We start from the raw sequence: 56,043 nt of genomic DNA, 5'->3' as shown, positions 1-56,043 counted from the left end.
TCGGCCGGTACCGCAAACGACGTTTCTTCCTGCGGCAAACCTCTGTAAACGCTCACCAAAATGGGCGTTTGTGGACGGAAACTAGCTACTGCACTTCGTAGCCGACTTCCTCGCTGGCGTGGCAGAGCGCCTTCCAGAACGAGCGGGCAAACGAGCGGAACACATAGATGTCGAACTGATCGGCGCCGGTGCGCTGGATCTGCGCGAAGACGTCGTGATGCATGGTCGAGCGGCCGGCGCCGATAGGGAAGGCCGGCAGCGCGAAGTCGATGGCGAAGAATTTTGCCAGCACCCACTCGGCCTTCGGCCCGGCGATACGGATCGCGGTGCGGCCGTGCGAAAGGTCGGTCACCGTACCGAGGGCCGAAGTGACGACATCGGCAAAGGCCGACGCCAATCCCTCGGCTTCATCGACAATCGTAAATTTTCCCGGCGCAAAGCCGAACACCGACCTGACGCCGTTCGTTACACCGCCGCCGGCGCCGTCGGGCAAAGCCAGGCCGGTGACCGCATGGATGCCGGCCATCAACGTCTTCTCCTCGCCGGGCCAGGCGGCGAGCTGCAGGATCGAACCTGGCCTTGTTTCGGACAGGATGATTTCGACACCTTGCTCGAAATTGCCATGCGAGCCCGGATGCAGCACAGGCTCAAGCGGCGATTGGCGTTCAACCATGCATGCGGCTCCCGTCCGGATCGAAGAAATGGTTGGAGACGATCTCGACCGGCCCGAACCGGTTGCGCAGCGGGTCGGAGACATAGGCACGCGAGCCGCGCCGCGCCTTGCCGCCCTTGACCAGGGCAAGCGCGATATATTTGCCGAGCGCCGGCGAATAGCAGCAGGCGGTGATGTGGCCGAGCGAGCCGTGCGGATTGGCTTCGTCAAGCTCCTCGACGATGTGCGCGCCGCCATTGAGCGGCTGGTTGTCGAGTGAAACAATGCCGACAAGCTCCAGTCGGTCGGGTGCGATCAGCCCCTCGCGGTCCATCATCGCCGAACCGATGAACGGCTTCTTCTTCGACAGCATCCAGTCGAGATGCAGGTCGCGTGCCGTGGTGCGGCCGTCGATCTCGGCGCCGGTGACGTGGCCTTTCTCGATGCGCATGGTGCCCAGCGCCTCCAGCCCGTAGGTCACCAGCCCGAACGGCTTGCCGGCTTCGATCAGCGCCTCCCAGACATGGGTGCCGTAGCCGGCGCCGGAATAGACCTCGAAGGCCATTTCGCCGGAGAAGGACAGCCGGCAGATCATCACCGGCACGCCGGCGATTTCGCCGTGGACGATGCCCATGAAGGGCAGGGCGGCATTGTCGACGGCGGTGCCGCTGACGCAAGCAGCCAATATCTGCCTTGCCTTCGGCCCGCCGATAGCGGCACCGGCCCATTCGTCGGTGACCGAGGTAACGTGGACCTTCAGCTCCGGCCAGATCACGTCGAGGAAATACTCCAGATGCTGCATCACCTTGCCGGCATTGGCGGTGGTGGTGGTCATCAGGAAATCCTGCTCGCCGATGCGCCACGTGGTGCCGTCGTCGAAGGCGAGACCGTCCTCGCGCAGCATCAGCCCGTAGCGCGCCTTGCTGACGGCCAGCGTCGAAAACATGTTGGTGTAGACGCGGTCGAGGAATTCCGCCGCGTCGGTGCCTTGCACCGCGATCTTGCCCAGTGTCGAGACGTCGACGATGCCGGCGCTCTCGCGCGTGGCTCTCGCTTCGCGCACATAGGCCTGCTCGATCGTCTCGCCGGGATGGCCGTAGATCATCGGCCGATACCAGAGTCCGGCCGAATACATGGTGGCGCCGTTGGCGACGTGCCAGTCATGCATCGGCGTCAGCCGCTCGGGCTTCAGATCGCCGAAGCGTTCGGCGGCAAGCGAGCCGATCGACACCGCCGAAAAGGGCGGGCGAAAGCGCGTCGTGCCGACCTCCGGGATCGGCTTGCCGAGCGCCTCGGCCATGATGGCGAGGCCGGGTATGTTGGAGCTCTTGCCCTGGTCGGTCGCCATGCCGAGCGTGGTGTAGCGCTTCAGATGCTCGACGGAGACGAAGCCTTCGCGATGCGCTAGCCGCACGTCGTCGGCCGTCACGTCATGCTGGAAGTCGACGAAGCTCTTTCCTTGGGCCTTGATCTCGAACACCGGCGCCGGATCGGGATCACCAGGTGCTGCCTCGACGGCAGGCAATGCCGCCGGCGTGGCGGTTGCGCCCGCAGCGGAAAGGCCGGCGGCGCGGCCTTCGGCGATCGCCTCGGCGGTGGAGAAACTGCCGGTGAAGGCACCGGCGCCGATCCATTGCCGTGTTTTCGGTTTGGGCGGCAGGAACGCCCGCAATGCTTCGTTCCATTCCGCCTTGGCGCCGGCCTGGCTGGCCAGATGGATGGTCGGCGACCAGCCGCCCGACATCAGCAGGCAATCGGCGTGGATGCTGCGCGCATCGCCGGAAAGCGCGCCGTTGACCATGTCGAAGCGCTGCACCTTGATGCCGGAAAGCGCCTTGCCGCCCTCGGTGGCGATCACCGCGTGGCCAGAAAAGATCTCGGCCTCTGTCTCGCCGGCCAGCTTGCGCATTTCGCTCGAAAGCTCAAGGCGCACGTCGACGATGGCGACGACCACGGCGCCGGCCTTCTTCAGCGCAAGCGCGGAGCGATAGGCGCTGTCATTGTTGGTGAACAGGCCGATCCTGTCGCCGGGCAGCACGCCATATTCATTGGCATAACGCTCGGCAGCATGCGCCAGCATTACGCCTGGCCGATCGTTACCCGGAAAGACCAGCGGACGCTCCAGGGAGCCGGTGGCCAGCACCACGGATTTGGCGCGGATCGTCCAGTAGCGATGGCGCGGTTCGCCCTTGCCGGGCGTTTCCTTGTGGTCGGTGACACGTTCGAGCGCGGCAAGCGTGTTGCCGTCATAATAGCCCCAGACGGTGGTGCGCGGCAGCAGGCGGACATTGTCACGGCCTTCGAGCTGGCCAGCGGCGCGCGCCGCCCAGTCGGCGGCCGGCATACCATCGATCGTCTCGCCCGACCAATTGGCCGAGCCGCCGAAATGCGGCTCGAGCTCGGCCAGGACGACGCGTGCACCCTGATCGGCGGCCGCCCTGGCGGCCATCAGCCCGGCCGGGCCGGAGCCGACCACCAGCACATCGCAAAACGCATTCATACGTTCGTAGCGCGCTGTATCGGGAGCCGTGCCTGCCTTGCCCAGGCCGGCGGCACGGCGGATGAAATGCTCGCAGAACATCCAGAAGCGCGTGCCCTTCAGCGGACCGATCACCGGTCCCATGAAGGTCTTGTAGTAGAAGCCAGCCGACAAAAGCTTGCCGCCGAGCTGGTTCACGGCACTGACGTCCCAGGCAAGCGAGGGGAAGCGGTTCTGGCTGATTGCTGCCAGCCCGTCATAGATCTCGACCATGGTGGCGGGAATGTTCGGCTCGCGAACCTCGCCCCTCAACACGGTCACCAGCGCGTTCGGCTCCTCGACGCCGGCGGTCAGCACGCCGCGCGGGCGGTGATATTTGAACGAACGCCCGAACAGCGAGACGCCGTTGGCCAGCAGCGCCGAAGCCAGCGTGTCGCCGGCGTGGCCGGTATAGGGCGCGCCGTCGAAGGTGAAACGGATGGTCCGCAGCCGGTCGATGCGGCCGCCGGCCTCGGTACGGCGCGGGCTCATGGCTTGTCCTCGGCCCGGTGCCGCGCAACCGACTTGTGGTCGCCGCGCGCGAACGCGGTGCTCGAGATCTCGTGCGTCAGCGTGTTGCGCACGACCCTGAGATGGGCGCGGCAGCCGCCGGAATGCTGCCAGATCTCATTGTGGTCGCCGGCTGGATTAAGCCGGTCGTAGACATAGGCGTTCCAGGCGTCGAGGTTCTGCGAAGCGGGCTGTGGGCGCTGGCGGTTGCTGTCGCCCTGATAGGTGAATTCGATCACGTCGCGCGGGCCGCAATAGGGGCAGGTGATGAGCATGGATCTCTTAAACTTCTCGTTTGACCATGATCTGGTCCGAAAACCGGTTTCCACTTTTCGCTGACGCGGACCTGCGGTTCGGGATCATGGCCTAATGCAGCCTGGGTGTGGCGCCCTGGCCCTTGTCGTCGATCACCAGGCCACGGTAGAAGCGGTCGAGCGTGAAGGCCGCGTTGAGATCGTGCGGCTCATCCTTGGCGATGGTCCAGGCGAAGCACCAGCCGGAAGCCGGCGTCGCCTTGAAGCCGCCATAGCACCAGCCGCAGTTAAGATACATGCCCGGCAGCGGACCGGTGGTGATGATTGGCGAGCCGTCCATCGACATGTCGCAGACGCCGCCCCATGAGCGCAGCATGCGGACACGGGCCAGCCCAGGGAACAGCGCCAGCATCTCGCTCATCACCTCATCGACGATCGGCAGGCTGCCGCGTTGGGCGTAGCTGTTGTAGCCGTCGAGATCGCCGCCATAGACAAGGCCGCCCTTGTCCGATTGCGACATATAGAAATGACCCATGCCGAAGGTCAGGACCGTATCGATGAATGGCTTTAGCGATTCCGTGACGAAGGCCTGCAGCACGTGGCTCTCGATCGGCATTGTCTCGATGCCGGCGAGCCGCATGACCCGCCCGGTGCTGCCGGCCACTGCGACCGCTACCTTCTTGGCGCGGATTTCGCCGCGCGTCGTCGTGACGCCGGTGATGCGGTCGTCGTCGCGCAGGAAGCCGGTGACCTCGCAGTTTTCGATGATGTCGACGCCGCGGCGATCTGCGCCGCGCGCATAGCCCCAGGCGACGGCGTCGTGGCGCGCGGTGCCGGCGCGCCGCTGCATCAGGCCACCGACGATCGGGAAACGCGCGGTGGCCGAGACGTCGAGCGCCGGCACCAGGCGCGCGATTTCGGCGGGGGTCATCAGTTCGGCGTCGACGCCGAGATGGCGCATGGCGTTGCCGCGCCGGGCATAGTCGTCGAGCTGGGCAGGTGTGTGGGCGAGGTTCAGGCAGCCGCGCTGCGAGAACATGACGTTGTAGTTGAGGTCATGGGCAAGGTTCTCCCACAGCTTCATCGAATGCTCGTAAAAGCGCGTGTTGGCCGGCAGGAGATAGTTGGAACGGACCGCCGTGGTGTTGCGGCCGACATTGCCGGAGCCGAGCCAGCCCTTCTCCAGCACCGCGACATTGGTGATGCCGTGCTCCTTGGCGAGATAGTAAGCGGTCGACAGGCCATGGCCGCCGCCGCCGATGACGACCACGTCGTAGGACGCCTTCGGGTCGGGCTTGCGCCAGGCCGGCCTCCAGTCCTTGTTTCCGGTCAGCGCGTTCTTGAGAAGCGAAAAGGCCGAATATTCCGCCATTCTTATTGTCATCCATTTCAGGCTTGGCGGCAGACTATAGAGCAGGCCACCGATGCAAAGCCAAGATTGCGCCATCGCTTTTCGACTCCCCGACTTCGATTGGCCGACTTCGAATTGGATTGGCCGACTTCGATTGGCGGGACTTCGAAAAAACGAGCCGCCTGGGGTGACTTGCCCCGTGATATGAGCCTCTTTATCAAGGACGTGCTTCAAAACTGCCGATGCCGCCCGCGAGTCGCCAGAAAAATCATGTTCTTTCGTTTACTCCGCCTGGTCTTGATTCTTGCGCTTGTTGTCTCGGCGCCGCCGTCGTTCGTTGCTATGGCGCAGGCACTCGGGCAGGGCGCCGCCGGGCTGGTAGCAGACCAGCAGAAGGTCATCCAGAGTCTGACGGCCAAAACCGACGATCTCGAGAAGAAGATAGAGCAGGACGGCCAAGACGATGCCACCCTCGTGGAAATCCGTCTGCAATTGGAGGATCTGTCGCGGGCGGCGCTCACCAGCGCGCTAGCGTTCCGCTCGCGTCTCGGCGATATCAACGATCGGATTGAGATGCTGGGACCTCCGCCGGCCGCGGGCCAGCCGGCCGAGCCAGACATCGTAACCGGTGAACGCCAGGCCTTGGCTTCCGAAAAAGCCGAGATCAACGCCGTTATTGCCAGCGCGCAGAACCTTTCGATCCGCATCAGTGGGCTGATCGAGAAGATCGGCAACATGCGCAGCGAGCTGTTCCGCAATGTACTTACTAAGCGCTACGTGCTGTCCGATGCGCTTAGCCCTGAAGTCTTTTCCGACGCCAACGCTGAGTTTTCCGGCTTCTATAAGGCGGTGTCGTCCTGGCTGAGCTTCGCCTTCAAGTTCAAGTTCCAGGCCATTCTTGCCGCGACTTTGATGGCGCTCGCATTCGCTGCAGTGCTTTTTATCGGCGGCCGACGCCTGTTCGGCCGCGTCTTCGAAGCCGATCCCTCCGTCGAGGATCCCTCCTATCTCAGCCGCCTGTCGGTGGCGTTCTGGTCGACATTGCTGCCGACGCTGGCGGTCGGCGCCTTCCTTGTCTCGACGATCTTCTTCTTCAATTATTACAACGTCTTACGCGGTGACATCGGCGTCTTCCTGAATTCGCTGGTTGCCGTTATCGCGGTGGTGTTCTGCGTCAACCGCCTGACCAACGCAGCGCTCGAGCCCCGACTGCCGAACTGGCGTCTGATCCCGGTTGAAACCGGCCCGGCGCGCTGGCTGGTGCGGCTGACGACCGCGATGGCTGTCGTCATCGGCAGCAACAACTTCCTGTCTGTCGTCAACGACAAGATGGGCTCGCCACTGTCGCTGACCATCGCCAGAAGCTTCATCGCCACCATCATCGTCGGCATCATCCTGATCCTTATGGGCCTGCTGAAGCCATTCAAGGCCCCCGACGGAAGCTGGCGCCCGTGGCCGGCGTGGCTGCGCTACACCGCCGTCGCGCTAGGCCTATTCACCATCGCATCGGCACTGCTTGGCTATATCGGCCTTGCAATTTTCGTCTCGCTGCAGGTCGTGGTCACCGGCACCATCCTGGTCACCGCCTATATCGGCTTCCTGTCGGCGCGGGCGATCGGCGAGGAAGGTGGTTTCGCCAAAACGTCGATCGGGCGCTGGCTAGCGGCCAATTCAAGCTACGAAGAGACCGCCCTCGACCAGCTCGGGCTTGTCGTCAGCGCCGCCATCAACATCATGATCGTGCTGGTGTTCCTGCCGCTCATCCTGTTGATGTGGGGCTTCCAGCCCGGCGACATCCAGGCCTGGGCTTACAAGCTGGCGACCGGCCTCACCATCGGTTCGGTGACGATCTCGGTCACCGGCATTCTCACCGGCGTCGTCGTCTTCATCATCGGCTATTTCCTGACGCGCTGGTTCCAGGGCTGGCTCGACGGCTCGGTGATGGCGCGCGGCCGGGTCGACACCGGCGTGCGCAATTCGATCCGGCTGGCGGTCGGTTATGCCGGCGTCGCGGTCGCGGCACTGGTCGGCATCTCGGCGGCCGGTATCGACCTCTCCAATCTCGCGCTGGTCGCCGGCGCCCTGTCCCTCGGCATCGGTTTCGGCTTGCAGAATGTCGTCTCGAATTTCGTGTCGGGCCTGATCCTTTTGGCCGAGCGGCCGTTCAAGGTCGGCGACTGGATCGTCGCCGGCGACATCAGCGGTACGGTCAAGAAGATTAGCGTGCGGGCCACCGAGATCGAGACGTTCCAACGGCAATCGGTGATCCTGCCCAATTCAAACCTGATCAACAATGCGGTCGGCAACTGGACGCACCGCAACAAGCTCGGCCGCATCGACATCAAGGTCGGCGTTGCCTATGGCAGCGAGGTCAAGCACGTGCATGGCGTCCTGTTGGAGATCGCACGCAGCCATCCGCTGGTGCTGAAGAACCCGGAACCCTTTGTGCTGTTTTCCAATTTCGGCCCGGCCGCACTCGAATTCGAGATCCGCGTATTCCTGGCGGATGTTCTTAATGGCAATATCGTCCAGAACGACATCCGCTTTGCCATCTTCGATGTGTTCGCCGACCAGCATATCGAAATTCCGTCGACGCCGCGCGCCGTCGTCGAGACCAAAAAGCACGTGGCGTGGCCGATCGACGACGACAAGATCGAAGTCGAATTCGCCGAGCGGGAACAAGCAAAAGCCCTAGCCGCGGTCGAGGCGAAACGTCTCGCCAAGTCGGGACGCAAGGTGCGGAAGCCGGACCCCGACTAGCTGTCTGGAGCTTGCCTTCAAGCCTTCGGAAACCAATTGCGGCATGAATGCGGCATTCAGTTGCTGTTCAGCTTGCATCTCATATAAGCTCACCTGCAAACGGCGAGAATGCCTTGCGAAATGCAACAGAGGCGGTGGCAACACCGATACTGCAAAATGTGGAAGTCTCTCGTCGCCGCCATCGCTTTTCTGGCCGTGGGCGGTTCGGCCCATGCCGCCAGTGCGGTCAACAAGGACGCCGAGACCCGCACGCTGATCGTGACGGAAGGCGGCGGCAAGACCGAGCTGGCGCTGGCCGCCGGCGAAACCGTGGAATTTTGCCCGAGCGGCTGTTTCGTTACCTTGCCGAATGGCGACCTCGAGGCACTGACCGGTTCGGAAACGATCGAGATCTCGGGCGGCGTCGCGCGCATCAAGTAACATCGACGCCATGATTTTTGAAGGCCGGGCAAACGCCCGGCCTTTTATTTGCTTCCGGTAATCGGCGATGAAGGTATGCACTTTTCTTCGAAGCTGCGCAGGACTGGCTCTAGCAGCGCCTTCGTACCGAGCAGGGCGAAGGCGTAGGTCCAACTGCATTCGACGAGCTGGTGGCGCGGGCTTTTTTGGCGATGTCGCAAACAGGCTGCAAGCGCGCCGCCGCGCCGCCCTATAGTCTGCCGCAATAGCATCTTGGAGTCGCGGGCAATGGCAGGATTTCCGGAAAAGGCGAAGGTCGTCATCGTCGGGCTTGGCGGCATCGTCGGCGCATCGGTCGCCCATCACCTGATCGAGCGAGGATGGGACGATATTGTCGGCATCGACAAATCGGGCATCCCGACCGATATCGGCTCGACGGCGCACGCTTCCGACTTCTGCTACACGACCAGCCATGACTTCCTGTCGTGCTGGACGACGCTCTATTCAATCGATTTCTACGAAAAGATGGGTCACTACGCGCGCATCGGCGGCCTCGAGGTCGCCCGCGTCGGCGACGACGCCCGCATGGCGGAGATCAAGCGCAAGATCGCCTCGGCAAAGGCCTTCGGCACACGCGCCCGCCTGATCGATCCCGCCGAGATCAAGGAAAAATTCCCGCTGATCGAAGAGCAGATGGTGCAGGGCGGCCTGTGGGATCCCGATGCCGGCCTGGTCATCCCGCGCTCGCAGACAGTCGCCGGCAAGCTGGTCGACCAGGCGGAAGCTTCCGGCAAACTCAGGGCGTTTGCGAATACGTCGGCGAGGTCGCTCGTCATCGAGAACGGCCGCATCAAGGGCGTGGTGACCGACCGCGGCACGATCGAGGCTGACTATGTCGTGGTCTGCACGGGCATCTGGGGACGGCTGATTGCGGAAATGGCGGGCGAGGACCTGCCGGTCATGCCGATCGACCACCCGCTTACCTTCTTCGGGCCGTACACCGAGTTCGCCGGCACCGGCAAGGAGATCGGCTGGCCGCTGCTGCGCGACCAGGGCAATTCGGCCTACATGCGCGATACCGGCGACCCCAAGACCGCTGAAGGCGGGCAGATCGAATGGGGTTATTACGAAGAGACCAATCCGCGCCTTTGCCATCCGCGCGACATTCTCGAGAAAAATGAGGCGCGGCTTTCGCCGTCGCAACGCGATCTCGACATGGAGCAGATCCTGGCGCCGCTCGAGCGCGCCATGGAACTGACGCCGATCCTGGGCGAGCTGGGCTACAATGAGAGCCATTCCTTCAACGGCCTGCTGCAGGTGACGGCGGACGGCGGCCCCTCGATGGGCGAAAGTCAGAAGGTGAGGGGCCTCTGGTATGCCGTTGCCATCTGGGTCAAGGACGGCCCCGGCATGGGCAAGCTCATCGCCGACTGGATGACGGACGGCCGCACGGCGATCGACCACCACGCCATCGACTATTCGCGCTTCTATCCACACCAGACCAAAGAGCAGTTCATCTGGGACCGCTGCACCGAAACCGCGATGAAGGTCTACAACCCGGCGGTGCATCCGCGTGAGCCCTTCTCCAAGGCCCGCAATGTCCGCCGCTCGCCCTTCTGGGAGCGCGAGAAGGAACTCGGCGGCTATTTCATGGAGCTCGGCGGCTGGGAGCGCGCACACGGCTACGCCGCCAACGAGCATTTGCTCGAGAAATACGGCAACCGGGTGCCGGTGCGCCAAAACGAATGGGACAACCGCCATTTCTGGCGCATCTCGAACGCCGAGCATCTCGCGATGAGCGAGGATTGCGGCATCGTCAACCTGTCGCATTTCGCCATGTACGACGTGGAAGGCCCGGACCATGTCGCGCTGATGGAATGGCTGTGCGCGGCAAAGATCGGCGGTGACGGCAATATCGGCAAGGGCATCTATACCCATTTCCTCGACGAGGAAGGCATGGTGCGCGCCGACCTGACCGTCATCCGAATGGCCGACCGCTGCCGCGTCATCGACGGCGCTGATGCCGGGCCGCGCGACTTCCAGTACATGCGCCGGACGGCAGAGGACAAAGGCTTCGACGTTACCGTCACCGATGTGACCGAGAGATATGTGACCGTCGGCATCTGGGGTCCGAACGCGCGGGCAACATTGGGCAAGGTCGTGGAAAACCCCGACGGACTGACGCCTGAGAATTTTCCCTTTGCCGCGATCAAGCCCGTCAGGATCGCCGGCAAGGACGTGACCGCCTTCCGCATCTCCTATGTCGGCGAGCAAGGCTGGGAACTGCATATGCGCTACGAGGACGGCCTGGCCGTCTGGGACGCCCTGCGGTCGACCGGCGTGGTGGCCTTTGGCGTCGAGACCTATGCCAACAGCCGCCGCATGGAGAAGAGCCTGCGCCTGCAGAACGCGGATCTGTTGACCGAATACAATCTGCTGGAAGCCGATCTTGCCCGCCCGAAGGTCAAGGAGGCCGATTTCTGCGGCAAGGCAAAGCATCTGGAATATCGCGCCCGGGCGCATCAGCCGGCCATGCTTTGCACGCTTATCATGACCGACAATACCGATTCCAACGGCGTTCCCCGCTATCCGGTCGGCACGATGCCGGTGATGGATCCGCAGACCGGTGAGACGCTCGTCGACGAACTCGGCCGCCGGTCCTTCACGACCTCGGTGGCCTACGGTCCGACCATCGGCAAGAATATCGCGCTCGCCTATCTGCCCTGGGCGTATTGCCAGGAGGGCCGCAAGCTGAATGTCGAATATTTCGGCGAGAAATACCCGGTCGAAGTGGCTGCCGTCGGCTACAGGCCGCTCTACGACCCGGAAAACCTCAATCCGCGCAGCTGAGCCTTGCTTGCTTGCCGATTCTCCACACAGGCAGCCCGAGTAGTGCCAGCAGGACCTGACTGCAGAAGCCCGATTCTTCGTCGGGCTTTTCGCTTTGTGGAGCGATGATTCTCGCTTACCGTCGCGCTGCGATTGGGGGTGCCTTTGCGGCGGATCGGCTGGGACAGAAAAAACGATGCGCTTGTGTTTCAGCTGAACAGGAATATCCCGGTTCGCGTCAGCTGGACCTTCGCAATTCCCATTGTGCTGCCCTTCCTGAACGAGTGGGCGAGCCGACCCAAGGATGCACTGATCCATACCTCTATCTTTGCAGCGCTTCTGTTTGCGTCGATATTTCGGCACGAACTGGCACACGCCTGGATCGGACGCCGACAAGGCGTCGCCACCGACAGGATAGAATTATATCTCTTCGGCGGGCTCACGCGTTTCAAACGCGCCGCAGCGCCATCGCCTGCCTGGGCGCGGATTGCGATAGCAGGTCCCCTGGCGAACGTCGCGCTCGCCGCGTTTTTCGCTGCGGCCTATTATCTGGTTCTTGGAGAACTCATCCCAGTTGCGCCCGAAAGGCCATTCGGGTGGCTGCCGTCAAGGTCGGCCGGTCCTCTGGAATGGACGCTTTGGATCGGCGCATTGTTGAACGTGTCGCTTATCGTTCTCAACATCCTGCCCGCCTACGATCTGGATGGCGGCGTGATTGCAAGACATTTGTTCCTGAGACGCTTCGGCGTCCGCCGGGCCGCGCAGATCGTCGGCATCTGCGGCATCATACTTTCAATTCTACGTTTTGCGATCATCTTGCCTGCCGCGGGTGCAGGTATTCTGTTGTGGCTTCCGCCGTCATTCAAGCCGAACTGGAGGGCAGCGCGCGGGGTCGGTACTAGAAAACCGAAGCCGGACCCATCCTCCGAGACGGATGTCGAGAAGGCCGTGGAGTGGCGGGGACGGGGCGGGCACCGCATCCACAAATGAAATTCATTTTCCGGCGGTTCGCAAAAATGTGACCGGGTGAGCCCGGCTCTCCACCGGGCTTCCTCTTTGTCGATCGGCGATTTTCGCTTACTGTGCGGCATGTCTGGTTTTGCCTGTGCAAGACATCTCGTCTCGGGTGCCGCCGCGCTGGCCTCGGTGCTATGGCCGACGGCGATATCCCGAGCTGCCGAACCCGTTGACATCGAATTGGTACTGGCAGTCGACGTTTCGCTGTCCATGTCGCCCGACGAACTCGAAATCCAGCGTCACGGCTATGCGGCGGCGCTGACGCACGACGATGTCCTGCAGGCAATCGGCGAAGGCGCTCATGGCAAGATTGCCGTCACCTATGTCGAATGGGCTGGCGCGACCTGGCAGCAGGTCGTCGTGCCGTGGACGGTGATCGCCAATCGTGCCGACGCCGAGCGGCTCGCAGCGCAGCTTTCCGCTCATCCGCCGGCCAGTGCCAGGCGCACCTCGATCTCCGGCGCCTTAGAATTCGCCAGCGATCTCTTTGCCGAAAGCGGCTTCCAGGGCGTCAAGCGGGTGATCGACATTTCAGGTGACGGCCCCAACAACCAGGGCGCACCCGTCGATATCACCCGCGACGCCGTGATCAAGCAGGGCATCACCGTCAACGGCCTGCCGCTGATGACCAGGGGCGGGTTCAGCAGCGCTTACGATGTCAACAATCTCGACCGTTACTACAGCGACTGCGTCATCGGCGGGCCGGGCTCCTTCATGATCCCGGTCAATGACTGGACGCAGTTTCCGGAAGCCATCCGCCGCAAGCTGGTGCTGGAGCTTGCCGGTCCGGCCTCGCCGCAGCGAGCGGCGCAAGAGGCCGCCCATCCGCCATTGGTGCTGGCACAGAACATCCCCGACACCGACTGCCTGGTCGGCGAGAAAATGTGGCGCGATCGCAGCTGGATGTACAACACCCGCTAATGGCGAAGTTTACTGCCGGTGGTGAGATACCGCAGTGCAGCAGCTGCTTCATTGACAAGCATGTAGGCGTCTGTGACACAATTCCCCATCCGAACACATAAAAAGGGGAACCGAGATGAAGAGGATCGGAATTCTTGCCGCAGGCTTGACGCTTGCCGTCGGATTGTCCGCGCCGGCCACGGCCGCCACATCGATCAGCATCGGCATCAGTGGATGGACCGGCTTTGCGCCGCTGACCCTCGCCAAGCAGGCCGGCATCTTCGAAAAGCACGGGCTCGACGTCACCTTGAAGAAGGTGCCGCAAGCCAGCCGGCCGCTCGCCATCGCCAGCGGCGACCTGCAATGCGCCGCCACCACGGTCGAGACCTGGCTGGTCTGGAACGCCAATGGTGTGACGACCAAGCAGATATTCCAGCTCGACAAGTCCTACGGCGCCGACGGCATTGTCGCCCGCAACGACATCAAGACCGTCGCCGATCTCAAAGGTAAGTCGGTCGCGTCCTCGGCGCCGGGCACGTCGCCCTATTTCATGCTGGCCTGGGTGCTCAACAAGAACGGCATGTCGACCAAGGACGTGACGGTCGTCAACCTGGAGCCGGACGCGGCGGCGCAGGCCTTTCTCGCCGGCCAGAACGATGCGGCGGTCACCTATGAGCCGTTCATCTCGGCGGTGCGCGAAAAGTCCGACCAGGGCCATATCCTTGTGACCACTCTCGACTATCCGATGGTGCTCGACACGGTCGGCTGCACGCCGGAGTTCCTCAAGGCCAATCCGGATGCGGCCAAGGCGCTTGCCGACAGCTATTTCGAGGCACTCGACCTGATCAAGAGCGATCCGGCGAAATCCTATGAGACGATGGGCGCCGACGTGAAGCAGTCGGCCAAGGAGTTCGAAGAGTCGGCCAAATACTTGAAATGGGCCGACAGGGCCGAGAACAAGCAGTTCTTCACCAAGGAATTTCAGGACTTTTCCAAGACCGCCGGCGAGCTTCTGCTGCAGATGGGCTTGATCAAGGAAGCGCCCGACGTCTCGACATTGGCCGACACCAGCGCCGTCGCCGACTAACCGGCAGGATTGTCGCCCGGCGGTGGCGCGTGCGCCGCCGCTTTTTCATTCAGATCAGAGGACGGTCGAAGATGCCGCGCCCCTTGCATCCGGTCTCGCCGGGCATTCGAACCGTGCTCGGCATCTCGTTCTTCCTGCTGTTCGTGGCGTTCTGGGCGTGGATCACGCTTGGCGGCCACGTCAATCGCATTTTCCTTGCCGATCCGCTGTCGATGGTGAGAGACGGCTGGCGGCTGCTGGTCGAGGATCGCTTCTGGCTCGACATCCTCATCACCATCTGGCGGGTCTTCGGCGGGTTTCTGATGGCGGCCAGCGTTGCCGTTCCGCTCGGCATCGTGATGGGCGCCTGGAAGCCGGTGGAGGCGTTCCTGGAGCCGTTCGTCTCCTTCGCCCGCTATTTGCCGGCATCGGCCTTCATCCCGCTGCTCATCCTGTGGGCGGGCGTTGGCGAGCTCGAAAAACTGCTGGTGATCTTCGTCGGCTCGGTGTTCCAGATCATCCTGATCATCGCGGTCAAGGTCGGCGGCACACGGCGCGACCTGGTCGAGGCGGCCTACACGCTTGGCTCGTCCGACAACGGCATCGTACGGCGCGTGATCATGCCGGCGAATGCGCCGGAGATTGCAGAGACGCTGCGGCTGGTGCTCGGCTGGGCCTGGACTTACGTCATCGTCGCCGAGCTGATCGGCTCGTCGTCGGGCATCGGCTACATGATCATCAACAGCCAGTCGCGGCTGGCGACGGGGCAGATCATCTTCGGCATCATCGTCATCGGTCTGATCGGGCTGCTGTCCGATTTCGCCTTCAAGGCGCTCAACCGCTGGCTGTTTCCGTGGAGCCTGGCGTGAGTAAGCTTCTCATCGAAGCCGTCTCGCGCACCTTCGCCGGTGTCGGCGGCGGGCAGCCGGTCCGGGCACTTATGCCGGTCGATCTGGCGGTTGCCGCCAACGACTTCATCACCATCCTGGGACCATCCGGCTGTGGAAAGTCGACGCTGCTCAGGATCGTCGCCGGCCTCGAAGCGCCGAGTGGGGGACGTGTTCTGCTCGATGGCAGGGTGGTGGACCGGCCGGGCCCGGACCGTGGCATGGTTTTCCAGTCGTACACGCTGTTCCCGTGGCTGACGGTCGCCGACAACATCGCCTTCGGCCTGCGCGAGCGCGGAATGGCAGAGCGCGAGCGCAGCGACATCGTCGCGTCCTACGTCGATCTCGTCGGTCTGAGAGGTTTTGAAAACCATTGGCCGAAGCAGCTTTCCGGCGGCATGCAGCAGCGCACCGCGATTGCCCGGGCACTGGCCAACGATCCGGAGATCCTGCTGCTCGACGAGCCGTTCGGCGCACTCGACAACCAGACCCGCGGACTGATGCAGGAACTGCTCCTCGGCATCTGGGAGCGCCGGCAAAAAACGGTGCTGTTCGTCACCCACGACATAGAGGAGGCGATCTTCATGGCGTCGCGCGTGGTCGTGATGACGGCACGGCCGGGCCGCATCAAATCGGACGTTGCCGTCGACCTGCCGCATCCGCGCCACTATACGCTGAAGACCAGCCCGGAGTTTTCGGCCCTGAAGGCGCGGCTGACGGAAGACATCCGCGTCGAGGCGATGCGCACGGCCGAAGTGCATTGACTCGGCGGGCTTCGTTCAGCCGATGGTCCGATCAAGCCGCCAGAAGCTGTTTGCGGTCGACGCGTTCTTGTTGCGGCGAGCGGGCGTACAACTCGCGATAGCATTTGGAGAAATGCGAGGCGGAAACAAAGCCGCAGGCGACCGCCACTTCGACCACCGGCAACGACGACTGGATCAGCAGGTGCCGGGCGCGGTCGAGGCGGATCTCCAGATAGTAACGGGCAGGGGAGCGCCCCATCTCGGTGCGGAACAGGCGCTCGATCTGCCGGCGCGACAGGTCGACATGGTCAGCGATCTCGATCAGCGAGAGCGGCTCGGAGAGATTGGCCTCCATCAGTTCGATAATGGTCAGAACCTTGGAATTCTGCACGCCAAGGCGGGCGCGCAGCGGCAGGCGCTGGCGGTCGGTTGGGCTGCGCACGCGATCGGTCAGCACCTGCTCGCAGACGCGGTTGACGAGGCTCTCGTCGAAATCGTCGCCGATCAGCTTCAGCATCATGTCGAGCGCCGCGGTGCCGCCGGCGCAGGTGTAGATGTTCTGGTCGATCTCGAAGAGGTCGGCGAAGACATTGGCCTTGGGGAACGCCTCGGAAAAGCCCGGCAGGTTCTCCCAATGGATGGCGCAGCGCTTGTTGGACAGCAGGCCGGCGGCGGCCAGGATATGCGCGCCGGTGCACAGGCCGCCGACGGCAACGCCGCGATTGTACTCCTCGCGCAACCAGGCAAAGGCCGATTTGTTCTGGTAGCGCTCGACATTGATGCCGCTGCAGACGATAGCCATGTTCGGCCGGTCCGGTCCGGACATTTTCTTGCGCTCTTCCTCCAGCGAGGTGTTGACGGCGCATTCGACGCCGTTTGAGGCGCGCACCGGCTTGCCGTCGATGCTGGCGAGCCGCCAGCGATAGGCTTCATAGCCGAGCATGCGGTTGGCCGAACGCAACGGATCGAGCGCCGTCGCGAAGGCGATCATGGTGAAATCGGGGACTAGGAAGAATACGAACGATCGCCGGATCGGGTGCTTTACGACGTTCACGGGTAGATCCTCACGCTGCAATGGCGCGAACAGGATGTCGCGATTAGCATAGCGACATCAGGAAAGACGTTTCATGTCAATTGGCTAGATGGCAATGGAGAGACTTTATTTGCGACACGGGTCGCAAATGCGCAATCGCTATGCGGCGAAGGACACGACATGCTACCGGCTTGACCAAACGAGCCGACGCAGGCTGCACACGAAAACGCCGCCTCGGCAAAACCGAAGCGGCGCTGGATCGACCTCGAAGCAGCCCTGGGCTGCTTCTACCAGGATCGCTGTCTCAGGCGACAAAGCCGAGGCGCGCGGCAGCCATGGCGCCGGTCTGACCAGGCATGGTGTTGGCCAGACGCTGGCGCTCGAGCGCGGTCGTCAGGTTCATTTCGCGGCGGGCAAAAAGGCGGGCAAAAAGCTTCATGATCATCTCCATTCGGTTGCTCAGACGGGTCGCCTTCGCTTGATGGAGTGGGGCAGCTCGTTGTAGATGATGATATAGGCTTACGTGAGGGGAATCTAAATCGCAAAAGCGAAGCACTTGATATGAAAAGCGACACGGAATGCGACAAATTTGGGCATTCTGCCCAGGATTTTCGATTATTTACAATGTGTTGATTGCCTGTGCGGGCTGCTATGCGACTTGCTCATATGCGGCATGCGACGGCGACATGGCTCGGGAAAATCATTTGAATGCAAATAAAAAGACCTGCCGGGCTGATCTGCGCGGCAGGCCTTCAGCTGTTGATACACACGGTTTACTTTGCTCCAGCCCAAGATCCCACACCATGGCGAGTGCCGGTCTTGGCATCGGCAGCATCGGGCCAGCCGATGTCCTTCTGCAGTTCAATCGGCAGCGCGCGGATAGCGCGTTCCGTCTGGTAGCGGGCGCGGGCCTCGCTGAACTCGGTCGCGATCCGACCGATAGATGACAGGATAGACATCTCATTCTCCTTCGCGTTGGGCCGGGTTGTCCCGGCGCTTGCAGCGTCAGGCGGTACACCGGGTTTGTTTCAGCTTCATTTCGTGTCGATTGCAGGTCCGTGTCATGGTTGTTTCAGGACCACTTCCACGCGTCTTGCCTTCGATGGAGTTGACTATCCTCCCAAACTGATGTTCAATCAAACGAAATGGAATGATGGTTTGCATCAGAAAAATTGAAGGTCGCTTCCCATGAACGCCCCACTCAATCATCCGCTGCCACTGCTCGATCTCGACGTTCTGCGCACTTTCGTTGCAATCGCCGAGACCGGCAGTTTCACCACTGCGGCCAATGCGGTCTTCCGCACGCCGTCGGCCGTCTCCATGCAGATCAAGAAGCTGGAGGATATTCTCGGCCGCTCGGTGTTCGCGCGCGATGCCCGTTCGGTGACGCTGACCACCGATGGCGAGATGCTGCTCGGCTATGCGCGCCGGCTGCTGTCGATCAATCGCGAGGTGGTGTCGAAGTTCATCATCCCAGACATTGTCGGGGTGGTGCGGCTCGGCTCGCCGGATGATTATGGCGAACGTGTGCTGCCGCATGTGCTGAAGCGGTTCGCACAATCGCATCCATCGATCGCGGTCGACGTCACCATCGACCAGAGCGTCAATCTGCGCCGGCGCATGGACGACCGGGCACTCGACATAACGCTGCTCACCAACTCCTACAAGACCAGCGCGGTCGGCGCCGAAGTGCTGCTCACAGAGCCGATCGTCTGGGCCGGTGCCAAGGGCGGTTGCGCGCATCTACGCGAGCCGCTGCCGGTCTCCTTGTGGGAAGAGGGCTGTGCCTGGCGGGCAGGGGCATTGGAGGCGCTTGGCCGCGAGGGCCGCAACTACCGTATCGCCTATATGAGCGCACACACGGCCGGCCAGCGCGCCGCGATCATGGCGGATCTTGCAGTCGCGCCGCTGCCGAAATCATTCCTTGGCAGCGACATGGTCGAGTTGTGCCCGAAGGACGGCATGCCTGACATCGGCACCTACAATCTCGCCATGGTGGTGACGCCGGACGCCAGCGCGCCGGTGAAGGCAGTCGCCGATCATATCCGCGCGACGTTTGAGATGTTCAGGGAAACTGGGAAGTTCTGAACTGAGAGCTATGACCTGAGCGGCGCAACCAGATCGCGAGGGGTTCCGTCGCGATCTGTCCTCTGCAGCGACAACTCTCCTGCCTTGGCGTGGTAACGCTCAGTCTCGTTGGTCAAGAAGGCCACTATACTGTCCCGCGCGCGTCGCGCCTCCGGCATGTCGATCAACGGCCAGACATGGAACATGCCTTGCTCGTGGACGACCTCAATTTCCACGCCGGCCGCGCGCGCCTTTTCCGCGAAGATCAGATTGTCGGGGGTGAGCAGATCGCGTGAACCGGTCAGCAGCAGCGTTTTGGGCAGCACCGACAGGTCGCCGTAAACCGGGCTGATGCGCCAGTCGGTGGGATCTATGCCGGCGCTGTAAAGCCGGATCGCCTCGCGGCCGCCGGCAATGCCCAGCCATGGATCGTTGCGTTCAGCCTCATACGTTTCTGGGTTGGCGAGCGACACGTCGAGGCCGGGCGAAATCAGTACGTGGCGCGATGGCAAGGGCAGGCCGTCTTGCGCAGCCATCATGGTCAGCACGACGGCCATATTTCCGCCGGCGGAATCGCCCATGAAAATGATGTCATTCGCCCTGGTTTCGCCGAACATCTGGCGGTAGACGGCGCTGACCATGCCGAACATGACGTGAAAATCGTGTTCGGGAGCAATGGGATAGATCGGCACGGTGATACCGAACCCGAGACGGTCGGCCATGTCGGCGATCAGCCGCCAATGATAGGGTGTGATTTCAAAGACATAAGCGCCGCCGTGCAGGTAGAGAATCCGCCTCCGCTCACCAGCCTGGGGAGCGATCTCGTAGACGGGAAAGCCGTTGATCGTGCGGGTCGTGATCTCCAGGCGTGACTGCAGCGACGCAGGCGGCTGATGGTTTTCCGTCTTGCGCGCATAGGCGATCCAGCGCTGTAGGTTCTCGGGGCTGGAAAACGCCTTCTTGCGGCTGTACCTGAGGACGAACGACACGACGTGGCTTTTGAGACTGGGCATGCAGATACACGGACTTCGGCTGAGCCGACTAAGAGAACCCCCGACTATTTCGAAGATTGTGTCGCCACCAAAAAAGTCAAGATTTATGCAATCTCAACACGGTGGTTTGATCCCGGCCGGCGACAAAGCGTCCGGCCCATGAAGTCGCTGGCCCACCGGCGCAGCTCAACGCCGGGACAGTAATGCGGCGCGCAGCCAATTACTGATGGCAGCCGGAGCCGCATTGCGGCTCCGGCGAATACCAAGCAGCTTGCATTTGTCGATGAATTTCATCCGCGCTGCACGCCCCATCCGACCGAAAGCGGCGACACCGGCCAGCCAATGTCCTTCTGGATCTCAGGCGGCAAGCTGTTGAGGATGCGCAACGACTTGCGCGCTTCGCGTGTTTTCTTGAAGGCCGCACCATAGCGGCCGAGGCTTTCGAACATCGACATCTTGATCTCCTTGGAGCGTTGCGGTGGCCGAAAATTGTTTCCGCCTGCCGTTCGATACCGGTTAAATGCTCCGCCTATGTATCTGGCGGATTTCACGAAAACGCGATTTCGTTTCCAGATCAGTGCGATCTGGAAACATTTGCATACAAATGAAAATGGAAGGTCTGACAGCCTAGCGGAGGCGAGTCATCCCCGCCCGCGCCGCGCGGCGTGGCCTTCGCGCGAACGCCGCCGCGGGGCAGCGTCGCCGGCAATGCCGTCCTCGCTGACGGTCTTGCGGGGTGGCAGTTTCACCGCCGCTGACAGCTTGGGGAACGGGTCGATCTTGTTCGGGAGCGCCATGGCATAAACGAAATGTTCCTGGAATTTCGGCTCCAGCGCCGTCTCGATCTTCTCGATCCTGCTAACGGTTTCCTCGATCTCGCGGCGATAGCCACGGTTCAAGAGCGCCATGCGGGCGCCGGCGCCGGCCGCATTGCCAACGGCCGAGACCTTGTCGAGGTCGCAATCCGGAATCAGGCCCAGCACCATTGCGTATTTCGGGTCGATGAACGAGCCGAAGGCGCCGGCGAAGTGGATGCGGTCGACGTGATCGGTGTGCTGCTTTTCCATCAAAAGCTTGGTGCCGGCATAAAGGGCGGCCTTGGCAAGCTGGATAGCGCGCACATCAGTCTGGGTGATGGTGATCTTGGGCTCGCCTTCCTTCAGCACATAGGAGAAGGTGCGGCCGTTGGCGACGACGCGAGACGAGTTGGCGCTCAGCGATCCATCGACGACGCCGTCCTCGGAGATGATGCCGGCGAGATACATCTCGGCGACCACCTCGATGATGCCCGAGCCGCAAATGCCGGTGACGCCGGTCGCCTGAACGCTGTCGAGGAAGCCCGGCTCGTCGGACCAGAGTTCCGAGCCGATGACGCGGTATTTCGGCTCAAGCGTTTCAGGATCGATGCGGACGCGCTCGATGGCACCCGGTGCGGCGCGCTGGCCACCGGAGATTTCCGCACCCTCGAAGGCTGGGCCGGTTGGCGAGGAGGCCGCCACGACCCGCTGGCGATTGCCGAGCACGATCTCGGCATTGGTGCCGACATCGACGATCAGCATCATCTCGTCCTGGCGGTGCGGGCCTTCCGACAGCGTCACCGCGGCAGCGTCCGCGCCGACATGGCCGGCAATGCAAGGCAGCATATAAAGCCTGGCGCCCTGGTTGAGCTTCAAGCCGATATCCGATGCTTTGATGTGCACCGCGCCGGAGATGGCTAGCGCGAAGGGGGCGCCGCCGAGCTCGGTCGGATCGATGCCGAGGAACAGATGATGCATGATCGGATTACCGACGAAGACGGAATCCAGGATGTCATTGCGCTGGACGTTGCCTTCGGTGCAGACCTTGTCCACAAGCCCCGAAATGGCCTCGCGCACGGCGACCGTCATGCCTTCGCGGCCGTCCGGGTTCATCATTACGTACGAGACACGGCTCATCAGGTCCTCGCCGAAGCGGATCTGCGGATTGGATGTGCCCGACGAGGCGGCGACGCGGCCCGACAGCAACGACACCAGATGCATGGCGATGGTGGTCGAGCCGATATCGCAGGCAAGCCCGTACGCCTCGTTCTTGAGGCCGGGCCACAAAGCGATGACCCGCGCGGTCTCGCTGTCGGTGTCCTTGTGGATGGCGGCGGTCGCGGTCCAGTTGCCCTTGCGCAAAATGCCTTGCACCTGCGGCAACAGATGGAAATCGAAATCGAGGCTCTTGAGGCCCCAGTCCTTCATCAGCGCGATCTTCAGGCGGTCGAGGTCGCCGAGCGGCTTGTGCATGTCGGGTTCTTCGATCTCGACATAGCACATGCGGATTGCCGCATCGCGGGCGATGACCCTGGTGTCGGCGTCCTTGCGGATGGTCTGCGCGTTGATGACGGTGTCCTGCGGCACGTCGACGACGAGATCGCCGAGGATCTGCGCCGAGCAGGACAGGCGGCGCCGCTCGGGCAGCCCACGCACGCGCTCGTAGCGCTCTTCCTTCGCGCCCTTGGGCGAGATGTGGTCGTTGGAGGAAACGATCTTGTGCTTGGCGAAATTGCCTTCCTGCACCTCGATCTGGCAACGCCCGCAAGTGGCACGCCCGCCGCACACGCTCTCGACATAGACACCGAGCTGGCGCGCGGCATCCAGCACCGGTGTGCCGACCGGAAACCGGCCGCGCTTGCCGGACGGCATGAACAGCACGAGCGGATCGGTGATGTTGACGGGAGAGTTCATACGTTCCAGACTTTACTTTCTACGCTGCTCGGGTCTTGGCCACGGCAGCTATGCCGCTGTGTTTCGGTTCCTCCCCAGTCCTAAGCCCATATCGTGTCGGCCAAGCCATGGCTCAACCCCGGGCCATCCGCGCTTCGCGGCCGCCGCGCCTGCGTCCGCCATTGCCATTGCCGTCACCCGGCGCGTTGACCTGTGTCCGCGCGGCAACGGCCTGGCCGCCTTCAGCAGGCTTGTAGTCCTTGTAGGTCCTGATCCAGTTGGTGCAGTTCTCGTCGGTGCCGTTCAGCACGTTGGCGCCGCGCACCGCTTCCATTTCCTGCGGCCGCACCGGGTTCATGATCGCCGAGGTCATGCCGGCGCCGATCACCATCGGGATGAAGGCGGCGTTGATGCCGTGACGGTGCGGCAGGCCGAACGAGATGTTGGACAGGCCGCAGGTGGTGTTGACCTTGAGTTCCTCGCGCAGCCGGCGTAGCAGGGCAAATACCTGGCGCCCGGCATCGCCCAGCGCGCCGATCGGCATGACCAGCGGGTCGACGACCACATCATGCGCCGGAATGCCGAAGTCGGCACAGCGCTGAACGATCTTCTTGGCGACGGCGAAGCGCACATCGGGGTCCATCGAAATACCGGTCTCGTCGTTGGAAATGGCGACGACCGGGACGTTGTATTTCTTGATCAGCGGCAGGATGGCTTCGAGCTTTTCCTCCTCGCCGGTGACAGAATTGACCAGCGGCCGGCCCTTGGCAACCTTCAGCGCCGCTTCGATCGCGGCAGTCACCGAGGAGTCGATCGACAACGGCAGGTCGACCAGGCCTTGCACGATCTCCAGCGTCTGCACCAGCAGCGCTGGCTCGGTGGCGTTGGGATCGACTGCGGTGACGCCGGCATTGACGTCGAGCATGGTCGCCCCACAGGCGGCCTGCTCCAGCGCATCCTTGATGACAGTCTCAAAATTGCCGGCGATCATTTCGGCGGCCAGTTTCTTACGGCCGGTCGGGTTGATGCGCTCGCCGATCACGCAGAAGGGCTGATCGAAGCCGATGATGATTTCTCGTGTCGCCGAGGCGACGATGGTCCGGGTCATGAAATCTCTCCATCGTGATATAAAGAGTTCTTTATATCGTTATCTGTTTCTGATCAAGCGAATGCTGACGATTCGCGCTGTCAATGCGCGGTCTTGACCATATCGACCTGGGTTTCGGTGAGGTCGTCATGCAGTATGTGGTCGAGCCGGTCGGCAACGAGCTGGTCGTCGCGGCGGATTTCGCGCTTCCACGGCCGGCGGCCCTTCAGCACGCCGGATTCATCGACGATCTCGGCGACATACTCTTCCTGGCGGTAGGCCATCACATGGACACCGGACACACCGGGAATTTCCTTCACCTCATTGATGATGTCGATGCAGAGCTGCTTGCCTTCCTTCTTCTGATCCAGAGCGCCTTCCAGGCGCTTGACGATCTGATCGGGAATGTGAATGCCCGGCACATTGGAGCGGATCCATTTGGCCGTCTTGGCCGAGGCCAGCGGCCCGACGCCGCACAGGATGAAGCATTTCTCGGTATAGCCGAGATCGCGGACCTTCTGCATGTAGGCGCGGAACATCGGCACGTCGAAGCAGTACTGGCTCTGCACGAACTGCGCGCCGGCGGTGATCTTCTTGCCCAGCCGATAGGGACGGAAATCGATCGGCGGCGCGAACGGGTTGATGGCGGCGCCAAGGAAAAGCTGCGGCGGCGTCGTGAGTTTGCGGCCGGACAGGAATTTTCCGTTGTCGCGCATAATGCGGCAGGTTTCGAGCAGCGACATGCAGTCGAGATCGAACACCGGTTTGGCGCCGGGCTGGTCGCCGGCCTGCACGCCGTCGCCGGTCAGGCACAGCATGTTGGCGACACCCATCGCTGCACCCCCAAGCACGTCGCCCTGGATGGCGATGCGGTTCCGGTCGCGGCAGGCGATCTGCATGATCGGGGCATAGCCCATGCGGGTCAGCAACGCGCAGATGCCGACCGACGACATGTGGCAGTTGGCGCCGGAAGCGTCGACGGCATTGATCGCGTCGACCCAGCCGTCGAAAATCCTGGCGCGGTTGTAGACGTCTTCCGGATCGGCGCTGTCGGGCGGATTGAGCTCGGTCGTCACTGCGAACTCGCCGCGTCGCAGAACCCGCTCAAGCCGGCCGCGGGAGGTGTGGCCGGGCAGGGGATCGAGCGGCAAATGGATGCCGGCCGGATTCTCGTCTGGCTGGCGGCCGATCATGCCGACGCTCCGGTGTTGGTAGTGTTGTGGGCCGCATTGCGGGCGGCCGCGGCCTGCGCGGTCACCCGCAGCCAGGCGGAAGTTTCGCGCAAGGACTGATCCACCGGCTTCTGCACGTCCAAAATCTTGTCGCCATGCACCATGTTCCGCGAGCCTTCCCAGGCCTTGACCCAGACGCAAGGCATGTCTGGCTCGACCTCGCAATTGCCGTTGGCGCGGACACCGCCGCAAGGGCCGTTGCGCAATTGCTTGGGGCAGTTCATCGGGCACGACATGCCGGTCGAGGATAGGATGCACTGGCCGCACATGCGGCAGTCGAACATGAATCCCTTGACGCGCTTCTCGACGAATTTCACCGGCCCTTCGACACGGCTGTAGCCGATGCCCTTCCATAGCGGGTGGAGAGTCAGGAACATGTCGGCAAACCTGGCGTAGAACCATTCGAGCAGCCGCGAATGCCGCACCGACCAAAGCCGCACAGCAAACGAGCGCTGCACGCGCCGCTGCGGCGACACGTCGGCCGGCTTGTAGTCGGATTTCGGCGCCGCGTTCTTGACGATGGTCGCCTGGGTCACGCCGGCTTGAGCCGTCGTCGCCGGCATTGATTGGGGATCAGACATTTTCTTTGCCGCCCGCCTTGACCAGAGCGACCAGCCGCTCACGGTCGTATTTCGCGTCAAGTTCCTGAAGGGCTTTCTCGGCCTCGGCTTCAAGATCGTCACCGACCGGGATGGGCTCTGCCTTGCGCCATTCGGCAAGATAGTCGTCGGTGCCGCCGGCGCCGGTGCGCATGGCGCACATGTCGATCGCCTCGGTGAAGCGCAATGGCAGTTCGCGCTTGGCGTTCTGCCGGCCCTTCTTGACGATGACCTGGGCGGGGATGTCGCGCCAGTAGACGACGATCAGATCGGCCATGAATTCCTGCTCCTGGAGAGCGCCGCGCGTCCAATCGGACGCACAAACGATGCTCTACCACCTAACTCTGCTGCGTCGTACTTTCGAGGATCGATTCCGATCTTTTGGGCCGATGCAGTGGTTTCGAGCATTGCCGGAAGCGCTGTTGGGCTGCTTGTTATGGGACGACGCGGGGGCCTTCAAAAACGACGCAATCGACGGCGGCGGCTGAAAGCGGAGTCTTTCAGCACAGGTCAGCCGGCGCGGCCATCGAAGCTGCGGACCAGCTTCCCGTGGAAGCGCACGTAACCTCGTTCGGTCGTGCGTAGATGCCCCGCGACGATCTCATGGAAGCGCGGCAGGCTGTGGAAGGGAACGGCCGGATAGGAATGGTGCTCCGAATGGTACGGCATGTTCCAAGCCACGAAGCGCACCAGCCTTGTGGTGAAGGTAGTGCGGGTGTTCTCGAGCATGTTGGCGACGTGCGGGCACAACGCGTGCTCGGCCAGCAGGTAGGCCCGCAAAAACGGCTGTCCGATCAGCACCGGCACGATCCAGACCCACAACAGCAGCGCCGCCTGCGCGGCGAGCGATGCGGCCAGCACCACCGCATAGCCGATCAGGAACAGCCGTGCTTCGGCAACCACCTTGCCGCTGCCCTTTTCCGGTACAAAGCCGTCGCGGTTGCGGCCAGCCGCGTTGGTAGCGACCACGCGGCCCATGGCGATCCAATAGGGGCCGCCGGACAGATAGCGCAGATACTGGCTGACGGTCTCCGGCTTCGGCGCCATCAGTTCGGGGTCGTTTTCCGGGTCGTGCGTATGGCGGTGATGGGCGAAATGGAAATAGCGGAACCATGCCGGCGGCAGCAGGATCAGGAAGCCAGCCACGGCGGCAACAGCGCGATTGAGCCACGCCGTCCTGAACGCCGTTTCATGGATGGTCTCGTGCAACGGCGTGAAGAAGAAGACGATCAGGATTCCCTGCGGCAAGACGAGAAGCGGCCAGAACGGGATGCGGGCGGCGATCAGCGCGCCCAGCAGGATAACCAGCCCGCCATGGACGGCCAGCCGGACGATGCCTGGCCGGTCAAGCCTGGCGGTGAGGTCGCGACGATCCTCGACTGAAAGGCCGGCAATGATGGTGCGGTGGTCGATGTCGCTCATGATGCAATGTTAGTGGCGGGTGGCTGTCCGGTAAATCGGCGCGTCACCAGACGCCGTTCCTTATCCCGGTCCAGAAATAAAACCAGACCGTCGGATGATACCATTGTTTCGAAGGCAGGCCGGGATCCACCGTGCCGAGCTTGCCGGCCAGCGCATCCCTGACCGCCTCGACGCAGATATCGCGCGAGAACGCCGCCTGCCGCAACGCGTAGCTTGAAATCGTGTCGCCCGGCTGCGGTTTGCCACGCGCCTGCCGCAGCACGCCGCCAGTGTCGACGCCGGCGTCGACGAGATGCACGGTGGTGCCGAAGTTTTCCGCATCGCCTGAAGCCAGCGCCCAGTAGCCGCCGTTCATGCCGCGGTATTTCGGGGCGATGCCGGCATGGTAGTTGAGGACCGGGCAAGGGATTTTTGCCAGCGTCTGCCGCGACAGCAAGCGGCAGCCGGCGAGCAGCACCGCACCCGGCTGGATTTCCGCGATCGCCTGCAGGCATTCCGGCGCGTTGGCCGACGGGACGTGGATGATCTTTTGCCCATGCTTCGGTTCGGTTTGTAGCTTCTGCTCGGCGGCAAGCCGTGCTGCGTGGCCGGCGAAGAAGCGCTTGCCGAGGCGCGTCAGCATCATCGTGCCGAGTTGACCGATGGCCGAGGCCCAGCCTTGCCGCCGCGCCCGCCCGAGAAGCAATTGCTTTTTGGATTCAGGAGCTTCGAGGATGACGCTGACCGGGCCAAGTTGATCGGCGACGGCGTTGACGATCGCCCAGATATGCGGGCCCCCTTCGGTGACAACGACGATCGGCTGATGGTTTGTTTTCGACCGTGCCATGCTGCGCGACCCCCGCAAAGACCTGTTCTTTTGCGCGCGAATGCTAGGTCGACCGGGTTAACCCTTGGTGATCGGAGGGCTCAGCGCTTGAATTCGAGGATGTCGAGCTTCGATTCGTAGTAGGGCGCCGGGAACTCGATGCGCCATTCGCCGGCGCTGTTGCGGAAGGCATAGCCGACCTGATCGCTTTCCGGGCCGCTGCCGTAGGGCTTTGCCGGATCGTCGTTGACGTAGAAGGAACCGAGATAGATCGCGCGTTTCTCGCTATCGTCGAAGAAGCGGCCCTTGGTGCGCTGCGAGCCGGTGATCTTTTCCAGTCTCCAGCCGGAACCGTCGTCGCTCACCTTGCATTTGAACCAGCCATAGATGACGAGCGGGCTCAACCCACCGGCCTTGATGGTGCGGCATTGCCAATTGCCGGTCAGGTCCTTGTCGGAGAAGGGAACCAGCGGCTTTGCCAGCAAGGCGTCGAGTTGCTTGACCTCGGCGGGATCGCCGGCCTTCGCCTCGTCAAGCGCTGCCTTGCGCGTCTCGCCATATTTGTCGAGCCGCGCCTTGTCGGCAGCGGTTATCAGCTTCTGCACCTCGCCATCGGCGAGCGCGGGCAGGGCAAAGCAGAAGACAACTGCTGCGGCAGTGATGAGGCGAACGATCATCGGTGGCGTTTCCCTTTTGACGGCTGGAGCAGCCTGTTTTCTTGTCTGGCGCATACCTTAATGTTTCGCCACGCTCTGTCATCCGTGCCTGAGCATCGACAGCAGAAACGAGGTGGAAAAGAATGCGGATCTTGCTGACGGGATCGTCCGGTTGGCTGGGCAGCGCCTTGGCGCCGCGCCTGCGGGCCCTCGACCATGACGTCATCGGCCTCGATCTCGTTCCGTCTTCGGAAACGCCAATCGTCGGCTCAGTCGCCGATCGCGACCTGGTCATGCGGACGGTCGAGGAGAACCGCGTCGGGGCCATCATCCATAGCGGCGCGCTGCACAAGCCTGACATCGAACGTCATCGCAACGAGGATTTCGTCGAGACGAATGTGCGCGGCACGCTCAACCTGCTCGATGCGGCAGCAGCTTTTGGCGTTCAGCGCTTCATCTTCACCTCGACGACATCGCTGATGATTTCCCAAACCATCCGCACCGGCTTCACCGGCGGGGCGCGCAGGGCGGCATGGCTGACGGAAGACATGTCGCCTGAACCGCGCAACATCTACGGCGTCACCAAGCTTTCAGCCGAACACCTCTGCCGGCTCTATCATTTGCAGTTCGGCCTGCCGGTGATCGTGTTGCGCACCGCCCGGTTTTTTCCCGAGGCGGACGACATGGCTCATGTGATCGAACAGTCGGACGCCAACACCAAGGCCAATGAGCTGTTGTTCCGCCGGCTGACGGTGGAGGACGCAGCCGACGCCCACATTGCTGCTCTGGAGAAAGCGCCGCAATTGGGCTTCGACATCTTCATCATTTCGGCGCCAACACCGTTCCAGCCCGACGATTGCGCGGCATTGATCGCCGACGCACCGTCGGTTGTCGCACGCTATTTTCCGGATTATCCGGTGCTCTACGCGAAGAAAGGCTGGACGATGTTTTCGTCGATCGACCGGGTCTATGATGCTTCGCGAGCGAGGGACCGGCTGGGTTTCGTCTGCAAGACGAGCTTTGCCGATGTGCTGGCGGCGCTGGCCACCGAATAGAAGCGCAGCTATTGTCCCGAGTGTTCTGCGGAGACGTGTGCGTGGGTATTACGATCCATTTTGAGGGGCAACTGCGCGGCGCGGAGCAGTACGCTGCGCTGTTGCAGGAAGTCGAAGCGTTTGCCATCGCTCGAGACTGGCGATTTCGGCCGATAGACGAGTCCGAAATGGTTCTCAACCGGGTCATCGACGAACGCAGCGTGGACTATATCGGCCCGGTCATGGGGATAGAATGCCTGCCGCATCCCAAGTCGGATCGCCTACGGTTCGAGTTCGACAGGGACCTCTTCATGCAGCAATTTTGCAAGACCCAGTTTGCCGGATCGGACGCGCACATCGAGATCATTGAGTTGCTTCGCAAAATTGCTCCTCTTTTCCACAAGTTCGACGTCTTTGATGAAGGCGAGTACTGGGAACTGGGCAACCGCTCAATTCTGCAGGCCCACCTCGACACTATCGAAGCCTTGATTGCAGAGGCGTTGCGCAAGGACCCGACAGCAAGGGGGCCGATCCGGTTTGACAACGGCCGCGTTGTCGATTTCGTGTCGGATCCGCAATCCGAGAGCAAATAATCCGAAGTCGGGCGCTTAACGGACTTCTTCTGGATACGAGGCCACCCGCGCGAGTTCGCCAGTCAGGTCACCATAGCCGGTCGAGCGCCGCTCATAGGCGAGGCCGAGCATTTTCGCCGCTTTTTCGGCGACCTTGTCGAGTTCCGGGTCGTTGGTCTGAGCGATATAGATCAGCTTCTCGTAGTTGCCGAAATAGTCCTTGATCAGCTCCGGGTGCTTGTCGAGGCCGAGCGGCTTCATGAAGAATGCATCGAATTGCCGGCAGAGGAAATCGGTCATATAGAACGACATCATGTCGTCATCGGCGACCTTCGCATAGGCATCCATGCCCTGGTAGAAGGCAAAGCAATGCGGCCCGGCCATGCGCTCAACGCCATGCTTCTCGCAGACCCGATCGAGCAAGCCACCCGTGCCGCAATCGGCATAGCCGACGAAGATGTGTTTGTAGCCGTCCGCCCTGGCCTTGGCGATTGCCTTGTCCATGGCCGGCGCGATGCGGTCCGGATAGAAATGAAACTCCGCCGGCAGGCAGGTCAGGTCGAGATGGTCGAGCCCGAGCTGTTCCTTGACCGCCAAAATTTCGCGCGCAATCATCCCGCAGGCGATGACGAGCAGCCTGTCGCCTTGATCGGATTGTTGTTTTCGCGCGGTAGTCATGGAACGAGTCTAATCCATCTTCGTTGCTGTCCAGCGAATTTATATCCTGAGGGAGACACCATTCATGAAACTGTTCCGCGTTGCGCCAATCGCTATTCTCGCCTGCGTCCTGGCTGTTTCGGCCTGCGCCAACACGGTGCGCGGCGTCGGTAAGGATATCAAATCCACTGCGAAGGCGGTTGACGATACCGTCAAGAAACCCTGATCTGCACGATTTCAAACATTTGGGAATAAAAAAGCCGCACTGCAAGGCGCGGCTTTTCTCGTCGGTGCCGAATTTATTGACTCAGGCCGAAGCGCGGACGTTGTGCTTGCGCTTCATGAAGTCCTTGGCGGTCTCGACCGCCACCGCGGCGTCGCGGCAATAGGCGTCGGCGCCGACGGCTTTGCCGAATTCCTCGTTGAGCGGCGCGCCCCCGACCAGCACGACATAGTCGTCGCGAATGCCCTTTTCCTTCATCGTATCGATGACGACCTTCATGTAAGGCATGGTCGTCGTCAGCAGCGCCGACATGCCGATGATGTCGGGCTGGTGCTTTTCGATGGCATCGAGATATTTTTCGACCGCATTGTTGATGCCGAGGTCGATGACATCGAAGCCGGCGCCTTCCATCATCATGCCGACCAGGTTCTTGCCGATGTCATGGATGTCGCCCTTGACGGTGCCGATCACCATCTTGCCCTGCTTCGGCGCGCCGGTGGCGACAAGCAGCGGACGCAGGATGAACATGCCGGCCTTCATCGCGTTGGCCGACAGCAGCACTTCGGGAACGAACAGGATGCCGTCGCGGAAATCCTCGCCGACGATGCGCATGCCTTCGACCAGAGCCTCGGTCAACACCTTGTAAGGCGCCCAGCCGCGCTCGAGAAGGATATTGGTGCCTTCCTCGATTTCTTCCTTCAACCCGTCATAAAGATCGTCGTGCATCTGCTGCACCAACTCGTCGTCGGAGAGTTCCGAAAGGATGATCTCGTCGTCGGCCATTTTTTCTCAGGCTCCTTGCCGGCTACAACTATCGCGGCAGCTTAAAAATATCGCGTCAATACCTAACCCGCACGGGCCGGTTGTCCATAGCTGATTTGCGACTTCCCGCAAAACGAAAGCGACCGTAAATCTCTTGGAATTCTTGTCGATTTTGCGACAGGCGTTGGCGCTGGCGGGCCGTTTCGAATAGGGTGCATGGCTACGATCCGGCCAGAGACCGCAATATGCGGCCGCAAACGGATTTCAGGCCGGTACAAGAGCCCGGCCGGAGTAAATCAGGCCAGAACGAAAGCCAGGGAAGAACGATTATGAGTGAGAACGCGCCGGTCGATCAGGAAGCGTCAAACGCACGGCGCGGGCGCGCTGCCAGCGGTGGCGCCGCCGCCCGACGGGCTGCGCGTTCGGGCGGCGGCCCCGGCACCCAGCTCACCTATATCAAGCGCAAGATCAACGTCTATGAGGTGCTGGACGAGGAAGGGCTGGCGCTGATCGAAAAGAACACCGACACGGTGCTGGAAGAGATCGGCATCATCTTCCGCGACGACGCCGAGGCGCTGCAGCTTTGGAAAGAGGCGGGCGCCGACGTCAAGGGCGAGCGGGTGCATTTCCCCAAGGGCCTCTGCCGCTCGCTGTTGAAGACCGCTCCGTCCGTCTATACCCAACACGCCCGCAATGGCGAGCGCTCGGTGCAGATCGGCGGCAACGCGACAGTGTTCGCGCCGGTCTATGGACCGCCCTTCGTGCGCGATCTCGACGGCGTCAGGCGCTATGCGACGATCGAGGATTTCCGGAATTTCGTGAAACTCGCCTATATGGCGCCGTCGATCCACCATTCGGGCGGCACGGTTTGCGAGCCGGTCGACGTGCCGGTCAACAAACGCCATCTCGACATGGTCTACAGCCACATCAAATATTCGGATAAACCGTTCATGGGCTCGGTAACCGCGCCCGAGCGCGCCGAAGACACGGTGGCGATGGCCAAGATCGTATTCGGCGACGATTTCGTCGAGAACAACACGGTGCTGACCAGCCTGATCAACGCCAACTCGCCGATGGTCTTCGACGAGACCATGCTGGGGGCGCTGAAGGTTTATTCGCGCCATAACCAGGCCTGCATCGTCACGCCGTTCATCCTTGCCGGTGCGATGAGCCCGGTGACGGTCGCCGGCACGCTGACCCAGGTTTTGGCCGAGGTTCTGGCGGGAGCGTCGTTCACACAGCTGATCCGGCCCGGTGCGCCGGTGCTGTTCGGCACCTTCGCCTCGTCGATCTCGATGCAGTCGGGCGCGCCGACCTTCGGCACGCCGGAGCCGTCGCTGGTCTCCTATGGCGCCGCACAGCTTGCCCGCAGGCTCGGCCTGCCATTCCGCACCGGCGGTTCGCTCTGTGCTTCAAAAATCCCTGACGCGCAGGCGGCCTATGAGAGCGCCAACACGCTGAACTCGACGATCCTCGCCGGCACCAACTTTGTGCTGCATTCGGCCGGCTGGCTCGAGGGCGGTCTCGCCTCCTGCTACGAAAAGTTCATGATGGACATCGACCAGCTCGGCATGACGCAGAAGTTCTCCGAGGGCGTCGATCTGTCGGAAAACGGCCAGGCGATGGACGCCATCCGCCAGGTCGGCCCGGGCAGCCACTATCTCGGCTGCGATCACACCCAGGCCAATTTCCAGACCGCGTTCTATCGTTCCAACATCGCCGACAACAATTCCTACGAGCAATGGCTGGCCGAAGGCGAAAAAACCGCGCCGCAGCGCGCCAACGAACTCGCCCGCCGCTGGCTGGAGAGCTACGAGGCGCCGTATCTCGATCCGGGCATCGACGATGGGCTGAAGGACTTCATCGCCAGGAAGAAGGCGTCGATGGCCGACGCCTTCACCTGAAAGGAGCCCGAATCAGGCGGGGCTAAAGTCGCCAACATCATCCACAAGGAAGTCTGGCGGAGTGCCTTCTCCGATCCGGACAAGAAGGGATGATCCCGAGCGCGGCATGACTGAAACAATCGCGGCTGCGCTTTCCGCCCACGGCCTTATGCTTCGCGGCGGCTTCAATTTTGCAGGCGCTGAGGAAACGCCTTCCGGTTTCTCCGGCGCTGCCGCCAGATCCGTTCTGCTGGTGGGGCAGGCGGGTGCCGCACCTTGGCCGCACTTCCTGCGCTGGCTGGAGAAACAGTCACAGCCGATCGCCGATCCGCTCGACAGATGGTCGCGCGAAGTGATCGGCGCCGTGGCCGAAAGATTCGGGGCACGCGCGGTGTCGCCGTCCGACAGGCCTTATCTGCCGTTCCAGCAATGGGCGATGCGTGCGGAGGGGCTGAAGCCGTCACCGCTCGGCATTCTCATGCATCCGCAATACGGGCTCTGGCATGCCTATCGCGGCGCGCTGCTGTTCGAAGACGAAATCGCGCTCCAAGAACCCCGCGACGTGATCCACCTTTGCGACACATGTGTCGCAAAACCTTGCCTGAAATCCTGTCCGGTCGAGGCCTATTCTGCGGATGGTTTTGCACATGAGACCTGTCTGGCCCATGTGCGCGGGCAAAACGGCATGCCTTGCCGCACCGGCGGCTGCCTCGATCGCAACGCCTGTCCTTACGGTACCGATTATCGCTATCCGGCCGAGGTTCAGGCCTTTCACATGGCAGCATTCGCGCGTCTGTAGCGTCGCCGAATGCCGCACGAAATCTTGAAGCAGATCGCCTCATTACAGCTTGCCGCGACGGTCACCGCGGGTATCTATCGCACGTCAGATCAACGGAGCGGATGATGGCCACGCAAGCGATGCAGATCAAGACAAGCGACGGCATTGCCAAGGCCCGGCTGTTCCGTTCGGCGGCCCCAGCCAGGGCAGCGATCATCCTCTACATGGACGTTTTCGGTCCGCGACCGGCGCTTGATCAGATGGCGGAGCGGCTTACGGGCGAGGGCTATGCGGTGCTTGTGCCGGACCTCTTTTACCGCAATGCGCCCTACGGTCCGTTCGACCCCAAGACTGCGTTCGGCGACGAGAGGAGCAAGGCCGCCATCACAGGTCTCCTGGGCGGCACGACCCAGGAGATGACGATCCGCGACAGCGGCGCGTTCCTCGATGCACTTGCTGCGCAAGGCCTGGCCGGGCCGGTTGGCATTGTCGGCTACTGCATGGGCGGGGCGCGGGCGCTGAACGCGGCGGCCAGCTATCCCGACCGCATCGCCGCCGCGGCCAGTTTTCACGGCAGCAATCTGGCCGGTGACGCAGCCGACAGTCCGCACCGGAAGGCCGCCTCGCTCAAGGCAAGGATCTATATCGGCACTGCCGGTGTGGACCGCAGCTTTCCGCCGGAGCAATCGGCGCGGCTGGCCGAAGCACTGCGCGCCGCCGAGGTTGATCATGTCATAGAGAACTATGCCGGCATGGCGCATGGCTGGTGCATGCCGGACCATAGTGCCTTCGATGCAGCCGGCGCCGAACGCCATTGGAAGCGGCTGACGATGCTGTTTGCGGAGACGCTCGGCCAAGGCATGCCAACCATTACGACGTGATTGCCCGCCAAAAAATTCTTTCCATCGCCCCAAGGAACCGCCATTAGCCTTCGTCCAACAGGCAAATGATGGCGATGATGCTGGACGAAAGCGAAGCCTCCGACGCCGAACTGATCGGGCGGGCGAAGGGCGGAGACAGGGGTGCTTTCGGCAAGTTGCTCGAAAGGCACTATGGTTTCGTCTATCGCGCCGCCTATCGTTGGTGCGGGAAAAAGGCCGACGCCGAAGATATCGCCCAGGAAGTCTGCGTCCGGCTCGGCCGCGCGATCCGCGACTATCACGGCAGTGGTGCCTTCACAACGTGGCTCTACACCATGACGCTGAATGCGGCGCGCGACATGATGCGCAAGACCGCCCGCGACACTGCCAAGACCGAGGCGTATGGCGCCTATGCGCTGATTTCGGGAGAAATCTCGGTAGAGCCGGAAGACCCAGCCGAGGCGCTCTGGTCAGCGGTGCGCAAGCTGCCGGACAAGCAGCGCGATGCGGTGCTGCTGGTTTATGGCGAGGGGCTGAGCCACGCCGCCGCCGCCGAGGCGATGGCAATCTCGGAGGCAACGGTTTCCTGGCACATCCATGAAGCGAAGAAACGGTTGAAGACGCTAATGCGTTCAGCCGGGGAAGTGTGACCATGGTCGACGACAATCAACTGAACAGGCTGCGCGATATCGCAGCACCGGCGCCCGACGCCGATGCAAAGGCGCGTGCCCTCGAGGCCGCGCTGCGCGCCTATGACATGGAAGAAAAAACTTTGCCGGCCGCCCAAGGATCGGTGAGCGGGTTTCGTCTCACAGAGCGAGCACAAAGGCTCTGGAGCGAAATCATGCAAAAGAAACTCTTCGCCACGCCGGCTATTGCCGGGCTCGTTGCCCTGCCGATCGCCGGATATGCCACCATCTACATGTTGGGGGAATCCAAATTCGGCGGGCCCAAATTCGGCGGGGACGATAAGATCACCGAAACGCTGGCTGACAAGCCGGCGACCGTCAAACCGCCGGTCGTTGCCGAAGCGGACAAGCAGAAGAAGGCGGACGCCGACAGTGAAAGCCGCGACACCGGCGAGGCGCTTGTGGCGCCGACATCGCCGCCGAAAGCGAAATCGACCGCAGTCGGCGGGTTGACGCAGCAGGACGTGCTCAGCCGCAATGCTCCCGAACCGGCGCAGAGTGGCGGCGCAAGCTCCGCGGCTCCGGCAGTCGATGGTGGCGCGCGGGTCGGACGCATGCCTGGCACAGTTGCCGAGTCCAAGCTGATGGCACAGCAGCCCGCCGCTGCGCCGGCCGACCAGATGCTGCCGCAAGAGGAAAACCACGACCGCATCGAGGATTTCAAGACCAATCCGGTGCACGCCGCACTCGAAGATCCGGTCTCGACGTTCTCTATCGACGTCGACACCGCTTCCTATTCCTTCGTGCGGCGCTCGCTGAAGGAAGGTTTTATCCCGCAGGCCGATACGGTGCGCGTCGAGGAGATGGTCAACTACTTCCCCTATGACTGGAAAGGCCCGGACTCCGCCTCGACGCCGTTCAACTCGACCGTCAGCGTCATGCCGACGCCGTGGAACGAGCACACCAAGCTGATGCATGTCGCCATCAAGGGTTTCGACGTGAAGCCGGCCGAGCAACCCAAGGCCAATCTGGTCTTCCTGATCGATGTGTCGGGCTCGATGAACGAGCAGGACAAGCTGCCGCTCCTGCAGTCGGCCTTCCGGCTGCTGGTCAACAAGCTGAGACCTGACGACACCGTCTCGATCGTCACTTATGCGGGCGATGCCGGTACCGTGCTGGAGCCCACCAAGGCTTCGGAAAAGGACAAGATCCTCGCTGCCATCGACAATCTGACATCCGGCGGCTCGACGGCAGGCGAGGCCGGCATCAAGGAAGCCTACAGGCTGGCGCAGAAATCCTTCGTCAAGGACGGCATCAATCGGGTGATGCTCGCCACCGATGGCGACTTCAATGTCGGCCAGACCGACGACGACGACCTGAAGCGGCTGATCGAAAAGGAGCGCAAGACAGGCGTATTCCTGTCGGTGTTCGGCTTCGGCCGCGACAATCTGAACGACCAGATGATGCAGACCATCGCCCAGAACGGCAATGGCACCGCTGCCTACATCGATACGTTGGCGGAGGCCGAGAAGGTGCTGGTCGAGGATGCCTCCTCGACGCTGTTCACCATTGCCAACGACATGAAGATCCAGGTCGAGTTCAACCCGAGCAAGGTCTCGGAGTATCGGCTGATCGGCTACGAGACCCGTGCGTTGAACCGCGAGGATTTCAACAACGACCGGGTCGATGCCGGCGAGATCGGCTCAGGTCATTCAGTCACCGCGATCTACGAGATCACGCCTAAGGGCAGCGGCGGCGAACAGATCGATCAGCTCCGCTACGGCCAGGCCTCGGTGAACAATGGCGGTGTTGCCAATGCCGACGAATATGCCTTCGTCAAGATCCGCTACAAGCTGCCGAACGAGGACACTTCGAAGCTGATCACCACGCCGGTGACGTCAGCCAACGAGGTGGCGTCGTTCGACCAGGCCAGCACCGACCAGCGTTTCTCCGTTGCGGTCGCTGCCTTCGGCCAGAAGCTGCGCGACGAGGATGCGACCGCGAAGTTCGGCTACGACAAGATCATGGAGATTGCCACCGCCGCCAGAGGAGCCGACCCGTTTGGATACCGGTCCGAGTTCCTCTCGCTTGTGCGCCTTGCCTCGGCGCTCGGCGGTAACCGGTAGTGGCAATGACGGCCGGTTTCTTTCAGATGGGATCGTTCTGATAGGGGGTGCCGGCCAACGGGCGGGTGAGGCAGGCCGGCGAGGGAAACCTTGCCGGCCTTTTTCGCGCTGCACCGCCTCGCGCGGACCGCGTCGCAGACGAAAGTGTCAGGCCCGTCCGCGGCGCCGTTCGCGGCGGGCTTCGCTGGTCTCGGCGACGTTGACCGTCGCCTGCTTATTGCGCATCGGGCCAATGCGTTCGACGATCTGCTCGACGGTCGGGCGATCCGACTTGGTGTGCGCATCGAGCGCCTTGCGCATGGCGGCAAGGTGCTGGAACGAGGTGCCGCAGCAGCCGCCGACGATTTTGGCGCCGGCATCGACGGCTAGGCGCACATAGTCGGCCATCAGCTCCGGTGTGCCGGAATAGTAGATCTCGGCGCCGCGAAATTCGGGAATGCCGCAATTACCCTTGACGATCACCGTTGCTTCCGGCTTCGCCTCGGTCATGTCGAGCAGGGAGGCGAGAATGTCGGAGGCGCCGACACCGCAATTGGCGCCGACCCCGAGCGGTGTCTGAGACAGGCCATCGACGACGCCGTGGATGTCCTTCGGCAGCAGTCCCATCATGGTGCGGCCGGCGGTGTCGAAGGAGCCGGTATAGGTATACGGCAGGCCGACGCGGATGGCAGCTTCGGCGGCGGCGCGGATTTCGTCTGGCGCCGACATGGTTTCGATCCAGGCGACTTCGGCGCCGCCGGCCTTCAGCCCCTCGATCTGCTCGGCAAAGGCCTCGACCGCCTCGTCATAGGTCATGGCGCCGAGCGGCACCAGCAGTTCGCCCGTCGGGCCGACGGAGCCGGCAACGATCACCTTGCGGCCAGCGTTTTTTGCAACGGCGCTTGCGATCTCGGCGGCGCGCTTGTTCAGCGCGTAGACCCGGTCCTGCGCATGGTGCAGCTTCAACCGGTGACGAGTGCCGCCAAAAGAGTTGGTCAGGATGATGTCGGCGCCGGCATCGACAAAGTTCTGGTGCAGGCTGGTGATGGTGTCGGGCGCGGTCTCGTTCAAGAGCTCGGGAGCCTCGCCGGCCTCAAGGCCCATTGCGAACAGATTGGTGCCGGTGGCGCCGTCGGCGAGCAGGACGCCCTTTTCGGCAAGCAGAGCGTCGATCGGATTGGTCATGTGAAATACGCCTTCCCGGAAGAATACTGAGATAAGGATATAAAGAATTCTTTATGTGCCGTCAATGTCGGCACGGAGAGCAACCGGTCAAAATCGCATCTCCGCCAGCTTTCGTGTGAAGCTGGCCGCCTCATGCGCGTTGACCCCCGCGGCGCGGATCAGATTGTCGAAATGGCTGGTCAGGATGCGGATCGGCTGGGTGGCGTTCAGCACCAGATACATGTCGCCGACGTAAATGGCTGCGCGATAGGGCCCGAAGATGGTGTAGGGGATCGAATAGCGCATCCGCCCATCATAGAGAAACAGGCGGAAGGTTGGATAGAGGTCGTCGAGCAGCGTCGCCATGTGCAGGAGTTGCTGGTGGCGGTCGGCCTCCGGAAAGCGGTCCCACACGCCCAGCCCGCGCGCGAAGATCTCCAGCGTGTGGCGCGGCATACAGACTTCCATGTCGGTTTCGGGCCGTCGGTTGTAGTCGATGCGGTATTGCGTTTCGCCGGCCTGTGCCTCGCGGCTCTTGTTGGCGATGACGGCTTCATAGTCGACAAGCGCCTCGGTGCGCAGAAGATCGGGAATGCCGGCCGGGACGTAGCGGATTTTCGTTCCCGCCGCCTCGGCATGCCAGCGAGCCAGCAGCGTGCGGTCGAAGCCGTCCGGCGCCTCCTCGATCTCAAGGCTCTCGCGGATTTCACCGGTGACGCCCTCGTCCTGGCTGAGGCCGAGCAGCCAGTCGAGCGAGACTTTGAATTCGGCGGCGATGTTGAGCAGCGTTTCGGCGCGGGGAAGGCGGGTCGAGGCGCCGGAGAGCAGCTGTGACAACGCCGAACGGTCGATGCCAACCGCGGCGGCGAAGGCCGACTGATTCAAATCGGACCTTGTCAAGAGCATTTTCAGGCGCTCGCGAAAGATCGTCGACAGGTCGCGCTTGTCCAAATCGCCATCCCATTCGATGGGAGGAAAAATTTGCGCTGAAGCCGCGAACGCGGAGCTTCAGGCGTAAATGAATCCTGTGCGTTGTTTACAATGCATAACATATGCAGCTGAAAATGCGCAATCGCAACAGTTTGTGCGCTTTATCGCGTTGCAGCAATGCAACGCTCCTGACACAATGTTGTCAGGAATCAAACGGGTTCCGGCGACTGGAAGGCAGTGGTCGATAGCATGACGAGCACGGGCAATAGGCGACACGGCGCAGCGGCCATCGAATGGCCGACCGTGTTTCTCGCATTTTTCTGCTACGGCGGCTGGCTCGCTACCGGCTTTCTGCTCTGGCCCTGTTACCCGCTATTGGCGCTCGCCCTTCTGGCCCTGATTGCGGCGCTGCAATCCTCGCTGATGCACGAGGCCCTGCATGGCCACCCAACCCGGAACGCGCGCCTCAACGAAGCCTTTGTGTTCCTGCCGATTGGGCTTGTCTGGCCGTTTCGCCGGTTCAAGACCATTCACCTGCGCCACCACGCAGACGAGCGCCTGACCGATCCGCTCGACGATCCCGAAAGCTATTACAAGGCGCTCTGGCAGCACGAGGAGCTGCCGTCGGCTATGAAATTCCTGCTGAAGGTCAATAACACGATGATCGGGCGTTTGGTGCTCGGTCCGTGGCTTTCCTGCATCGGCTTTTTCATTGACGACGCCAGGCAGGTTGCCGCGGGCGACAATTCCATCCGTAAGGCATGGCTGCTGCACGCGATCGGCCTCGCCGTAGTGTTGCCTGTCGTGCAGTTCGGCTTCGGCATGCCGTTATGGCTCTACATACTGGTGCCGGTGTGGCTTGGGCAGTCGCTGATTTCGATCCGCACCTACGCCGAGCACCAATGGTCGGAACATCCGGAAGGCCGCACGATCATCGTCGAGCGCTCGCCGCTGTCCTTCCTGTTCCTCAACAACAATCTGCATTTCGTCCATCACAAGACCCCGACGGTGGCCTGGTACAGGCTGCCGAAACTGTTTCGCGACCGCCGCGACGAGTGGCTGCGGATGAACAATGGCTACGCCTATCCGAACTATTTCGCGCTGCTCAGGGCCTATGCCTTCAAGGCGAAGGAGCCGGTCGTCCATCCCGTACTGCGGCGCATGCCGGAACCGGGCCGTGCATTCAAGCCGCGCGTCAGGGCACGCAGCCTCAATGGACTTGGCAGCGCACCGGTACCCGCCGAGCCGCCGAAAGAATGATTCTTGCGTTGTTGCAGGCGGTTCCGCGCGGACGACGCTTTCCTGAACTTGTCAATTTCCCGCATAACGGTCAAATCCCCGGCATGAGCGAATTCATTGCGGCTTTGCCGATGTACGACTGGCCGGAAGCGCGGGACGAGGTCGACGCGCAATGGGCGCGGCTGCGCGATCTTTTCAGACAAAAAGGCATCGATGCGCCGGAGACGATCATCCGCCGCAATGGCGATTTGCCTCCAGTGCCTGGCGGTATCCGCGACGATCAGGGGAAACTCATTGCGTCCGATCCGGCGACATTGCCGCCGGACGAGCTGGATTTTCACCGGCTCTGGCTGCACCCGGCGCTGCTCTTTGCGCAAACCTGCTGGGGACCGATGGAACTCGGCCTGTCGCAGCGTGTCCAGCTCGTCGGCCAGCCGCGTTACGACGCTTTCGAAGGCGGACAGGGCGAACTCTATTCGAGCGCCATCGTCATGAGGGCGGGCGAGGCACACCCGGCAAGGTCGCCGGCCGACGGCGGCGCCGTCATTCCGCTCGATCTGCTGCGCAGCAAGCGTTTCACCTTCAACAGCCTCGATTCCATGTCGGGCATCATCGCGCCAGCACGCGACCTGCAAGCATTGGGCGAGAGTTTGGATATCTTTTCCGGGCTGAGCGAGAGCTGCGGGCACCGCGCTTCGGTCGTTGCTGTTGCCGAGGGCAGGGCAGATGTGGCGGCGATCGATTGCGAGAGCTGGGCGCTGGCGCAACGTTTCGAGCCTGCGGCGCAGAAGGTGACGGTCGTCGGCTGGACAAGGCGGCGCAAAGGCTTGCCGTTCATCACGGCCAGGACGACGCCGGAAACGATCGTCGCCGCGATGCGCGAAGCGATCGCCGCGTTCACGTAAAGCGCGTCGCGTTCGGTCGGCCTCATGCGACGCGCTTAGATTCCTGTTTATGCATGTCGTTATCGCAAAACCGTGGCACACCCTCGGGTCAAGCCCGAGGGCATGCTTTTGCGCGACATGCATTAGCTTCGCTCAGCCGCCAAGCAGCCGATTGTCGAGCGGGTAGGTCGAAAGCTTCTCGCTGCCGGTCTCGGTGATCAGGATCTGTTCTTCGATCTTGACGCCTTCGTAGCCGCCAAGCCGGCCGATATAGCTCTCGACGCACAGCACCATGCCAGGTTCGAGCATTCCGTCGGGCGTGTCGTCGGTCCAGTCGCTAGCATGCGGCAAAGTCGGGTATTCGTCGGCAAGGCCGACGCCGTGATAGAGCACCCCGTAACGGGCCGGGAAGCAATCTCCCGGCGGCACTGACGAGCGCTCGACGAGGCCGCGAAACGATACGCCCGGCCGCATCAGCTCTGTGTTGTAGGCGATCTGGTCGGCGGCGATGCGGAACAGGTCGCGCTGCTCCTGCGACGGCGGCGCGTCACCGCAAAGCCAGGTGCGCGAAAGGTCGGCGCAGAAGCCGTAAGGACCGATCAGGTCGGTGTCGAAAGCGACGAGCTCGCCGGCCTCGATCATCCGCGACGAGCACTCCTGGAACCATGGATTGGTGCGCGGACCTGACGACAGGAGCCGGGTTTCGATCCATTCGCCGCCGCGTGCGATGTTGCCGCGATGGAGTTCGGCCCATAATTCGTTCTCGGAGATGCCAGGCCTCAGCGCCTGCTCCATCGCGCCCATCGCCGCCTCGCAAGCGACGATCGCCCGGCGCATGGCGAGGATCTCGTCGGATGATTTTATCAGCCGCGCATTTTCCATCACCGCATCGCCATTGCCGGTCGAGATGCCGAGACGAGCGAGCTCTTCGATGCCCTCGGGATTGATGTGATCGACTGCGATACGGCGATTGCCGCCGCCGTGTTCCAATACCAGCTCGGCGATGCCGGCTGCCCAGCGGCGGACTTTCTGACCGGTCAGCTCGCCGCTGTAGAGGTAAGCCCACGACACCGCCGGCCGAACCTCGTCGACGACGCCGGAATGGTCGGAAAGGTGCTCGCAGGAGAAATAGTCGAACAGCACCACCGGGCCATCGGTGGCGACGAAACAATGTCTGGTCCGATTGTGTGCCACCCAGAGCTGCATGTTGGTCGCATCCGTGGCGTAGCGGATGTTGACCGGATCGTAGAGCAAGGCTCCTGCATAGTCGCGGCGCTTCAGCTCGGCGCGGATGCGCTCGAGCCGGTATCGGCGCATAGCGGGCAGGTCAGGAGCAGCAATGCCCGCCGCCTGCCATTCGGCTTCCGCCAGCGCTCCATAGCCCAGCGCATGCTGGTTGAGTTCAGCGGCCTTCAGCCGCGATTTCTTGCGCAGCACATCTTTCGAGCCGTCCGGCTCGAACGGCATGATCTTGCGGTGATGACGGGGCCGGTCAGTCGGGTTCCTGTCCACCCTCGGCTCCTCCGCTAACGCCTTCTTTGGGCGCCGTGGCTCCTCCCACCGCCATTCTCTTCAATTTTACATAGGCGCCGGGCCGGACGGACTTGTCGGTGCCACGCAACAGCGGAACCATCATTTGCCGCGGCTGGCCGTCCGGTTCATAGCCGGCCGCTTTGAGCTGCTCCAAAATGACCGGCCGCGGATCGTCGCGGTCAAGCCAGACGAGTACGGCCGGCTCCTGCATCAGCATTTCGAAATTAGGCACTTCCTGGTCAAGTGCGACCAGTTTTTCGTCGACCAACCGCAGGTTTCCGACCCATGCACCATCAGATATTGCGGTTTTGACCGGTCCGTCCGCAGTCAGTTGGCGATAGAGGGCGGGGTAATCCACGCGGATCATCCGCGACAGGCCACTGGTCCCGTTTATCTGGACGTACCAGGTGGCGGGCGCCAGCAGCACGGCGATGATCGCTCCAGCTGAGATCACCAGGAGCTGCGCATTCCTGCCACGCGGCGCCAGCCGTTCCATAGTGGCGACGATGGCCAGCGGCAGCAGGAACAGGACGGGCAGCAGCCAGCGGTCCTTTACCACCGTCACACCGGTGGCCAGTACAAGTATTGCCAGCATGGCCAAGCCGAGCGCCAAGGTACGCCACAACAGAATTTCCCGGGCCGGACCTTTCGGATGCAGCTCGGAGAAATTCGCCAGGCCGAAAGCCAGGGCGGAAACGAGCACCGGCAAGATCGCGAAATTGAAGGTGCCCATGATAAACTTGCCGGCGCCGACAAAGGCCGCCGCCACGCGCCCTTGTTGGGTGTCTATTCCGAACTTCTCGCCTCTCGACAATAAATCGGCGGGATGCATAAGGCTCCAATAGGTGGTTGGCGCCAGCACCAATATCGCGACCGCTATGCTGATGGCGAACTTCGGATCAAGGATCGCGCTGCGCCATTCGCGCAGCGACAGCGCCGCCGCAACAAGGGCGACCACGAGGAAGACATCATTATATTTGGCAAGAATTGCCGCCGCGGTGGCCAGGCCAAACGCCGCATAGGCGATCACGCTTCGGCGCTCGAGAAGACAGGCCATTGCGAGCAGGAGCAGCGAGCAAAAGCCGACGACGGCGACGGAATGCGACAAGGCGCGCTGCGATTCCCAGACGATCTGCGGGATCGTAAACAGGCCGAACATGGCCGCCGCCGCTGTCGCTTTGGTGTAGCCGAACCGTCGCATGGCGGCGAACGCGCTGCAGGCGGCGAGGAACAGCACGGAGTATTTGACGAGCTTCAGCGTGAAGATACCGGTGCCGAAAACATGCGCGGCCAGCCAGTTGATCCAGGTGTAGAGGGGTGGTTGCGAGCCGCCATATCCAGGCCAGAGATATGGAACATAGATCAGCTGCTCCGCATCATCGATGCCGACACCGGTTCCCGCCCAAGAGCTCAACAGGGACAGTATGATGGTCTGCAAGGCGAAGTAAGCCGCGACCATGACGATCGCCGCCGGGAACGGGCCGATCCGTCCCTCGGCCAGCCACTCGGCCCATCTCAGATTGTACTTCAATGAAATCTCATCGCCCTTGCCAGCAGATTGTTGCCGGCTGCGCTAGCATGAAGAGCATCCTCCGCACAATGCGACCGCCTGGCTGCACCTATGTCCTCATCTTTTCGCCGCTCGGGTCGAAGGGCGGCTCGACGTTGATGCGTGCCGGCCGCCGGTGCCCGAGGATTTCGATCTCGAACAGTCCGGCGCTCTCGTTTTCGGCAAGCGCTGCCGGTACGTAGCCTTGCGCCATCGACTTCTCGACATAATGCGCATAGCCGCCGGAGGTGACCCAGCCGACCACGCGCCAGTCGCCGTCGACAATGCCGCGCACGGCAGTTGCGCCTTCGGCGGCGTTCGAGCCGCGCACTTCCTTGCCGCTCGCGTCGAAGCGCGGCGCGCCATAGCCATGCGGCTTTTCCACGGTGCCGTAATCCTTGCCGCCAACCTTGGCCCAGATCGGCTCGTCGCCCATGACGTCGGCATCCGCTGCATCGACGACAAAGGAAACGCGGCGCAGCTTCGGCCCCGCCGCCTGTACCCTGGCCGCTGCCTCCCGGCCGATGAAATCGTTCTTCTCCAGCTTGATGAAGCGGTCCATCGAGCCTTCGAACGGTCCGTAGATCGGACGTAACTCGCGGAACCAGGTCGGGAAGTTCTTCTCAAGGCGCATCGAGAGCAAAGCCCGCATGCCGAAATCGACAAGCCCAAACTCTTCGCCAGCCTCCTTGATCGCCTTGTAGACCAGGCGCTGGTAGGCAGGCGCCATCCATATCTCATAGCCGAGGTCGCCGGTGTAGGTGATGCGGTTGACCATGCAAGGCGCGCCGCCGACCGCCATCTCGCGGAAATCCATGAAGCGGAAGGCCTTGGTCGAGATGTCGACATCGACCAGTTTCTGCAGCAGGTCGCGCGATTTCGGCCCGGCGATCGAGAGACCGACCAGCGTCTGGTCGAAGCGGTGGATGCGGATGCTTCCATCCTTTGGCAGATGCTTCTCGAACCAGCGCATGTGGTATTTTTGCGCTGCCGAAGAACCCCAGATCATGAAGCGTTCTTCCCCAGCCCTTGGGTCCGCGTTGGCGATGGTGAAGTCGCCGATCAGTCTGCCGAACTCGTTCAGCATCGGCGTCAGCACGATGCGGCCGGTCTTTGGCATGCGATTGGTCATCAGCCGGTTGAGAAAGGCCTCGGCCCCTGGTCCGGAGACTTCGTATTTGGCGAAGTTGGCGATCTCGGTGACGCCGACACTCTCCCGGGTGGCTCGCACTTCCTCGCCGATCGGGCCAAAATCGTTGGAACGGTGGAAGGACACGATGTCCTTCGGCTCCGAACCTTTCGGCGCGAACCAGAGCGGGGTTTCGAGACCCCAGCTATCGCCCATGACGGCGTTGTTGGCGATCATCGTGTCGTAAAGCGGGGTCGTCTGCGCTGGTCTTGCCGCCGGCAATTCCTCGTTGGGAAAGCGGATGGAGAAACGGCGCGAATAATTTTCGCGCACCTTTGCGTTGGTATAACGCAGCGTTGCCCATTCGCCGAAGCGCGCAACGTCCATGCCCCAGACGTCGAAGCCGGGGTCGCCATGGACCATCCAGTTGGACAGCGCGAGGCCGACGCCGCCGCCCTGGCTGAAGCCGGCCATGACGGCACAGGCGCACCAGAAATTGGTCAGGCCCTGCACCAGGCCGACCAGCGGGTTGCCGTCGAGCGCAAAGGTGAAGGGGCCGTTGATGATCTGCTTGATGCCGGCCTTTTCGATGCCGGGGAAATGCTTGAAGCCGATCTCGAGCGACGGTGCAATGCGGTCGATGTCGGGCTGCAGCAGTTCGTGACCGAAATCCCACGGCGTGTTGACCGGCGACCACGGCTTGCAGGCCTTCTCGTAGGTGCCGAGCAGGATGCCGTTGCGTTCCTGGCGGGTATAGATCTCGCCCTTGAAGTCGAGGACGCCGATCATTTCGCGGCCGGTCGACTTGTTGAATTCCTCGACCTCCGGCATCGGCTCGGTCAGGAGATACATGTGCTCCATGGCCAGCACCGGCAGCTCGACGCCGACCATGCGGCCGATCTCGCGCGCCCACAGGCCACCGCAGTTGACGACATGCTCGGCTTTGACCGTGCCTTGCTCGGTGACGACGTTCCAGGTGCCGTCGACCTCCTGCGTCAGTTCGACGACGCGGTTGCGCAGCACGATCTCGGCGCCCAGTTTCCTGGCGGCCTTGGCATAGGCGTGGGTGGTGCCGGAAGGGTCGAGATGGCCCTCGACTGGATCCCACATCGCGCCGACGAAATTCGTCTCGTCCATCAGCGGGAACATCGCCTTGGCTTCGGACGGCGTGATCAGTTCGGTGTCCATGCCGAGATAGCGGCCCTTGGCGTGGGCGAGCCGCAAGAAGTCCATGCGCTCGGGCGTGTCGGCCATCATCACGCCGCCGGTCAGGTGCAGCGAGCAGGATTGGCCGGAAATCTCCTCGATCTCCTTGTAAAGCTGCACCGTATAGGCCTGCAGCTTGGCGACGTTGGGATCGCCGTTCAGCGTATGGAAGCCGCCCGCCGCATGCCAGGACGAGCCGGAGGTGAGCTCCGAACGCTCGATCAGCATGATGTCGGTCCAGCCAGCCTTGGCCAGATGATAGAGCACCGAGCAGCCAACGACCCCGCCGCCGATGACAACCGCTTTTGCATGAGATTTCATGAAGATAGTTCCGTTTTTAAAGAGATTGAATCGAGCGGGCGGGGCGCGAAAACAAAGCGGAGATCGGACACGGCGATGTTTTCGGCCAGCCTGCCATCAAGCGCGGCAAGAATGGTTTCACAGACGGAAGTACGATGTTTCAGGACGTCATGGTTCCAAAGACGCAGGATCGAATAGCCTTGCGCGCGCATGAAATCGTCGCGGCGGCGGTCATATGAACTGCCGGCGTGCTGTTGTCCGTCGATTTCAACAACAAGCCATTTTTCGCGGCAGACGAAGTCTGCAAAAAAGGCGCCGATGGAGAACTGACGCGTAAAGCGATAGCCGCCAAGCTTGCGCGCCTTTAGTTCAAGCCAGAGCAGTGCTTCCGCCTGATTGCCTGCTTGCCTGAGTTTTCGTGCTCGCTGGGTTGTACCTATTTTACGGCGACTGCGCGTTTCATGAACGGCTTCCCCCACTCCGTCGCTGCTTCGCAGCGCCACCTCTCCCCCCTCCGGAGGGAGAGGAAGGGGGCTGGCTGGAATAAGGTCGCGCCCTTCCTCTCCCCCGTCGATCGGGGGAGAGGTGTCGAGCGAAGCTCGACGGAGTGGGGGTCGACTGTTCATCAAACCAATGATCAAAAATCGGTCGGCGCGCCGCCTTCGGCCCGGCGCTTGTCTACGAAGGCGTTGAGCTCCTCGCGGATCGCCGGATCCATGTAAGGCTCTTCATAGGAGGCCAGCCGTTCCTTCCAGACGCGATTGGCCTTTTCGAGCGCCGTCGGCGATCCCGCCTCCGCCCAACTCTCGAAATTGCGCCAGTCGGAAATGATTGGCGCGTAAAACGCGGTTTTGTAGCGGTCCTGCGTGTGCTGGGTGCCGAAGAAATGGCCGCCGGGGCCGACGGACTGGATGGCGTCGAAACCGAGCGCTTCCTCGGAAAGATCGAGCGGCGTCAGGAACTCGGCGACCATCTGCAACAGGTCTATATCGAGGATGGTCTTTTCGTAGGAGCAGCGCAGGCCGCCTTCGAGCCAGCCGGCCGCATGCATCATCAGATTGCCGCCACCCTGGATGGCGCCCCACAGCGAAAACACGCTTTCATAGGCGGCTTGCGCGTCGACCGTGTTAGCGGCGCAGGTGTTGGAGGTGCGGTAGGGGATGTTGTAGCGGCGGGCGAGCTGGCCGCCGACCAGCTGCGCCTTCATATATTCCGGCGTGCCGAAGGCCGGCGCGCCGGACTTCATGTCGACATTCGAGGTGAAGCCGCCGTAGCCGACAGGCGCGCCCTTGCGCACCATCTGTGCAAAGGCGATGCCGGACAGCGCCTCGGCATTCTGTTGCACCAGCGCGCCGGCAATCGTCACCGGCGCCATGGCGCCGGACAGGGTGAAGGGCGTCACGATGACCACCTGGCCCTTGCTCGACATCTGGATGATGCCTTCCATCATCGGCACGTCGAGCTTGAGCGGCGAATTGGTGTTGATGATGGTGAATACCGACGGCTCTGCGAGCAACTGCTCATGGCTGATGCCGCGCGCGATCCTGGTGATCTCGATACCGTCGACGTTGCGCTCCTTGCCGAGCGAATAGATGTGGAACATCTTGTCGGTCAGCGTGGCGAGGTCACGGATGCATTCGAGGTGGCGCACGGACGGATGGATGTCGATCGGCTCGACCGGATAGCCGCCAGTACAGTTCAATATGTTGTGCATCTGCGCAAGCTTGAGGAAGTTGCGGTAGTCCTGCTGGTTGCCTGGCCGGCGGCCGCGGTCGACGTCTGAGCAATTGGGTGCCGACGCCATCATCGAGATGATCAGATTATCGCCACCAAAGCGCACATTGTGCGCCGGGTTGCGGGCGTGGATGGTGAATTCCGGCGGGCAGTGCGCAACCAGTTCCAGGATCATGTCGCTGTCGAAGCGCACCCGCTCGCTGCCTTCGCGGACATCGGCGCCATGCGCCTTCATAATGCGCCGGGCTTCGTCATGCAGCACGTCGACGCCGATTTCCCTGAGCACGCGCAGAGAGGCGAGGTGGATGGATTCCAGCTCGTCGTCGGAAACCAGCCGGGTCGGTGCCAGCGGGTTCTTCAACTGCCGAAACGGCGGCTGCTCGAACGCCGTCGATCCGCCGGCACGCTTCCCCGCGCGGCCGCCGCGACGGGCGCGGTCGTTTGCCAGTGCCGGTTCGGCGGGCTGAAGGGCGGCGGTCATGATAGTCCTCGTACGCTGCGGCAATGCGGCGGCATAATGGACTGCCGGCCGTCCGGCCATTGCGGAGGCGGCGACCACTAGGACGAGGGAAGCGACATGCCCTGGGGGCAGCCGGCGGGATCGTCAGCCTCTTGATCGCGTTCCGGCTGGCGCAAGCGGTTTTCGTTGCCGGTGCTTACTGCGATGAAAGCGAAACGCTAATCCTCCATCATGGACCGGGCGGAACAGAACAGCGGCGAGGCAGTGCAATGGGCGGCGATCACCGGCGTGATCGCGACCGTCTCAGTGTTCGCCATCGCGCAAGGGCTGAGCTATCCGCTGTTGAGCTTCATCCTGCAGCGCCAGGGCGTCTCGCCCGCCATGATCGGCCTGTCGGCGGCAATGACGCCGATCGGCTTCATCGTCTCTTCGCCGCTGGTTCCGGCGCTGGCGCGCCGTTTCGGGGCAGGGCGCACCGCGCTTACTTGCGCGGCACTTTCGGCGCTGGTGCTGGCACTGATCGGCTGGACGCAAAATGTCTATCTGTGGTTTCCGCTGCGCTTTTTGATCGGCGCCGTCACCAACCCGCTCTACGTGCTGAGCGAAGTCTGGGTGATCGCACTGGCGCCGCCGGCACGCCGCGGCCGCGTCATGGGCATCTATTCGACGATCATTTCGGCGGGCTTTGCGGCGGGGCCGCTGTGCCTGCTTGCCGTCGGCACCGAGGGATGGCCGCCGTTTCTGGTCGGCATTGGCGCATTCCTGTTTTGCGGCGCCTGCCTCGCCTCAGTGCTGGCACGGCTGCCCAAGGTCGACGAGAGCGGGCACCGGGTTTCGGTGCTGGGGTTCGTGCCGCAGGCTTGGCTGCTGTTGTCGGCGGTCGTCGTGGCCGCCGGTTTTGAACAGGCGGTGCTCGCCTTGCTGCCGGTCTACGGAACGCACTACGGCATCGCCGAAGCGCGCATGTCGGCGCTGCTGTCAGTGATGATCGCCGGCAATATCGCTATGCAAGTGCCGCTCGGCCTATTGGCGGAACGGCTGACGGCGCGGCTGGTGCGGTTCATCTGTGTTTCGGTGACGGTGCTCGGATGCGTGCTGCTGCCGGTTCTCATCGAGACGCCGCTGATCTGGCCGTGCGTCTTCATCTGGGGCGCGGTTTCCTACGGCATTTACACGATGTCGATCATTGAGCTCGGCGAGCGGTTCACCGGCTCGGCACTGGTCGCCGGCAACGCCGCCTTCTCGCTGATGTGGGGCGTCGGCGGCATCGCCGTGCCGCCGCTGGCGGGCAGCGCCATGGATGTTGTTGGCGCCGGCGGCCTGCCAATGACGCTCGGTGCCATTTGCCTGGTGCTGGCGACTACAACCGTCATGCGGCGGCGGATGGTGTGAATGCCTGAAGTCGCCGTTCTGACGCAATGACTTGAATATAAGCGGCCCCATGTCGATCTGGGCGGTACCGACGCCCGACTCAACCGGAGACCTCATGACCAAATTGAACAGCCCGACGCAGCCGGATCCGGCGGCCGAAGATCCGTTTCTATGGCTGGAGGACAGACGAGGCAAGCAGGCGCTCGACTGGGTGCATCGCCAAAATGCGGTTACGGTCGGGGAGCTGCAGGGTGATCCGTCCTATCAGACGTCGTTCGAGACGGCGCTCGACCTGATGACGGCCGAGGATAACATCGCCGTTGGGACCGCTATCAACGGCTATGTCTATAATTTCTGGCAGGACCGGACGAACGTGCTCGGGCTCTGGCGGCGCACCACCGTCGCCTCCTACAAGACCGACAAGCCGGAATGGCAGACGATCATCGACTTCGACAGTCTGGCGGCGAAAGAGGGGGTGAAATGGGTGTTCAGCGGCGCCAGCCGGCTCTACCCCGACTTCAGCCGCTGCCTGCTCAACCTGTCGCCGGATGGCGGCGATGCCAGCGAGATGCGCGAATTCGATATCGAAAGCAGATCGTTCGTCGATAGCGGCTTTCGCGCTCCTGCCTCGAAATCGAGCTTTAGCTGGCTGGACGAGGACACGGTTATCGTTTCCGCCGCCCTCGAGGAGGACGACAAGACCCAGTCCGGTTATCCGCGCGTGGTCAAGCTTTGGCGGCGCGGCACGCCACTGGACGAGGCGACGCCGATCTTCGAGGCGCTGAAGCAGGATCTTGCCGCCGGCGGGTCCGTCGAATTCGACGGCGACAAACGCCATGTCTTCCTCGCCCGGACCATCGACTTCTTCGCCTCGCACAATTTCCTGCGGCTGCCTTCCGGCGAAAACAGGCGTATCCCGCTGCCGGACGACGTCACCGATACGGCGCTATTCCAAGGCCAGTTTCTCTTCGGCGTGCGCACCCCATGGACGGCGCCGGACGGCACGCAGTGCAAGCCCGACGGGCTCTATTCACTCGATTTCGAGCGCTGGATCGAAACCGGGCTATTCGGATCCCTCGATACCGTGCTCGAGCCGGCGCACCGTGTCTCGATCGCCGGTATTGCCCGCACGCAGGACCGGCTATTCATCAATTTGATAGACAATGTGCGCGGCAAGGTCGTCGCCGGCAAGCGCAGCGACAGCGGCTGGGAGTTCAAGCCCGTGGCGTTGCCCGAAAACGGCAATGTCGGCATCAGCCATGCCGAGCATTTCGGTTCCAGCGTCTCCTTTTCCTTCACCGATTTCCTGACGCCGAGCTCGATCATCTGGTCGGACGACAACGCCGCGGGGCTGGCAACGGTGAAGTCGCAGCCGGCGCGCTTCGATGCGTCGTCCCTAGTCTCCGAACAGTTCGAGGCGCGCTCGAAGGATGGCACGATGATTCCATACTTCGTCGTCAGGCGGCGCGACTTGCATGGACCCGTGCCGACATTGCTTTACGGCTATGGCGGCTTTGAAGTGCCGCTGCTGCCCGGCTATGCCGGCGTGCGCGGCAGGCTGTGGCTTGAGAAGGGCAATGCCTATGTCCAGGCCAACATCCGCGGCGGCGGCGAGTTCGGCCCGAACTGGCACCAGGCGGCGCTCAAGGCCAATCGCCAGAATGCCTTCGACGATTTCGCCGCGGTCGCGCAAGATCTGGTCAAACGCGGCATCGCCACACCGGCGACGCTGGGCATCCAGGGCGGATCGAATGGCGGTCTGCTGACCGGCGTCTCGCTGACCCAGCACCCGGAATTGTTCGGTGCGGTGATCATCGACGTGCCGCTGCTCGACATGCTGCGCTACACCGAGCTGCCGCCCGGGGCGTCGTGGATGGCCGAGTATGGCGATCCGGCGAAGCCGGAAGAGGCGGCCTGGCTCGCCGCCTATTCGCCCTACCAGCATGTAGACACGGATGCAGCCTATCCGCCGGTGTTGCTGACGACCTCGACCGCCGACGATCGCGTCCATCCCGGGCATGCGCGCAAGATGGCGGCACGGCTGCAGGCGGCCGGCCATGGCAAGACGCTGTTCTTCGAGGAGACCGAGGGCGGCCATGGTGGACGCGGCGACCGGCGGCCGCAGGCTGCACAGGCGGCGATGAAGTACGTCTTCCTGCAGCGGGCCCTGACCGGCACCAATTGACTGGCATCGCTTAACCGGCACGGCTTGAACTGAGGGCTCGAGGCAGCCTAAGGTACATGCATGGCTCGGCTGGCGAAATCGGGTTGCGCATTTGGGGTCGCGGTGACGCCGTCGTCGCGCACGCTTCGCGCCGAGCTGTTGCGGCTGTGCGCCCGCATCGGCTATTCGCCGCCCGCTGTCCTCTGACGAATCCGCCCCGGCGCAAAAGCTGCCGGATTGGTTCAAGAGGAAAGACCAGACATGACCTACCAGAATTATTCGCTGAAGCAGCTTCAGCAGATCGATGCCGCGCATCACCTTCATCCGTTCACCGACCACAAAGAGATGCGCGAGACCGGCTCGCGCATCATCACCCACGCCAACGGGCCGTTCATCTACGATTCCGAAGGGACGGAAATCCTCGACGGCATGGCCGGGCTGTGGTGCGTCAATGTCGGCTATGGCCGCGACGAGTTGGCCGACGCCGCCTACGCCCAGATGAAGGAATTGCCCTACTACAACTCCTTCTTCAAATGCTCGACGCCGACACCGGTACTGCTCGCCAAGAAACTGGCGGAGATCGCGCCAAAGCACATCAACCAGGTGTTCTACGGCTCGTCCGGTTCGGAGGCCAACGACACGGCGCTGCGCCTGGTCCGTCACTATTGGGTGCTGGAAGGCAGGCCCGAGAAGAACCGCATCATCTCACGCAAGATGGGCTACCACGGCTCGACCATCGCCGGCGCCTCGCTCGGCGGCATGGATTTGATGCACAAGCAGCTCGGCGGCGCCGTGCCCAACATCGTCCATGTAATGATGCCCTATGCCTATGAGCTGGCACTGCCCGGCGAAAGCGACCATGATTTCGGCCTGCGCGCGGCAAAAGCGGTCGAGGACGCGATCCTCGAAGCTGGCGCCAACAAGGTGGCCGCCTTCATCGGCGAGCCGGTGATGGGGGCAGGCGGGGTGAAGATCCCGCCGATGAGCTACTGGCCGGAAGTGCAGCGCATTTGCCGCAAATACGATGTCCTGCTGATGCTGGATGAGGTTATCACCGGCTATGGCCGCACCGGCGAGTGGTTCGCGGCACAAGCCTTCGGCGTCGAGCCCGACACCATCACCACGGCCAAAGCGCTGACCTCCGGCTATCAGCCGCTGTCGGCGTTGCTGGTCGGCGACCGCATCGCGGCGACGTTGGTCGAAAAGGGCGGCGAATTCTATCACGGCTACACCTATGCCGGGCATCCGGTGGCCTGCGCGGTGGCACTGAAGAACCTCGAGATCATCGAGCGCGAAGGCCTGGTGGAGCGCGTCAGGAACGACACCGGGCCTTACTTCGCCAGGGCTTTGCAGGAACGCCTCGGCGGCGACGATCTGGTCGGCGAGGTGCGCTCGTTCGGGCTGATGGGAGCGATCGAGATCGTCAAGGACAAGGCAACCAAGGAGCGCTTCCTGCCGGCCGGCAGCGCCGCCGTGATGGTTCGCGACCACGCAATTGCCCAGGGCATGATGCTGCGCGCCACCGGCGACACGATGATCCTGTCACCGCCGCTGATCTGGACGCGCGAGACGATCGACATGGCCTGCGACCGCATCGCCAGGGCGCTCGACGTGGCGCAAGCGGATTTGTGCAAGCGGTAAGGTGGAACGATCGCCGGGCGTCCGGTAATCGGGCGCCCGGAGTTTGAATGCCGCTTTATGGCAAGAGCTCGCCAGGCGAGGCTGTTGGCGGTATCGACGACCACGCGTGATCACTGGCCCGCCTTGACACCGATGACGTGCCCCTCCGCGTCAGTGACCAACATCCCTTTCGATTGGTCCAAGATCACAACTATGTTGCCGAAAGGATCGCGGACACGGGCGCACCGTCCGACCGCGATCTCGAATGGCGGTTGCACAGCCTCACCGCCGGCCGCCAAGAATTCCTCAAACGCGTCATCCACGTTATCGACCAGAATGTCGGTCTCGGGACCGATATGAAGATGGACAACCAGCTCCGCATCGGTTTCCGGCAGCGCAAAGCCAGCGGCTTCATCGTCCCGCCAAACGAGGGCATGACCGAGCCGATCCCTATAGAACGATACGGCTGCATCGAGATCGCTCACGCGCAATAGATGATTATCGAGCTTGCGGAATAATGGTCTTTTTCGAGGCTCGTGCGCCATTGCGGGACCTCAATATGTGAAGAGATTCGTGCGGCCGTATAGCCTTTAACGAAATAGTCTTCGAGACTATGTCTGCAACCGGGTTGCCTTCAAGCTTCGAGCCCGCCCGGTGGAAATGGTGGCGAGCCGAAATTCATGTGGAGGTCGTGAGCGGAAATTCAAACATGGGGTAATCGCGGAGCGAGTCGCCCTGAAGCCGGAAGCGGTCACATATTGAAGAGCGGGTGGTTGTTCCCCGATAGG

Annotated in this window: 49 protein-coding genes; 22 read left to right on the top strand and 27 right to left on the bottom strand. The window is 62.4% G+C overall.

Annotation, left to right across the window (positions count from 1 at the left end):
- Positions 1 to 85: 85 nt before the first annotated feature.
- From NKJ46_RS26870 to NKJ46_RS26855, 4 genes are all read right to left on the bottom strand, one after another.
- Positions 86 to 673, bottom strand: coding sequence for a sarcosine oxidase subunit gamma (locus NKJ46_RS26870; RefSeq protein WP_352668911.1), 588 nt, complete (start codon positions 671 to 673; stop codon positions 86 to 88).
- The gene (locus tag NKJ46_RS26865) at positions 666 to 3,662 is read right to left on the bottom strand and encodes a sarcosine oxidase subunit alpha (protein WP_352668909.1); all 2,997 of its coding nucleotides are present in this window, start codon (positions 3,660 to 3,662) and stop codon (positions 666 to 668) included. The genes NKJ46_RS26870 and NKJ46_RS26865 overlap by 8 nt, the downstream gene beginning before the upstream one ends.
- Positions 3,659 to 3,955 (bottom strand): sarcosine oxidase subunit delta, encoded by a 297-nt coding sequence (locus tag NKJ46_RS26860; protein WP_352668908.1) that lies wholly within the window; start codon positions 3,953 to 3,955, stop codon positions 3,659 to 3,661. The genes NKJ46_RS26865 and NKJ46_RS26860 overlap by 4 nt, the downstream gene beginning before the upstream one ends.
- Positions 3,956 to 4,046: 91 nt before the next feature.
- The gene (locus NKJ46_RS26855) at positions 4,047 to 5,306 is read right to left on the bottom strand and encodes a sarcosine oxidase subunit beta (protein ID WP_352668907.1); all 1,260 of its coding nucleotides are present in this window, start codon (positions 5,304 to 5,306) and stop codon (positions 4,047 to 4,049) included.
- A 249-nt stretch (positions 5,307 to 5,555) separates the two neighbouring features.
- On the opposite strand from NKJ46_RS26855, the gene NKJ46_RS26850 reads away from it, so the two are divergent.
- The 8 genes from NKJ46_RS26850 (at position 5,556) to NKJ46_RS26815 (ending at position 15,907) form a co-directional block, all read left to right on the top strand.
- Positions 5,556 to 8,045: a mechanosensitive ion channel family protein gene (locus NKJ46_RS26850; protein ID WP_352668905.1), complete on the top strand. Its 2,490-nt coding sequence runs from the start codon at positions 5,556 to 5,558 to the stop codon at positions 8,043 to 8,045.
- A gap of 156 nt (positions 8,046 to 8,201) precedes the next feature.
- Complete coding sequence (locus tag NKJ46_RS26845) at positions 8,202 to 8,465, top strand: hypothetical protein (RefSeq protein ID WP_023676533.1); 264 nt, start codon at positions 8,202 to 8,204, stop codon at positions 8,463 to 8,465.
- Between the two features lie 267 nt (positions 8,466 to 8,732).
- Complete coding sequence (locus NKJ46_RS26840; protein ID WP_352668902.1) at positions 8,733 to 11,294, top strand: GcvT family protein; 2,562 nt, start codon at positions 8,733 to 8,735, stop codon at positions 11,292 to 11,294.
- 144 nt (positions 11,295 to 11,438) lie between these two features.
- Positions 11,439 to 12,263 carry a site-2 protease family protein gene (locus NKJ46_RS26835; protein WP_352668900.1) on the top strand — a complete coding sequence of 275 codons (825 nt, stop codon included), beginning with the start codon at positions 11,439 to 11,441 and terminating at the stop codon, positions 12,261 to 12,263.
- A 99-nt stretch (positions 12,264 to 12,362) separates the two neighbouring features.
- Entirely contained in the window at positions 12,363 to 13,211 is an 849-nt protein-coding gene (locus tag NKJ46_RS26830) for a DUF1194 domain-containing protein (RefSeq protein ID WP_352668898.1), read from the top strand.
- A gap of 115 nt (positions 13,212 to 13,326) precedes the next feature.
- Entirely contained in the window at positions 13,327 to 14,277 is a 951-nt protein-coding gene (locus NKJ46_RS26825) for an ABC transporter substrate-binding protein (protein ID WP_352668897.1), read from the top strand.
- Between the two features lie 71 nt (positions 14,278 to 14,348).
- Positions 14,349 to 15,125, top strand: a complete 777-nt coding sequence (locus NKJ46_RS26820) for an ABC transporter permease (protein ID WP_352668895.1) — start codon at positions 14,349 to 14,351, stop codon at positions 15,123 to 15,125.
- The gene (locus NKJ46_RS26815; RefSeq protein ID WP_352668894.1) at positions 15,122 to 15,907 is read left to right on the top strand and encodes an ABC transporter ATP-binding protein; all 786 of its coding nucleotides are present in this window, start codon (positions 15,122 to 15,124) and stop codon (positions 15,905 to 15,907) included. The genes NKJ46_RS26820 and NKJ46_RS26815 overlap by 4 nt, the downstream gene beginning before the upstream one ends.
- A gap of 31 nt (positions 15,908 to 15,938) precedes the next feature.
- Here the strand turns inward: NKJ46_RS26815 and NKJ46_RS26810 are convergent, their stop codons facing one another.
- The 3 genes from NKJ46_RS26810 to NKJ46_RS26800 all read right to left on the bottom strand — a co-directional run bounded on the left by NKJ46_RS26810 (position 15,939) and on the right by NKJ46_RS26800 (position 17,878).
- Positions 15,939 to 16,877 (bottom strand): GlxA family transcriptional regulator, encoded by a 939-nt coding sequence (locus NKJ46_RS26810; RefSeq protein WP_302895626.1) that lies wholly within the window; start codon positions 16,875 to 16,877, stop codon positions 15,939 to 15,941.
- A gap of 346 nt (positions 16,878 to 17,223) precedes the next feature.
- A complete protein-coding gene (locus tag NKJ46_RS26805; protein WP_013894968.1) occupies positions 17,224 to 17,358 on the bottom strand; it encodes a hypothetical protein in 135 nt (44 codons plus the stop codon).
- Between the two features lie 334 nt (positions 17,359 to 17,692).
- Positions 17,693 to 17,878, bottom strand: a complete 186-nt coding sequence (locus NKJ46_RS26800; protein ID WP_292654847.1) for a hypothetical protein — start codon at positions 17,876 to 17,878, stop codon at positions 17,693 to 17,695.
- A 229-nt stretch (positions 17,879 to 18,107) separates the two neighbouring features.
- Here NKJ46_RS26800 and NKJ46_RS26795 point away from each other — a divergent pair, with 229 nt between their 5' ends.
- Complete coding sequence (locus NKJ46_RS26795; protein WP_352668892.1) at positions 18,108 to 19,007, top strand: LysR substrate-binding domain-containing protein; 900 nt, start codon at positions 18,108 to 18,110, stop codon at positions 19,005 to 19,007.
- 8 nt (positions 19,008 to 19,015) lie between these two features.
- Here NKJ46_RS26795 and NKJ46_RS26790 read toward each other — a convergent pair whose 3' ends face one another.
- The 10 genes from NKJ46_RS26790 to NKJ46_RS26745 all read right to left on the bottom strand — a co-directional run bounded on the left by NKJ46_RS26790 (position 19,016) and on the right by NKJ46_RS26745 (position 28,490).
- Positions 19,016 to 19,999 carry an alpha/beta hydrolase gene (locus tag NKJ46_RS26790; protein WP_352668891.1) on the bottom strand — a complete coding sequence of 328 codons (984 nt, stop codon included), beginning with the start codon at positions 19,997 to 19,999 and terminating at the stop codon, positions 19,016 to 19,018.
- Between the two features lie 269 nt (positions 20,000 to 20,268).
- Positions 20,269 to 20,433 carry a hypothetical protein gene (locus tag NKJ46_RS26785; protein WP_352668890.1) on the bottom strand — a complete coding sequence of 55 codons (165 nt, stop codon included), beginning with the start codon at positions 20,431 to 20,433 and terminating at the stop codon, positions 20,269 to 20,271.
- Between the two features lie 186 nt (positions 20,434 to 20,619).
- Positions 20,620 to 22,689 (bottom strand): ASKHA domain-containing protein, encoded by a 2,070-nt coding sequence (locus NKJ46_RS26780; RefSeq protein ID WP_352668888.1) that lies wholly within the window; start codon positions 22,687 to 22,689, stop codon positions 20,620 to 20,622.
- A 112-nt stretch (positions 22,690 to 22,801) separates the two neighbouring features.
- The gene (locus NKJ46_RS26775) at positions 22,802 to 23,776 is read right to left on the bottom strand and encodes a methyltetrahydrofolate cobalamin methyltransferase (protein ID WP_023676516.1); all 975 of its coding nucleotides are present in this window, start codon (positions 23,774 to 23,776) and stop codon (positions 22,802 to 22,804) included.
- Between the two features lie 80 nt (positions 23,777 to 23,856).
- A complete protein-coding gene (locus NKJ46_RS26770) occupies positions 23,857 to 24,948 on the bottom strand; it encodes a methylenetetrahydrofolate reductase (protein WP_352668886.1) in 1,092 nt (363 codons plus the stop codon).
- Positions 24,945 to 25,568 (bottom strand): methylenetetrahydrofolate reductase C-terminal domain-containing protein, encoded by a 624-nt coding sequence (locus NKJ46_RS26765; protein WP_352668884.1) that lies wholly within the window; start codon positions 25,566 to 25,568, stop codon positions 24,945 to 24,947. Before NKJ46_RS26765 ends, NKJ46_RS26770 begins: the two co-directional genes overlap by 4 nt.
- Positions 25,561 to 25,863, bottom strand: coding sequence for a virulence factor (locus NKJ46_RS26760; RefSeq protein ID WP_352490721.1), 303 nt, complete (start codon positions 25,861 to 25,863; stop codon positions 25,561 to 25,563). Before NKJ46_RS26760 ends, NKJ46_RS26765 begins: the two co-directional genes overlap by 8 nt.
- A gap of 233 nt (positions 25,864 to 26,096) precedes the next feature.
- Positions 26,097 to 27,008 carry a fatty acid desaturase gene (locus tag NKJ46_RS26755; protein WP_352668882.1) on the bottom strand — a complete coding sequence of 304 codons (912 nt, stop codon included), beginning with the start codon at positions 27,006 to 27,008 and terminating at the stop codon, positions 26,097 to 26,099.
- A gap of 43 nt (positions 27,009 to 27,051) precedes the next feature.
- Positions 27,052 to 27,834, bottom strand: a complete 783-nt coding sequence (locus NKJ46_RS26750) for a formyl transferase (RefSeq protein WP_352668880.1) — start codon at positions 27,832 to 27,834, stop codon at positions 27,052 to 27,054.
- A gap of 80 nt (positions 27,835 to 27,914) precedes the next feature.
- Complete coding sequence (locus tag NKJ46_RS26745) at positions 27,915 to 28,490, bottom strand: DUF4893 domain-containing protein (protein ID WP_352668878.1); 576 nt, start codon at positions 28,488 to 28,490, stop codon at positions 27,915 to 27,917.
- Positions 28,491 to 28,612: 122 nt separating this feature from the next.
- Here NKJ46_RS26745 and NKJ46_RS26740 point away from each other — a divergent pair, with 122 nt between their 5' ends.
- Both NKJ46_RS26740 and NKJ46_RS26735 read left to right on the top strand, forming a co-directional pair.
- Positions 28,613 to 29,524 (top strand): NAD-dependent epimerase/dehydratase family protein, encoded by a 912-nt coding sequence (locus NKJ46_RS26740; protein ID WP_352668875.1) that lies wholly within the window; start codon positions 28,613 to 28,615, stop codon positions 29,522 to 29,524.
- 41 nt (positions 29,525 to 29,565) lie between these two features.
- Positions 29,566 to 30,096 carry a hypothetical protein gene (locus NKJ46_RS26735; RefSeq protein ID WP_352668873.1) on the top strand — a complete coding sequence of 177 codons (531 nt, stop codon included), beginning with the start codon at positions 29,566 to 29,568 and terminating at the stop codon, positions 30,094 to 30,096.
- A gap of 15 nt (positions 30,097 to 30,111) precedes the next feature.
- On the opposite strand, the gene NKJ46_RS26730 is transcribed toward NKJ46_RS26735, so the two are convergent.
- Positions 30,112 to 30,753: a DUF1638 domain-containing protein gene (locus tag NKJ46_RS26730; protein WP_352668871.1), complete on the bottom strand. Its 642-nt coding sequence runs from the start codon at positions 30,751 to 30,753 to the stop codon at positions 30,112 to 30,114.
- A gap of 64 nt (positions 30,754 to 30,817) precedes the next feature.
- Here NKJ46_RS26730 and NKJ46_RS26725 point away from each other — a divergent pair, with 64 nt between their 5' ends.
- Positions 30,818 to 30,958, top strand: a complete 141-nt coding sequence (locus NKJ46_RS26725; RefSeq protein WP_352668869.1) for an EncA/B family entericidin — start codon at positions 30,818 to 30,820, stop codon at positions 30,956 to 30,958.
- 81 nt (positions 30,959 to 31,039) lie between these two features.
- Here the strand turns inward: NKJ46_RS26725 and NKJ46_RS26720 are convergent, their stop codons facing one another.
- Positions 31,040 to 31,738: a cobalamin B12-binding domain-containing protein gene (locus tag NKJ46_RS26720; protein ID WP_023676506.1), complete on the bottom strand. Its 699-nt coding sequence runs from the start codon at positions 31,736 to 31,738 to the stop codon at positions 31,040 to 31,042.
- Positions 31,739 to 32,046: 308 nt separating this feature from the next.
- Between NKJ46_RS26720 and NKJ46_RS26715 the strand changes: the two genes are divergently transcribed.
- From NKJ46_RS26715 to NKJ46_RS26695, 5 genes are all read left to right on the top strand, one after another.
- On the top strand, positions 32,047 to 33,621 hold the full coding sequence (locus NKJ46_RS26715; RefSeq protein ID WP_292654762.1) for a trimethylamine methyltransferase family protein: 1,575 nt from the start codon (positions 32,047 to 32,049) through the stop codon (positions 33,619 to 33,621).
- A gap of 106 nt (positions 33,622 to 33,727) precedes the next feature.
- Entirely contained in the window at positions 33,728 to 34,399 is a 672-nt protein-coding gene (locus NKJ46_RS26710) for a hypothetical protein (protein WP_352668866.1), read from the top strand.
- 104 nt (positions 34,400 to 34,503) lie between these two features.
- The gene (locus NKJ46_RS26705) at positions 34,504 to 35,259 is read left to right on the top strand and encodes a dienelactone hydrolase family protein (protein ID WP_352668865.1); all 756 of its coding nucleotides are present in this window, start codon (positions 34,504 to 34,506) and stop codon (positions 35,257 to 35,259) included.
- Between the two features lie 68 nt (positions 35,260 to 35,327).
- Positions 35,328 to 35,888: an RNA polymerase sigma factor gene (locus NKJ46_RS26700; protein ID WP_352668863.1), complete on the top strand. Its 561-nt coding sequence runs from the start codon at positions 35,328 to 35,330 to the stop codon at positions 35,886 to 35,888.
- Between the two features lie 2 nt (positions 35,889 to 35,890).
- Positions 35,891 to 37,993 carry a vWA domain-containing protein gene (locus NKJ46_RS26695; RefSeq protein WP_352668861.1) on the top strand — a complete coding sequence of 701 codons (2,103 nt, stop codon included), beginning with the start codon at positions 35,891 to 35,893 and terminating at the stop codon, positions 37,991 to 37,993.
- A gap of 147 nt (positions 37,994 to 38,140) precedes the next feature.
- Here NKJ46_RS26695 and bmt read toward each other — a convergent pair whose 3' ends face one another.
- Both bmt and NKJ46_RS26685 read right to left on the bottom strand, forming a co-directional pair.
- Entirely contained in the window at positions 38,141 to 39,157 is a 1,017-nt protein-coding gene (gene bmt / locus NKJ46_RS26690) for a betaine--homocysteine S-methyltransferase (RefSeq protein WP_352668858.1), read from the bottom strand.
- 87 nt (positions 39,158 to 39,244) lie between these two features.
- On the bottom strand, positions 39,245 to 40,087 hold the full coding sequence (locus NKJ46_RS26685; protein ID WP_352668856.1) for a helix-turn-helix domain-containing protein: 843 nt from the start codon (positions 40,085 to 40,087) through the stop codon (positions 39,245 to 39,247).
- A 228-nt stretch (positions 40,088 to 40,315) separates the two neighbouring features.
- Here NKJ46_RS26685 and NKJ46_RS26680 point away from each other — a divergent pair, with 228 nt between their 5' ends.
- Entirely contained in the window at positions 40,316 to 41,326 is a 1,011-nt protein-coding gene (locus tag NKJ46_RS26680; RefSeq protein ID WP_352668855.1) for a fatty acid desaturase, read from the top strand.
- A gap of 83 nt (positions 41,327 to 41,409) precedes the next feature.
- Positions 41,410 to 42,210: a phosphate/phosphite/phosphonate ABC transporter substrate-binding protein gene (locus tag NKJ46_RS26675; protein ID WP_352668852.1), complete on the top strand. Its 801-nt coding sequence runs from the start codon at positions 41,410 to 41,412 to the stop codon at positions 42,208 to 42,210.
- Positions 42,211 to 42,342: 132 nt separating this feature from the next.
- Here the strand turns inward: NKJ46_RS26675 and NKJ46_RS26670 are convergent, their stop codons facing one another.
- The 5 genes from NKJ46_RS26670 to NKJ46_RS26650 all read right to left on the bottom strand — a co-directional run bounded on the left by NKJ46_RS26670 (position 42,343) and on the right by NKJ46_RS26650 (position 50,121).
- The gene (locus NKJ46_RS26670) at positions 42,343 to 43,656 is read right to left on the bottom strand and encodes a M24 family metallopeptidase (protein ID WP_352668912.1); all 1,314 of its coding nucleotides are present in this window, start codon (positions 43,654 to 43,656) and stop codon (positions 42,343 to 42,345) included.
- A gap of 25 nt (positions 43,657 to 43,681) precedes the next feature.
- Positions 43,682 to 45,253 (bottom strand): ArnT family glycosyltransferase, encoded by a 1,572-nt coding sequence (locus tag NKJ46_RS26665; protein ID WP_352668851.1) that lies wholly within the window; start codon positions 45,251 to 45,253, stop codon positions 43,682 to 43,684.
- A gap of 88 nt (positions 45,254 to 45,341) precedes the next feature.
- Positions 45,342 to 47,927 (bottom strand): GcvT family protein, encoded by a 2,586-nt coding sequence (locus tag NKJ46_RS26660; protein ID WP_352668849.1) that lies wholly within the window; start codon positions 47,925 to 47,927, stop codon positions 45,342 to 45,344.
- Complete coding sequence (locus NKJ46_RS26655; protein WP_352668847.1) at positions 47,924 to 48,409, bottom strand: endonuclease domain-containing protein; 486 nt, start codon at positions 48,407 to 48,409, stop codon at positions 47,924 to 47,926. The genes NKJ46_RS26660 and NKJ46_RS26655 overlap by 4 nt, the downstream gene beginning before the upstream one ends.
- Before the next feature lie 134 nt (positions 48,410 to 48,543).
- On the bottom strand, positions 48,544 to 50,121 hold the full coding sequence (locus NKJ46_RS26650; RefSeq protein WP_352668844.1) for a trimethylamine methyltransferase family protein: 1,578 nt from the start codon (positions 50,119 to 50,121) through the stop codon (positions 48,544 to 48,546).
- 210 nt (positions 50,122 to 50,331) lie between these two features.
- Here NKJ46_RS26650 and NKJ46_RS26645 point away from each other — a divergent pair, with 210 nt between their 5' ends.
- From NKJ46_RS26645 to NKJ46_RS26635, 3 genes are all read left to right on the top strand, one after another.
- Positions 50,332 to 51,492, top strand: a complete 1,161-nt coding sequence (locus NKJ46_RS26645) for an MFS transporter (RefSeq protein WP_352668842.1) — start codon at positions 50,332 to 50,334, stop codon at positions 51,490 to 51,492.
- A 94-nt stretch (positions 51,493 to 51,586) separates the two neighbouring features.
- The gene (locus tag NKJ46_RS26640) at positions 51,587 to 53,656 is read left to right on the top strand and encodes a prolyl oligopeptidase family serine peptidase (RefSeq protein WP_352668840.1); all 2,070 of its coding nucleotides are present in this window, start codon (positions 51,587 to 51,589) and stop codon (positions 53,654 to 53,656) included.
- A 240-nt stretch (positions 53,657 to 53,896) separates the two neighbouring features.
- The gene (locus NKJ46_RS26635) at positions 53,897 to 55,276 is read left to right on the top strand and encodes an aspartate aminotransferase family protein (RefSeq protein WP_352668837.1); all 1,380 of its coding nucleotides are present in this window, start codon (positions 53,897 to 53,899) and stop codon (positions 55,274 to 55,276) included.
- Positions 55,277 to 55,386: 110 nt separating this feature from the next.
- Here NKJ46_RS26635 and NKJ46_RS26630 read toward each other — a convergent pair whose 3' ends face one another.
- On the bottom strand, positions 55,387 to 55,800 hold the full coding sequence (locus NKJ46_RS26630) for a VOC family protein (RefSeq protein ID WP_352668835.1): 414 nt from the start codon (positions 55,798 to 55,800) through the stop codon (positions 55,387 to 55,389).
- Positions 55,801 to 56,043 lie beyond the last annotated feature (243 nt).

The sequence above is a fragment of the Mesorhizobium sp. M0166 genome (assembly GCF_040322255.1).
GTDB lineage: Bacteria > Pseudomonadota > Alphaproteobacteria > Rhizobiales > Rhizobiaceae > Mesorhizobium.
The sequence above is the reverse complement of the archived record's forward strand: the minus strand, read 5'-3'. Positions and strand labels throughout refer to the sequence as shown.

Bases quoted from the DNA above. Each gene is read 5' to 3' on its own strand.
- NKJ46_RS26820 (WP_352668895.1), top strand. From the start codon at position 14,349: ATGCCGCGCCCCTTGCATCCGGTCTCGCCGGGCATTCGAACCGTGCTC.
- NKJ46_RS26680 (WP_352668855.1), top strand. From the start codon at position 40,316: ATGACGAGCACGGGCAATAGGCGACACGGCGCAGCGGCCATCGAATGG.
- NKJ46_RS26630 (WP_352668835.1), bottom strand. From the start codon at position 55,800: ATGGCGCACGAGCCTCGAAAAAGACCATTATTCCGCAAGCTCGATAAT.
- NKJ46_RS26780 (WP_352668888.1), bottom strand. From the start codon at position 22,689: ATGAACTCTCCCGTCAACATCACCGATCCGCTCGTGCTGTTCATGCCG.
- NKJ46_RS26850 (WP_352668905.1), top strand. From the start codon at position 5,556: ATGTTCTTTCGTTTACTCCGCCTGGTCTTGATTCTTGCGCTTGTTGTC.
- NKJ46_RS26800 (WP_292654847.1), bottom strand. From the start codon at position 17,878: ATGTCTATCCTGTCATCTATCGGTCGGATCGCGACCGAGTTCAGCGAG.
- NKJ46_RS26805 (WP_013894968.1), bottom strand. From the start codon at position 17,358: ATGAAGCTTTTTGCCCGCCTTTTTGCCCGCCGCGAAATGAACCTGACG.
- NKJ46_RS26715 (WP_292654762.1), top strand. From the start codon at position 32,047: ATGAGTGAGAACGCGCCGGTCGATCAGGAAGCGTCAAACGCACGGCGC.
- NKJ46_RS26775 (WP_023676516.1), bottom strand. From the start codon at position 23,776: ATGACCCGGACCATCGTCGCCTCGGCGACACGAGAAATCATCATCGGC.
- bmt (WP_352668858.1), bottom strand. From the start codon at position 39,157: ATGACCAATCCGATCGACGCTCTGCTTGCCGAAAAGGGCGTCCTGCTC.
- NKJ46_RS26845 (WP_023676533.1), top strand. From the start codon at position 8,202: ATGTGGAAGTCTCTCGTCGCCGCCATCGCTTTTCTGGCCGTGGGCGGT.
- NKJ46_RS26645 (WP_352668842.1), top strand. From the start codon at position 50,332: ATGGACCGGGCGGAACAGAACAGCGGCGAGGCAGTGCAATGGGCGGCG.
- NKJ46_RS26740 (WP_352668875.1), top strand. From the start codon at position 28,613: ATGCGGATCTTGCTGACGGGATCGTCCGGTTGGCTGGGCAGCGCCTTG.
- NKJ46_RS26790 (WP_352668891.1), bottom strand. From the start codon at position 19,999: ATGCCCAGTCTCAAAAGCCACGTCGTGTCGTTCGTCCTCAGGTACAGC.
- NKJ46_RS26725 (WP_352668869.1), top strand. From the start codon at position 30,818: ATGAAACTGTTCCGCGTTGCGCCAATCGCTATTCTCGCCTGCGTCCTG.
- NKJ46_RS26660 (WP_352668849.1), bottom strand. From the start codon at position 47,927: ATGAAATCTCATGCAAAAGCGGTTGTCATCGGCGGCGGGGTCGTTGGC.
- NKJ46_RS26810 (WP_302895626.1), bottom strand. From the start codon at position 16,877: ATGATCGCCTTCGCGACGGCGCTCGATCCGTTGCGTTCGGCCAACCGC.
- NKJ46_RS26765 (WP_352668884.1), bottom strand. From the start codon at position 25,568: ATGTCTGATCCCCAATCAATGCCGGCGACGACGGCTCAAGCCGGCGTG.
- NKJ46_RS26760 (WP_352490721.1), bottom strand. From the start codon at position 25,863: ATGGCCGATCTGATCGTCGTCTACTGGCGCGACATCCCCGCCCAGGTC.
- NKJ46_RS26695 (WP_352668861.1), top strand. From the start codon at position 35,891: ATGGTCGACGACAATCAACTGAACAGGCTGCGCGATATCGCAGCACCG.
- NKJ46_RS26840 (WP_352668902.1), top strand. From the start codon at position 8,733: ATGGCAGGATTTCCGGAAAAGGCGAAGGTCGTCATCGTCGGGCTTGGC.
- NKJ46_RS26705 (WP_352668865.1), top strand. From the start codon at position 34,504: ATGGCCACGCAAGCGATGCAGATCAAGACAAGCGACGGCATTGCCAAG.
- NKJ46_RS26640 (WP_352668840.1), top strand. From the start codon at position 51,587: ATGACCAAATTGAACAGCCCGACGCAGCCGGATCCGGCGGCCGAAGAT.
- NKJ46_RS26635 (WP_352668837.1), top strand. From the start codon at position 53,897: ATGACCTACCAGAATTATTCGCTGAAGCAGCTTCAGCAGATCGATGCC.
- NKJ46_RS26770 (WP_352668886.1), bottom strand. From the start codon at position 24,948: ATGATCGGCCGCCAGCCAGACGAGAATCCGGCCGGCATCCATTTGCCG.
- NKJ46_RS26870 (WP_352668911.1), bottom strand. From the start codon at position 673: ATGGTTGAACGCCAATCGCCGCTTGAGCCTGTGCTGCATCCGGGCTCG.
- NKJ46_RS26750 (WP_352668880.1), bottom strand. From the start codon at position 27,834: ATGGCACGGTCGAAAACAAACCATCAGCCGATCGTCGTTGTCACCGAA.
- NKJ46_RS26825 (WP_352668897.1), top strand. From the start codon at position 13,327: ATGAAGAGGATCGGAATTCTTGCCGCAGGCTTGACGCTTGCCGTCGGA.
- NKJ46_RS26860 (WP_352668908.1), bottom strand. From the start codon at position 3,955: ATGCTCATCACCTGCCCCTATTGCGGCCCGCGCGACGTGATCGAATTC.
- NKJ46_RS26650 (WP_352668844.1), bottom strand. From the start codon at position 50,121: ATGACCGCCGCCCTTCAGCCCGCCGAACCGGCACTGGCAAACGACCGC.
- NKJ46_RS26720 (WP_023676506.1), bottom strand. From the start codon at position 31,738: ATGGCCGACGACGAGATCATCCTTTCGGAACTCTCCGACGACGAGTTG.
- NKJ46_RS26710 (WP_352668866.1), top strand. From the start codon at position 33,728: ATGACTGAAACAATCGCGGCTGCGCTTTCCGCCCACGGCCTTATGCTT.
- NKJ46_RS26855 (WP_352668907.1), bottom strand. From the start codon at position 5,306: ATGGCGGAATATTCGGCCTTTTCGCTTCTCAAGAACGCGCTGACCGGA.
- NKJ46_RS26730 (WP_352668871.1), bottom strand. From the start codon at position 30,753: ATGACTACCGCGCGAAAACAACAATCCGATCAAGGCGACAGGCTGCTC.
- NKJ46_RS26785 (WP_352668890.1), bottom strand. From the start codon at position 20,433: ATGTCGATGTTCGAAAGCCTCGGCCGCTATGGTGCGGCCTTCAAGAAA.
- NKJ46_RS26795 (WP_352668892.1), top strand. From the start codon at position 18,108: ATGAACGCCCCACTCAATCATCCGCTGCCACTGCTCGATCTCGACGTT.
- NKJ46_RS26675 (WP_352668852.1), top strand. From the start codon at position 41,410: ATGAGCGAATTCATTGCGGCTTTGCCGATGTACGACTGGCCGGAAGCG.
- NKJ46_RS26745 (WP_352668878.1), bottom strand. From the start codon at position 28,490: ATGATCGTTCGCCTCATCACTGCCGCAGCAGTTGTCTTCTGCTTTGCC.
- NKJ46_RS26670 (WP_352668912.1), bottom strand. From the start codon at position 43,656: ATGCCGTTCGAGCCGGACGGCTCGAAAGATGTGCTGCGCAAGAAATCG.
- NKJ46_RS26755 (WP_352668882.1), bottom strand. From the start codon at position 27,008: ATGAGCGACATCGACCACCGCACCATCATTGCCGGCCTTTCAGTCGAG.
- NKJ46_RS26865 (WP_352668909.1), bottom strand. From the start codon at position 3,662: ATGAGCCCGCGCCGTACCGAGGCCGGCGGCCGCATCGACCGGCTGCGG.
- NKJ46_RS26830 (WP_352668898.1), top strand. From the start codon at position 12,363: ATGTCTGGTTTTGCCTGTGCAAGACATCTCGTCTCGGGTGCCGCCGCG.
- NKJ46_RS26700 (WP_352668863.1), top strand. From the start codon at position 35,328: ATGGCGATGATGCTGGACGAAAGCGAAGCCTCCGACGCCGAACTGATC.